Genomic DNA, 57,671 nt, shown 5'->3' with positions numbered 1-57,671 from the left:
GTCTACGACACCATCGGCCACGACCTGGTCGCGATGGTCATGGACGACATCGTCGTCTGCGGTGCCGAGCCGCTCTTCATGACCGACTACATCTGCGTGGGCAAGGTCCACCCGGAGCGGGTCGCGCAGATCGTCAAGGGCATCGCCGAGGGCTGCGTCCTCGCCGGCTGCGCCTTGGTCGGCGGCGAGACCGCCGAGCACCCGGGTCTGCTGGGTCCGGACGACTTCGACGTCGCGGGCGCCGGCACCGGCGTGGTCGAGTACGACCGCCTGCTGGGCGCGGATCGCATCCGTACGGGTGACGCGGTCATCGCCATGGCGTCCTCCGGCCTTCACTCGAACGGGTACTCGCTGGTGCGGCACGTCCTCTTCGACCGGGCCGGGATGTCCCTCGACCGCCACGTCGAGGAGTTCGGCCGGACCCTCGGCGAGGAACTGCTGGAGCCGACCAAGATCTACTCGCTGGACTGCCTGGCCCTCACCCGGACGGCCGAGGTGCACGCCTACTCGCACATCACCGGCGGCGGCCTCGCGGCGAACCTGGCCCGGGTGATCCCGGACCACCTGCACGCCACGGTCGACCGGTCGACCTGGGCCCCGGGCGCGGTCTTCGACCTGGTCGGCAAGGCGGGCCGGGTCGAGCAGCTGGAGCTGGAGAAGACCCTGAACATGGGCGTCGGCATGATGGCCGTCGTCCCGCAGGAGTCGGTGGACGTGGCCCTGACCGCACTGGCCGACCGGGGCGTGGACTCCTGGGTCGCCGGCGAGATCCTGGACCGCGGCGACCACACCGAGGGCGCGACCCTGACCGGGTCGTACGCGAGCTGAGACAGCACGGAAACCCGGTCCGGGGCGGGGCCCTGGACCGGGTTACGTGTTGTTCTGGCTGCTCAGCCGGGGGTCAGCGGGAGCGCTGCCGTCCGAGTGGTGCAGACGCGAAGCGTCAAGCGCCGCGACGGTGGGCCGACGGACCGGACTCCTCGTCCTCGTCGTCGTCCTCGTCGTTGTACAGATCCGCGTACTTGGCGTACGGGTCGTCGTCGTCCAGATCGTCATCGACTTCGACCGGCTCGCTGACAGGCAGCAGCGGTTCCGTCGGCGATGCGCCCAGCTCGTTGGCCAGACGCGAGAGGTCAGTCCCGCCGCTGTTGTACTTCAGCTGGCGGGCGACCTTTGTCTGCTTGGCCTTGGCCCGGCCGCGCCCCATGGCTCGACCCCCTCGGTGACGGGGCTCGACGGCCCCAGAGTCTGACACGCGTTCATGGTTCGGAGCGGGCTCTCCGTGGAGAGACCGTCCGTAGGGGTTTAACGGTACCTGCTTCCGCGGCCATACGGTACGCCGCCCGCATGACGTGCCCCGGTGCAGGACCATCGAGGCGCCCCGTCCTCGCTGGTCAGCTGCGATTTTAACCCTTTCCTGGCGGGCGACCCGCCGAAGTGCAGTGAGTTCCGTCTCGCCGCAACCCCGGCGGGCGCACGCAGGGGGCCTACGGAGCCTGGGTCGCGGCCTTCGCGGTGCGAGCGGCGCGGGCCTCGGCCATCCGCTGCTCGGCGATGCGGTCGGCGGCCGCGGCCGGCGGGATCCCGTCGGCCTTCGCGCGAGCAAAGATCTCCAGCGTGGTGTCGAAGATCTTCGTCGCCTTGGCCTTGCAGCGGTCGAAGTCGAAGCCGTGCAGCTCGTCGGCGACCTGGATGACCCCGCCCGCGTTGACCACGTAGTCGGGCGCGTAGAGGATGCCGCGGTCCGCGAGATCCTTCTCCACGCCCGGGTGGGCGAGCTGGTTGTTGGCGGCGCCGCACACGACCCTGGCGGTCAGGACGGGCACCGTCTCGTCGTTCAGCGCGCCGCCGAGGGCGCACGGAGCGTAGATGTCGAGGCCCTCGGTGCGGATCAGCGCATCCGTGTCGGCCACGGCGGTGACCTGCGGGTGCTTGTCGAGGACGCGGCGGACGGACTCCTCACGGACATCGGTGATCACGACCTCGGCACCGTCTTCGAGCAGGTGCTCGACGAGGTAGTGGCCGACCTTGCCGACGCCCGCGACGCCGACCTTGCGGCCGCGCAGGGTCGGGTCGCCCCACAGGTGCTGGGCGCTGGCCCGCATGCCCTGGAAGACGCCGAAGGCCGTGAGCACGGAGGAGTCGCCGGCGCCGCCGTTCTCCGGCGAGCGGCCGGTGGCCCAGCGGGTCTCCCGTGCCACGACGTCCATGTCCGCCACGTAGGTGCCGACGTCGCACGCCGTCACGTAGCGGCCCCCGAGGGATTCGACGAAGCGGCCGTAGGCGAGCAGCAGTTCCTCGGTCTTGATGACGTCCGGGTCGCCGATGATCACGGCCTTGCCGCCGCCGAGGTCGAGCCCGGCGAGGGCGTTCTTGTACGACATGCCGCGCGAGAGGTTCAGCGCGTCGAGGACGGCCTCCTCGTCCGAGGCGTACGCGTGGAAGCGCGTGCCACCGAGGGCGGGGCCCAGGGCGGTGGAGTGGATCGCGATGACGGCCTTCAGGCCGGAGGCTCGGTCCTGGCACAGCACGACTTGCTCGTGACCGCCCTGTTCCGAACGGAACAGGGTGTGCAGGACGCCGTCGGTCATTTCGGTCACGGTGGTGACTCCCATGGAAGAGATGCGGCGGAATGACGCCCGCCCTGCGGGTGGGGGAGGGCGTGCTGGGAGCAGCGTAAGACCTCTGGGGCGTGTGCAGTCGAGCTGTCCGGAGATCGGAACACTCCCGGAGTACGCGGGCCCGCCGGAGTAGCTCCGGGCGGCGCGGGGGAGTACGTGAGCGTGAGCGAATCCTCCGACCCCCGGCTGCCCTCCGCACGCTCGGCGCCGACCGTCCCGTACGCCTCCTACCTGCGCGTCTACGAGCCCCTGGCGGCCTTCGCGGAGCCGGAGCGCACGCACTGGGCCTCGTACGCCCTGCGCGGGGCCATTCCCACCGCCCAGGACGAACTGCGCCGGTCGCTCTCCGATTTGGTGCGGGTGCCCGTGGTGGGGGTGCCGGCGCACGAGAGCGCCGACGCCTTCACCGCCGAGGTGGACGGGGTGCTGCTGGTGTGCCCGTGGCGGACCAGGCTGCGGGGCTGGCTGGCGCTGCAGGAGCTGGTGGAGAACTTCCCGCTGCCGGTGCTGGACGCGGCCCTGCCGCCGGTCACCAGGCGCCGGGCGGCGCAGGAGTACGAGCGCTGGCGCGAGCGGAACCCGGACGCGCGCCCGTGGATCCGCACCGCGGTGTGGCAGGTGCCGTTGCGCTGGTTCGTGCTGTTCTCCGACGAGGAACGGGAGTACGCCCCGGGCGAACGGCTGCGCTACCGGACGCCGATGGTCCAGGCCCGCAGGCGGCTCGCCCGCGGGCTGCGCACCCTGCGGGAGGCGGACGGCTTCGGCGTGCTCGCGGAGGGGCTGGTGGAGGTGGGGAGCTGGCTGGAGGAGTTCCATCCGCGCTCGATGGTCGAACTGGACTACGGGGGCCTGGTGTACGCCCTCTCGCCCGACCGGCTGGCGGCCGACCGCTCGGCCCGTGACGTGGCGGTGGGCATCGCGGCGCTGCGGGCGGGAGACGCGGTGGGGGCGGCCGAGGCGTACGAGGAGCTGGTGGACCGCTGGCGGGAGGTCCGGGAGCGGTTGTTCGCGAACTGACGACGTGATCCGGCCCACACTCCGGCGTGGAGGGCGCGTCGCCCGCGTACCGTGCGTATCGGTCGATCGGCCATAAGTGGCTGATCGGAGGCGGGATCGGCATATTCGGGGCCTTGTTCCGGGACCTACGTCCCGATCCGGGCCATTGCCTCAAGCGTGACGGACCGCACTAACCACGCCCTTGCGCCCTTCCCCTACCCTCGTGCCAAAATAGGACAAGGAGTCCGGGGAGGGTTCCTTCCGCCCAACTAAGGGCGGAATGCTCGGCATTGCACTCTACGGGGGGTCTGAGGACTCCTGATCGCTCTGTGACTGATCGTTACAGTGAGGTGACTGTCCGTTATGGGACGGTCCATCGGGCTTCCGCCGCTGATGAACACCTCGGAGGGCAATTCCGTCGGTTTGGCCGTCGAGGCTGGACGGATGGTGTAGTTGTAGTGCCGAGGACAAGCCGTTCGTCCTATAACCGACTCGGCCCGCGTATGTCCATTTCGGGCAACGCGGGCCAAGGTGCAGAATTTAGAGGAAAGAACCGAGATGGTTCGGTTCTCCCGAGGAGGCCGCTCATGACCGCTCGCACCCCTGATGCCGAGCCGCTGCTGACCCCGGCTGAGGTTGCCACGATGTTCCGCGTGGACCCGAAGACGGTCACCCGTTGGGCCAAGGCTGGCAAGCTCACGTCCATCCGCACCCTGGGTGGACACCGCCGTTACCGCGAGGCCGAGGTTCGCGCACTGCTGGCGGGAATTCCCCAGCAGCGCAGCGAGGCCTGAGACCCCGCAACAGCACCCCTGTTTTAACGGGTTATCGGATCCCCCAATCCGATGAAACCCACATGGCTTCATACGGCCGGACCTGCCCCAACAGGTTCTCCGCCGTCGATCGCGCTGGACTCCGCCGGGTCCAGCGCGATCTTTTTTATGTCCTGCGGAGGCCTCTCAGGGAGAGGTGCCATTGCACATATTAAATCGAGCGCTCGTAGGGGTGCGATAAAGGTGCGGCTCTCGAAAACTCATGTGGTGAGTCCCGTCACAGTTGATCACTCTTGTACATCCGGCAATGCACCCGTAAGGGGACGTGCAGCGCAGAGCGCCTCACGCGGACGGGGGATTTTCCGGGGCACGGAGCGGGGGCGGCCGGGGAGGCGGCCAGGCCCGAGGGGTGGCGCGGCCGGGCAGGGCCCGCACGACGAAGCAGGGCCCGCGTCCCCGGGGGGATGCGGGCCCTGCTGTTGTTGCGATCCTGACGGGACTTGAACCCGCGACCTCCACCTTGACAGGGTGGCGAGCTAACCAACTGCTCCACAGGACCTTGGCTGCGAGTCAGACTGTACAGCAGGTCAGGCGGTGCGGTCGAACCGGATCGGGCCGTCCTACGGGGCGAGCGCGTCCACCGCCTTCACGATCCGCTTGTCGGAGACGGGGTACGCCGTCCCCAGCGCGTGCGCGAAGTAGCTCACCCGCAGCTCCTCGATCATCCAGCGGATGTCGGTGACCGCCGAGGGCACGGGCCGCCCCTTCGGGAGCTGTTCCAGCAGCCAGGCGTACTCGTCCTGCATCTCGTGGACCTTCTGCATGCGCGTGGTGTCGCGCTGGACGGCCGTGGGCATCTGCTGGAGCCGCCGGTCGGCCGCCACCAGATAGCGCATCAGGTCGGGCAGCCGGCGCAGTCCCGTGAGCGTCACGAAGCCGGGCGGCACGAGGGCCGCCAGCTGCGTCTTGACGTCCTGGACGTTGGCCACCAGGGCGAGGCTGTTCGTGGCCTTCAGACGGCGCTCACAGGCCTGCCAGGCGGCCAGCACCTGCTGCACCTGGCCCACCGCCCGTACGGTCGTGTCCACCAGGTCGGCGCGGACGGCCTCGTAGAGCCTGCGGAAGCCCGCCTCGTCCCAGGCCGGCCCGCCGTGGTCGGCGATCAGCTTGTCGGTCGCGGCCGTCGCACAGTCGTCGAACAGGGCCTGGACGGAGCCGTGCGGATTGCGCGACAGGGCCAGCTTCTGCTGGTTGCCCAGGTGGTCCGAGGCGAACTTCGCCGGGTTGACCGGGATGTTGAGCAGGATCAGCCGCCGGGTGCCCAGCCACATCGCCTGCTGCTGCTCGGCCTCGGTGTCGAAGAGGCGGACGGAGACGCTCGTCCCCTCGTCCACCAGCGCCGGATACGCCTTCACCGGCTGGCCCGCCCGCCGGGTCTCGAAGACCCGGGTCAGGGTGCCGATGGTCCAGTCGGTCAGCCCCGAGCGCTCCACCGACTCCCCGCCCGCCCGCTCGGCGGTCGCCGCGGCGGCCTTGGACAGGGCCTGGCGCGCCTTCGGCTTGAGCCGCAGGCGCAGGGCCTCCAGGTCCTTGTCCTCGGCGATCTTCTTGCGGCGCTCGTCGACGATCCGGAAGGTGACCTTGAGGTGGTCCGGGATGCGGGAGAGGTCGAAGTCCTCGGCCGAGACCGGCACCCCGACCATGCGCTGGAGTTCGCGCGCCAGGGTGACCGGCAGCGGCTCCTGCAGGGGCACCGCCGTGTCCAGGAAGCGGGCCGCGAAGTTCGGCGCGGGCACGTAGTTGCGCCGGATCGGCTTGGGCAGCGAGCGGATCAGCTCCGTCACCACCTCCTCGCGCAGGCCCGGGATCTGCCAGTCGAAGCCCTCGTCGGTGACCTGGTTGAGCACCTGGAGCGGAATGTGCACGGTCACGCCGTCCGCGTCCGCGCCCGGCTCGAACTGGTAGGTCACCCGGAACTTCAGCCGGCCCTGCTGCCAGGAGTCCGGATAGTCGGCCTTGGTGACCCCGGCCGCCTTCTCCGTCAGCAGCATCTCGCGCTCGAAGTCGAGGAGTTCGGGCTCCTCGCGCCGCTTGTGCTTCCACCAGGAGTCGAAGTGCGCCCCGGAGACCACGTGCTCGGGGATCCGCTGGTCGTAGAAGTCGAACAGGGTCTCGTCGTCGACCACGATGTCCCGGCGCCGCGCCCGGTTCTCCAGCTCCTCCACCTCGGTGAGGAGCTTGCGGTTGTCGGCGTAGAACTTGTGGTGCGTGCGCCAGTCGCCCTCGACCAGGGCGTTGCGGATGAACAGCTCGCGCGAGACCTCGGGGTCGATCCGCCCGTAGTTGATCTTCCGCTGGGCGACGATCGGCACGCCGTACAGCGTGACCTTCTCGTACGCCATCACGGCCGCCTGGTCCTTCTCCCAGTGCGGCTCGCTGTACGTGCGCTTGATCAGGTGCTGGGCGAGCGGCTCGACCCACTCGGGCTCCACCTTGGCGTTGACCCGCGCCCACAGGCGGGAGGTCTCCACCAGCTCCGCCGACATCAGGAACCTCGGCTGCTTCTTGAACAGCGCCGAGCCCGGGAAGACCGCGAACTTGGCGCCGCGGGCACCGAGGTACTCGTTCTTGTCGGTGTCCTTCAGGCCGATGTGCGACAGCAGGCCGGCCAGGAGGGAGACGTGGACGCTGGTCTCCGGGGCGTCGGCCTCGTTGACGTGGATGCCCATCGTCTTCGCGACCGTGCGCAGCTGCGAGTAGATGTCCTGCCACTCGCGGATCCGCAGGAAGTTCAGGTACTCCTGCTTGCACATCCGGCGGAAGGAGGAGGAACCGCGTTCCTTCTGCTGCTCGCGGATGTAGCGCCACATGTTCAGGAACGACAGGAAGTCGCTGGTCTCGTCCTTGAAGCGGGCGTGGTGCTGGTCCGCCTGGGTCTGCTTGTCCGAGGGGCGCTCGCGCGGGTCCTGGATGGACAGGGCCGCCGCGATGACCATGACCTCGCGGACGCAGTTGTTCTTGTCCGCCTCCACGACCATGCGGGCCAGGCGCGGGTCCACGGGCAGCTGGGAGAGCTGGCGGCCCATCTGCGTGAGCCGCTTCTTCGGATCCTTCTCGGCGGGGTCCAGGGCCCCGAGCTCCTGGAGGAGCTGGACGCCGTCGCGGATGTTGCGGTGGTCCGGCGGGTCGATGAACGGGAACTTCTCGATCTCGCCGAGGCCGGCCGCGGTCATCTGGAGGATGACGGAGGCCAGGTTCGTGCGCAGGATCTCGGCGTCCGTGAACTCCGGGCGGGCGTTGAAGTCGTCCTCGGAGTAGAGCCGGATGCAGATGCCGTCGCTGGTACGGCCGCAGCGGCCCTTGCGCTGGTTGGCGCTGGCCTGCGAGATCCGCTCGATCGGCAGCCGCTGGACCTTGGTGCGGTGGCTGTAACGGGAGATCCGGGCGTTGCCCGGGTCGATCACGTACTTGATGCCGGGGACGGTCAGGGAGGTCTCGGCGACGTTCGTGGCCAGGACGATCCGGCGGCCCGTGTGCTGCTGGAAGACGCGGTGCTGCTCGGCGTGCGAGAGGCGGGCGTAGAGCGGCAGTACCTCCGTGAAGCGGAGCTTCTTCTTGATCAGGGCGTCCGCCGTGTCGCGGATCTCGCGCTCGCCGGAGAGGAAGACCAGGATGTCGCCCGGCCCCTCGGCCTGGAGCTCGTCGACCGCGTCGCAGATCGCGGTGATCTGGTCCCGGTCGCTGTCCTCGCCCTCCTCTTCGAGGAGCGGGCGGTAGCGGACCTCCACCGGGTACGTACGGCCGCTGACCTCGACGATCGGGGCGTCGCCGAAGTGGCGGGAGAAGCGCTCCGGGTCGATCGTCGCCGAGGTGATCACGACCTTCAGGTCGGGGCGCTTCGGCAGCAGCTGGGACAGGTAGCCCAGCAGGAAGTCGATGTTCAGGGACCGCTCGTGGGCCTCGTCGATGATGATCGTGTCGTACGCGCGCAGCTCGCGGTCCGTCTGGATCTCGGCGAGCAGGATGCCGTCGGTCATCAGCTTCACGAAGGTCGCGTCCTGGTCCACCTGGTCGGTGAAGCGGACCTTCCAGCCGACGGTCTGCCCGATCTCGGACTTCAGCTCCTCGGCGATGCGCTCCGCGACCGTGCGGGCGGCGATGCGGCGGGGCTGGGTGTGCCCGATCATCCCGCGGACGCCGCGGCCCAGCTCCATGCAGATCTTGGGGATCTGCGTGGTCTTGCCGGAGCCGGTCTCGCCCGCGACGATCACGACCTGGTGGTCGCGTATCGCCTCGGCGATCTCGTCCTTCTTCTGGCTGACGGGCAGGTTCTCGGGATACGTGACCTCCGGCATCCGCGAGGCACGGCCGGCCAGTCGCGCGGCGGCCTTCTCGGCCTCCGCGGCGATCTCGTCGAGCACGGCCTGCCTGGCCTCGGGTTTGCGGATGCGGCGGGCGCCTTCGAGGCGGCGGCCGAGGCGGTGGGCGTCCCGGAGGGAGATCTCACCGAGAAGCGTCTGCAGGGCGGCGAAGGAAGTAGACATACCTGGTCGAGGATCTCACCTGGTCCCGCCGGGTGGCGAACGCATTTGTCGGGGGGACCCGTACCATTTCGGGACGAGTCCCCCGACCCCGTCCGTGAGAGGCCCCACGTATGCCGAGCAGGTCGCACCGCGGCGTGTGGGGCCTGCTTGTGGCCGCCGTACTGGCGGTGCTCTGCGCCTGGGGCGGGACGTCCCTTTCCCCGGCCCCGGTCCTCGCCGCTCCGCACGCCGCGCACCCGCCCGCCCCGGCCCTGCCGGATGCCCGTGCGTACGCCTTCCCGGCCGGCCCGGCTCCCGGGGGCGCGCCTGCTGCCACCGCCGGGACGGCCCGCGCGGAGGATGCGGGCCGCGCGGCAGGAGGCCGGGGCGGGCGGTGTGCTCCTGCGCAGCAGGGGCCCGACGGGACGCCCGGGGTTCCCGCACGGGCCGGGTCGCACGCGGAGCACTGCGTCGCGTCCGCGAGCCGGCCGGTGCCCTGGGGCGCCGCCGCGCCCGGGGCGGCGCCCCGCGCCCCGGCGCCCGTTCGCGCGCCCGGAGGGCCCGCCCCGGGGCCCGTGGAGCTGTCCGTGATGCGGGTGTAGGAGGACCGGTCGCATTCCGCCGGTCCGATCCGCCACCCGTAGCCCTGGAGCACCCGTATGCCCTCTTCCACCCGTACGTCCTCTTCCGCCCGGGCCTCCGCCCGGCGCAAGCCGCTGCTGATCTGCGCGGGGGTCGCCCTCACCGCGGCCGCCCTCGGCCTCGTGTCCTGGCAGGCCGCCGACTCCGGTGAGGCCCCCGCCCGGCCCGCGGCGGCGCCCGCGCCCCGGGCCGCCGATTCCCCGCTCACCAAGCTCGCCCGGCGCGAGGCCGGGGACAAGCTCGCCGTCGGGCGGCCCGACGCCCCCGTCGTACTGATCGAGTACTCCGACTTCAAGTGCGGCTACTGCGGCAAGTTCGCCCGCGACACCGAACCCGAACTGATGAGGAAGTACGTCGCGGACGGCACCCTGCGCATCGAGTGGCGCAACTTCCCGATCTTCGGCGCGGAGTCCGAGGCGGCGGCCCGGGCCGCCTGGGCGGCGGGGCAGCAGGACCGCTTCCTGCCGTTCCACACCGCCGCCTACGCCGAGGGCGCGAAGCAGAAGGGCTTCGGCGAGGCGCGGCTCCTGGAGCTCGCCCGGGAGGCGGGCGTCCCGGACCTGGAGCGCTTCGAGAAGGACCTGGCGGGCGAGGAGGCGGCTGCCGCCCTGGCGAAGGACCGGGAGGAGGGGTACCGCATCGGCGTGAGCTCCACCCCGTCCTTCCTGGTGGGCGGACGGCCGGTCGCGGGCGCCCAGCCGCTCGCCGCCTTCGAGGCCGCGATCGCCGCGGCGAAGGCGCAGGCGGGCAGGTGAACCACGTCGGCTACCTGGCCGCCCTGCTGGGCGGCCTCCTCGCCCTGCTCAGCCCGTGCAGCGCGCTGCTGCTGCCGGCCTTCTTCGCGTACTCGATCGACTCCGCCTCGCGGCTGCTCGCGCGGACCGGGATCTTCTACGCCGGGCTCGCGAGCACCCTCGTACCGCTGGGCGCGGCCGGTTCGTACGCCGGGCGGTTCTTCCACGGCCACCGCGACGCGCTGGTGACCGGCGGAGGCTGGCTGATCATCGGGCTCGGGCTCGCGCAGGTCCTGGGCCTCGGCTTCGCCCCCAAGCGGCTCGCACAGGCGTCGGGGCGGATCCGGCCGACCACCGCCCTGTCGGTGTACGCCCTCGGCGCGGTCTACGGGCTGGCCGGCTTCTGCGCCGGCCCCATCCTGGGCAGCGTCCTGACGGTGGCCGCGGTCAGCGGCAGCCCGGTGTACGGGGGCCTGCTGCTCGCGGTGTACGCGCTCGGCATGGCGGTGCCGCTGTTCGTGCTGGCGCTGCTGTGGGAGCGGTTCGACCTGGGGCGCCGGCGCTGGCTGCGCGGGCGGGCCGTCCGGGTGGGCCGCTTCGGGCTGCACACCACCTCGCTGCTGTCCGGGCTGTTCTTCATCACCCTCGGGGTGCTGTTCCTCGCGTACGACGGGGCCGGTGCGCTGCCCGGGCTGCTCGACGTGGACGAGTCCTTTGCGGTGGAGCAGCGGGTCCGGGCGGTCGCGGATGCGGTCCCGGACGGGGCCCTGCTCGGGCTGGTGGCCGGGGGAGCACTCCTCGTGGGCGTGGCCCGGTGGCGGCGCACGGCCCGGGAGACGGCGGGGAGGGAGTAATGCGGAAGGCCCCGTCCGGGGGACGGGGCCTTCCTGTGGTGGCTGGGGCCGGGGTCGAACCGGCGACCTATCGCTTTTCAGGCGATCGCTCGTACCAACTGAGCTACCCAGCCACGAGACCGTTTCCGGCCTCAGCGATCCTGACGGGACTTGAACCCGCGACCTCCACCTTGACAGGGTGGCGAGCTAACCAACTGCTCCACAGGACCTTGCAGTGTGCGAGACAAGTCTTGCACACGGTAATGCGTACCCCCAACGGGATTCGAACCCGTGCTACCGCCTTGAAAGGGCGGCGTCCTGGGCCACTAGACGATGAGGGCTAAAGGCCCGCCTGGGCGCTTTCCAGCGCGTCGGGGACGTGAGAAGCATATGGGATGCGGGGAGGTATCGCCAAAACGGTTAACCCCGGAGGGACAATGACCGCGTGCTGGAGATGACGCGCGAGGAGTTCGAGGAGCTCGTCGCAGAGGCCCTGGACCGCATCCCGCCGGAGCTGACGCGGCTGATGGACAACGTGGCGGTGTTCGTCGAGGACGAGCCCCCCGCGGAGGTCCCCGATCTCCTGGGGCTCTACGAGGGGACCCCGCTGACCGACCGCGGCGAGTGGTACGCGGGGGTGCTGCCGGACCGGATCACGATCTACCGGAACCCCACCTTGCGGATGTGCGAGGACCGGGAGAGCGTGATCATGGAGACGGAGGTCACCGTGGTGCACGAGATCGCCCACCACTTCGGGATCGACGACGACCGGCTGCACGCCCTGGGCTACGGGTGACCCGGCCGGCGCCGGGGGCGGAGGCGATCGACCCGGACGTCGACCTCCATGTCCCCGAGCAGCGGACGGAGCCGCTGGGCCGGGTCCTCACGGCGGTGGCGGCGGGCGGGATGCTGGGAGCGGCCGCCCGGTACGGGCTGGCGCTGCTGTGGCCGGCCGGGCCCGGGGCCTTCCCCTGGGCGACCTTCTGGACGAATACGTCGGGCTGTGCGCTGATCGGGGTGCTGATGGTGCTGATCAGCGAGGGCGGCCGGGTGGCCCCGCACCCGCTGGTCCGGCCCTTCGCCGGGGTCGGGGTGCTGGGGGGCTTCACCACCTTCTCGACCTACGCCGTGGAGTTCTCGCGGCTGCTCGACGCGGGGGAGGCGGAGCGTGCGCTGGCGTACGCCGGGCTCACGGTGGTGGCGGCCCTGGGTGCGGTGTGGGCGGCGGCCTCGGTGACCCGGCTCGCGGTGCGGGGGCGCGGGTGAACTGGCTGCTGGTGCTGGCGGGCGCGGCCGTGGGGGCGCCGCTGCGCTACCTGGTGGACCGGGCGGTGCAGGAGCGGCACGATTCGGTCTTCCCGTGGGGGACCTTCGTGGTGAACGCGGCGGCCTGCCTGGTCCTCGGCCTGCTGGCGGGCGCGGTGCTGGCCGGTGCGGCTTCCTCGCGGTGGAACCTGCTGCTGGGGACGGGGCTGTGCGGGGCGCTCAGCACGTACTCCACGTTCTCGTACGAGACGCTGCGGCTGGCGGAGCGCGGCTGGAGGTTCCTCGCGGCGGCCAACGTGGCGGCGTCGGTGCTGGCCGGGCTGGGGGCGGTGACCCTCGGGTCGCAGGTGGGCCGGCAGCTGTTCGGCTGAGCGCGGCCGGGGTACGCGGGGGGAGCGCGCACGGGCAGCGCTCGGGGGCGGCCGAGGTTTCGCCGGGGGCGTGTCTCTAACGGGTCAAAGGGAGTTGGGCACATTGACCCGCTCTCCGCGGACCCTGCCTGCCCTCCGGAGGTGCCCCGTGCGCCAGTTGTCCGCTTCCCTGCGACTGGCCGTCACCGCGCTCGCGGTCGCGGCCACGGCGGGCTGCGTGAGCGTCGGGGAGGACGCGGCGCGGCCCGGGCCCTCCTCCTCCGCCGGCCGCAAGAGCGCCGCCGAGGCGGCCGGGGGTTCCGCCTCCGGGCGCGGCTCCGGGATCCACGGCAACGGCCACGGCTCCAAGGCCGGTTCGGGAGCCGAGGAGGGCAAGCCCGGTGAGGCCGGCAAGGCGGCGGGCGCGAGCGGAGCCTCGCCGAGCCCGGGCGCTCCGGCCGGCCGCCCCGGTGCCTCGCCGTCACCGGGGCCGGGGGGCGGCTCCGGTGGGCAGGGGCCCCAGCAGCCCTCCACCGGAGGATCCGGAACGGGAGGCTCCGGTAGTTCCGGAGGAGGGGCCACCGGCCCGTCCCCGCAGCCGCCCACGCCCGAGCCGCCCGTGACTTCGCCCACTCCTTCCCCGACGCCGCCCGCGCAACCGGACCCGAGCTCCTCGCCCACCGGCTAGCGGGCGACGCGGGCCGCGCCGGGGCGGGCCCGTGCTCCACGGTGAGTATCAGTGCAGGTCAGGGTGGGTCGGGGATGAGCGACTTGCCAGACCCCCGGGAGGGTGCGTATGGTTATAGATCGTTTGATCCCATTGCCCGGCGCCGAATCCGAAGAGCGCCGTGTGGCGCGTACTCTCCCTAGCCGTGGCTGACCGCATTGAGGCGGTCGATTTGCGATTCACGGAGTTTGGGCGCGTGCCGAGACTCCGGAAGGTTTCGCATTTCGCATGTCCATTTCCAGTTCTGACCGTGCCGTCATGCCCGAGAACGACTCGAACGAGCTCGTCGACGCCGTTGAGGCCCTTGTGGTCACGGAGGCCATCGAGGCCGCCGAGGCGGACGAGATCATCGAGGCCCTTGAGGCCGACGTGACGACCGACCAGTCCATCGACGACGAGGCCGACGCCGACGCCGAGCCCACCGTCACCTTCGCGGACCTCGGTCTGCCCGAGGGTGTCGTACGCAAGCTCGCGCAGAACGGTGTCACCACCCCGTTCCCGATCCAGGCCGCGACCATCCCGGACGCCCTGGCCGGCAAGGACATCCTCGGCCGTGGCCGCACCGGCTCCGGCAAGACCCTCTCCTTCGGTCTGCCGACCCTGGCCCGCCTGGCCGGCGGCCACACCGACAAGAAGAAGCCCCGCGCGATCATCCTCACGCCGACCCGTGAGCTCGCGATGCAGGTCGCGGACGCCCTCCAGCCCTACGGCGACGTCCTCGGCCTGAAGATGAAGGTGGTCTGCGGCGGTACCTCCATGGGCAACCAGATCTACGCCCTGGAGCGCGGCGTCGACGTCCTCGTCGCCACCCCCGGCCGTCTGCGCGACATCATCAACCGCGGCGCCTGCTCCCTGGAGAACGTCGAGGTCGCCGTCCTCGACGAGGCCGACCAGATGGCCGACCTGGGCTTCCTGCCCGAGGTCACCGAGCTGCTCGACCAGGTCCCGGCCGGCGGCCAGCGCATGCTCTTCTCCGCGACGATGGAGAACGAGATCGGCACGCTGGTCAAGCGCTACCTGTCCAACCCCGTCACGCACGAGGTCGACAGCGCGCAGGGCAACGTCACGACCATGACGCACCACGTCCTCGTCGTGAAGCCGAAGGACAAGGCGCCGGTCACGGCCGCCATCGCCGCCCGCAAGGGCCGCACCATCATCTTCGTCCGCACCCAGCTGGGCGCCGACCGCATCGCCGAGCAGCTCGTCGAGGCGGGCGTGAAGGCCGACGCGCTGCACGGCGGTATGACGCAGGGCGCCCGCACCCGCGTCCTCGCGGACTTCAAGGACGGCTACGTCAACGCGCTCGTCGCCACCGACGTCGCCGCCCGCGGCATCCACGTCGACGGCATCGACCTGGTCCTCAACGTGGACCCGGCCGGCGACCACAAGGACTACCTGCACCGCTCGGGCCGTACCGCCCGCGCCGGCAAGTCGGGCGTCGTGGTCTCCCTGGCCCTGCCGCACCAGCGCCGCCAGATCTTCCGCCTGATGGAGGACGCGGGCGTCGACGCCTCGCGCCACATCGTCCAGGGCGCCGGCGCCTTCGACCCGGAGGTCGCCGAGATCACCGGTGCCCGGTCGCTGACCGAGGTCCAGGCCGACTCCGCGAGCAACGCCGCCAAGCAGGCGGAGCGCGAGGTCGCCGACCTGACCAAGCAGCTGGAGCGCCTGACCCGCCGTGCCGCCGAGCTGCGCGAGGAGGCCGACCGGCTGGTCGCCCGCTCCGCGCGCGAGCGCGGCGAGGACCCGGAGGCCGCGGTGGCCGAGGCGACCGAGGCCGCCGAGGCCGAGGTCGCGGCCCAGGTCGCGGCCGCGCCGGTCGCCGAGGAGCGCCCGTCCTTCCAGGCGCGCGAGGACCGCGGCGGCTACGAGCGCCGTGACAACCGCCGCGACGACCGTGGTGACCGCGGTGACCGTGGCGGGTTCCGCCGGGACGACCGTGACAACCGCGGTGGCGGCTTCCGCCGGGACGACCGCCCCTCCGGTGGCTTCAACCGTGACGACCGCGGTGGCGACCGTGGCGGTTTCCGCCGCGACGACCGTCCCTCGGGTGGCTTCCGCCGCGACGACAACCGTGACAACCGCGGTGGCGGTTTCCGCCGGGACGACCGCCCCTCGGGCGGCTTCAACCGTGACGAGCGCGGTGGCGACCGTGGCGGTTTCCGCCGCGACGACCGTCCCTCGGGTGGCTTCCGCCGCGACGACAACCGTGACAACCGCGGTGGCGGTTTCCGCCGGGACGACCGCCCCTCGGGCGGCTTCAACCGTGACGAGCGCGGTGGCGACCGTGGCGGTTTCCGCCGCGACGACCGCCGTGACGACAACCGCGGTGGCGGCTTCCGCCGCGACGACCGTCCCTCGGGCGGCTTCCGCTCCGGTGGCGCGGGCGAGCGCCCGTACGGCCGCCGCGACGACAACCGCCCCTCCGGTTCCTTCGGCGGCCGCCGCGACGACAAGCCCCGCTGGAAGCGCAACGGCTGATTCCCGGCCCTGAGCTGACGGCCCGCAAGGCCTGAAAGGGCCCGTCCGACACCTGGTGTCGGACGGGCCCTTTTGCGCTGTCCGGGCGTCTCCCGCCGGGCGCCGTCCCCCGACGACCGGGCCGGTAGGGCGATACTCGATCGGCTGACCGGTGGTCTCCGGCTATGCTCTGGGGTGAGCACGTGAGGGCCATTAGCTCAATTGGCAGAGCAGCGGACTTTTAATCCGTTGGTTGTCGGTTCGAGTCCGACATGGCCTACGGCTCGGGGCGCCCCGCCTGGTTCCGGCCAAGCGGGGCGCCCCGTTGTGTTTCAGGACCAGCCCGGGTCGAGGGGGCTCGCGATCGACCAGCCCGGCTCCTGCGGGGCTGCCGTGGCCGAGGGGGTGCCGGCGAGGACGGCGATCAGGGCGGCGGCGGTCAGTGCGGTCAGGGTGGCGAGCGTGCGGCGCATGGTGGGGATGCCTCTTGTCGAGCCGGTACGGGAGGGGGTGGTTGGCCGGATCCGTCGTTCCGGCGTGCCGCCATCGTGCCGAGCCGTTCCGCGCCCTGTCACCGGTTTCCGCTGGCACAAAGCGCCTTGACACAACCGTGCCAGCCGGCCGGTCGCGCCCGGTGCGTCCGCACGAGGTGACGGAATTCCTGCCGCGGATGGCTGGTACGGACGGTCCCGGGTGCATGATCGGACCTCGGAGGGGCCGCGCACACTCCGGGCAGCCGGTGCCCTCCTGCCGCCGCCGTCGTCGGTCCAGTCACGGCAACGCCGGCGCTCCGAACCGCGAGCTGGGGGGCTCACCTTGTTGGTTTCTCTTGGTCTGACCGAGCGCTCCGACGCGCTCTACCGCCTCGTACTCAAGCGTCCGGACCTCTCCGTCGGGGAGGTCGCCGCCGAACTCGCGCGGCCCGAGGACGACGTACGCACGGACCTGGAGGAGCTCACCCGCCTCTCGCTCCTCGCGCCGTCCTGGCGGACCGGCGGGCCGCTGCGCGCGGTGAACCCGAAGGCGGCCCTCGATTCGCTGCTCGCCCACCAGCAGGCGGAGATCGCCCAGCGGCACCGCGCGCTCGCCCAGAGCCAGGCCGCAGCCAGCGCACTGCTGTCGCAGTACGCCGAACTGCACCCGGCCCAGCCCACGCACGAGGCCGAACGTTTCCTCGGGGTGGAGGCGGTCCGGGCCAAGCTGAGCGAGCTGTCCACCCGGACCCGGCAGGAGTCCATCAGCTTCCATCCCGGCGGTCCCGTGCCCGCCGCGCAGTTCAAGGCCAGCGAGCCGCTGACCGAGGACCTCATCGCGCGCGGCGTGAAGATCCGTACGGTCTATCAGGACGCCATCCGCAACGACCCGGCGAGCCTGGAGCACGCGCGCTGGCTGACCGAGCGCGGCGGCGAGGTGCGCACCGTGCCCTCGCTGCCGATGCGGATGGTCATCGCCGACCGGGAGTTCGCGCTGCTGCCGATCGATCCCGCGGACAGCGCCCTCGGGGCGGTGCTGCTGCGGGAGCCGGGAGCCGTCACCGCGTTCTGCGCGCTGTTCGAGTCGGTGTGGGAGACGGCCGCGCCCTTCGGCGAGCCGCCGCGGCGCAGCCTCGACGACCCCGGCTCGCAACCGCGCGAGCTGCTGCGGCTGCTGGCCCAGGGCTACACCGACGAGGCCGCCGCCCGCCGGCTGGGGATCTCCCTGCGCAGCGAGCGGCGGCTCATCTCGGAGCTGATGGAGAAGCTGGACGCCCAGAGCCGCTTCCAGCTCGGGCAGCGGGCCGTGGAGCAGGGACTGCTCTAGCCCGGCCCCGGCCCGCGGTCTCAGCAGCCGCAGGTGGCCCCCGCCCGGATGGGGGCGGTCAGCGGGTCCGGGGCGGACTGGCGGGTTCCGGCCGTGTCCTCGACCGGGAAGCCCTCCCGCGCCCAGTACTCGAAGCCGCCCAGCATCTCCTTGACCTGGTAGCCGGCGGCGGCGAACTCGTAGGCGGCGCGGGTCGCGCCGTTGCAGCCGGGGCCCCAGCAGTAGGTGACCACCACACTGCCCGGCGCCACCAGCGCGGCGGCGCGGTCCGCGATCTCGTCGGTGGGCAGGTGCAGGGCGCCCGGGATGTGGCCCTGCTCCCAGGCTTCGGCGCTGCGGCTGTCGACGAGGACGAAGCCGCCCGCGCCGGATTCGATGTCCGCGTGCACGTCGGAGACGTCGGCCTCGAAGGTGAAGCGGCGGTGGAAGTGCCCGGCGGCCGTGGCCGGATCAGCGGCCGGGACGCGCAGCACCTTCGAGGACACGGCCGGAGCGGTCTGCGTGGTCGGTGCGGTCATGGGTGGGCTCCTGGGGGAGAGGGCGGCGCAGGGCCGCGAGGGCGATGAGGCAGTAGAGGGCCGCGGTGGCGACACCGGGGCCGAGGAGCAGGGCGGCCAGGCCCAGGTGGGCGGCCTGGCCGAGGGCGAGGGCGGCGAGGGCGATCAGGGCGGCGGCGAGGACGCCGCCGCGCCGGGTGCGGCCGGTCAGTGCGGTCCAGCGGACCGCCGTGGCCTGGAGGTTGGTCCGGCAGTAGGTCCAGCAGAGCGCGGCCGATCCGAGGCCGAGGGCCGCTGCGGCGGGCCCCGGCGCCGTCGCGGGCCCGGCCGGCTGCCGCAGGAGTACGGCGTACAGGGCGGCCGCCAGCGCGAGGCCCAGCAGGGTCCCGCCCAGGGCGCCTCCCGACGGGCGGCCCGCGTCCGGGGCGGACGGCAGGACGCCTTCCGCACCCCGCCGCCCGCGCAGCGCCGGGATCACCCCTTCGAGGCCGACCCAGCCGAACAGCAGCGGGATCACCGCCCAGCCGCCGGCCCCCGAGCCGGGCACCGGCCCGCCGAGCGCCTGCCAGGCGACGGCCAGGGCCAGGACGGCGGCCAGCCGCAGCCGCCCGGCGGCCGTGGACAGTCCGCGCGGGGACAGCCAGGCCGCGGCGGCGGCGGTGACGACGATCCCGGCGGCCAGGGCGCAGGAGCGCCAGCCGGAGTCCCCGGATCCGAGGGCGTACCCGGCGGCTCCGAACGCCACCGCCGCCTGGCCGGTGGCGAAACCGCCGAAGTAGAGCGCGGTGACGACCCGGGCCGGTCCCGGGCCGAGCCGGTCCCGGACGAAGGCCACCGGGCCGCCGGCCCGCGTACCGCCCGCGGCGGCGACGAGCAGGCACCAGCCGGCCAGGACGCCCGCCAGTGCGGCCACCGCCACCGGCCTCGGGGCCAGTGCGGCCGGGAGCAGCAGGGCTCCCGCCCCGAGCACCGCACCGAGGGTCCGGGCCGCGGCGCCGGACCAGGTGTCCTCAGCGGTCACGACAACTCGTGGAAGTACAGCGGGGTCGAGCCGGGCAGGGTGGTGCCCTCCGCCAGCAGCGGCGCTTCCACGGCGGCCCAGGCCGGCATCCGCGTCGCCAGGTCCACCGGCAGGCCGAGGTGCCCGGCGAGGAAGGCGGACCAGCCCGGCATCAGCGGGGCCGCCGTCACCGCGACCGCGGCCAGCAGCTCCGCGTGCGCGGCCAGCCGCCCGGCGTACTCCGCGCGCGGACCGGCGGCCCGCAGCAGCGACAGCTCGCGCAGGTCGGCGTCGGCCCGCTCGATCACCGACGCCAGGACGTCGGCGGCGCGCTGCGGGGAGAAGGCCTCGGCGCCGAGGGCGGCGGCGATCTGCCCGGGCAGCGCGGCCCGTTCGGCGGCCAGCGGCCCGTCGGCGGGTCCGGCGGCCGGGAGGACGGAGTCGAAGTCCTGCGCGAGCAGGTCCAGTACGGTGTCGGTCCACCGCTCCAGGCCGCCCGCGAGGACGGTGGAGAGGGTGTCGGCGAACTCCTTCATGGAGAAGTTGTTCTGCGCCCGCTCCGGGCCGGTCAGGCACAGGTGGAAGCGTAGGGCGTCCGCGTTGACCCGGCGCAGGAACTCCCCGCCCCAGATGGCGTGTCCGCGGCTGGTGGAGAACTTGTCGCCCTCCAGCCGGTAGAACTCGTTGATGACCACCTGCGCGGGCAGGGTCAGCTCGCCCTGGGCGAGCAGCAGGGCCGGCCACAGCACGGCGTGCGAGAACGAGCAGTCGAAGCCGATGAAGTTGACGATCCGGGTCTCGGGGTCGGTCCACAGCCTCTGCCACGCCGAGCGGTCGCCGCCCGCCTCGGCGAGGCGCGCGGTGGCCGCGGCGTAGCCCCAGATGCCGCTGAACCAGGTGTCGAGGATGTGCCCCTCCCAGCCGGGCAGCGGGACCGGGATGCCGTAGTCCGCCTCGCGGCTGACGGCCGTGTCGGGCAGCTCCCGCTCGAACAGGCCGTCCAGGTAGGAGATGAGCCGCGGGCGCCACTCGGCCGCGGCCTGGGCGTCGGCGTAGTAGGCTTGGAGGCGCTCGCGCCAGCGCTCCAGCGGGAAGACGATCCGGCGCATGGTCCGCGTCCCGGGGGTGTTCCAGCAGGCGGTGCACTTCGGGGCGGCGAGCCCGGCCGGGTCCTGCGGCAGACCGCAGGCCTCGCAGTACACCCCGTCGGAGGGCTCGGCGCAGAACTGGCACTCGCCGCGCACCTCGGCCTCGTACAGGTACCGGTCGCAGGGCGCGCAGTGGAAGACGGGCAGCTCCTGGACCTCCAGGGCGCCGGACTCCCACAGTTCGAGGAAGAAGCGCTGCACGAACTCGGTGTGCGTGGTGTCGGTCAGCGGGCGGGTGAACCAGTCGTGGTGCATGGCGCCCAGCGAGAGGGTCTCTTCCATGCGGTCGCCGAACAGCTTCGCGGTCGGGTACGCGGTGGAGCCGATCTCGGCGGCCCGGCGCGGTACGTAGCAGGAGTGCTCGTCCGAGTAGCCGACGTAGTGCACGTCGTGGCCCCGCTGGCGCAGGTGGCGGCTCAGCACGTCGGCGCCGAGGAAGGGGCCGGAGAGGTGGCCCAGGTGCAGGTCGCCGTTGGGGTTCGGCGGGGCGCTGGTGACGACGTAGGAGGTCATGAGGCGTGGGTTCCTTCGGGGACGATCAGGGAGGAGGAGTCGAGGGCCGCCGTGTCGAGCGGCGGCAGGGCGGCGGAGGCGGCGGCGACCACCCGGCTGCGCGGCGGCAGGTCGTCGAGGACGACGGAGTGCGCGCCGATGCGGGAGTCGGCGCCGATGGTGACCGGGCCGAGCACGCTCGCTCCGGTGCCGATGACCACGCGGTCGCCGACGACGGGGTGGCGGCGGGAGCCGGAGGGGCGGCGCAGGTCCTTCCACCAGCCGACCGAGCCGAGCGTGACCTGGTGGTACAGCATCACGTCGTCGCCGATCCGGACGGTCTCGCCGATGACGACGGCCGTGCCGTGGTCGATGAAGAAGCGGCGGCCGATCCGCGCGCCGGGGTGGATCTCGATCCCGGAGACGGCGCGGGCCAGCAGGGACAGGGCGCGGGCGGTGACCCGGTGGCCGCGGCCCCACAGCCAGTGCGCCACACGGTAGGTCCACAGGGCGTGGATGTGCGGGTAAAGCAGCACCTCCGCGCGGGAGCGGGCGGCCGGGTCCTTGTCGAGGACGGTTCGCACGTCCTCGCTCAGGACCTCCCGCAGGGGGCGCCTGGCCTCGGCCGGCGCGGCCTGCTCCGGGTCCGTCTCACATGTGGTCATAGGGGGCCTCCGGGCGGATCGGGCGGCCGGCGAGGAACCGCTGCGGCCGGTACGGCTCCAGGAGCTCCTGCACGGCCTTGCCGGGGACGGCTCCGCCTTCGACGATCTCCTTCGCGGCGAGTTCGGCGACGGCGGGGGCCAGCTTGAAGCCGCCGCCGCTGAAGCCCAGCGCGAGGTAGAGCCCGTCGGGGCCGGCCGCGCCGACGACGGGGCGCTTGTCGGGGGTGTAGCCGTCGAGGCCGGAACGGGTGCCGGCGAGCGGGGCGGTGGCCGCGGCCGGGACCCGGTGGGCGATCGCGGCGATCGCGGACTCCAGCTCGGCTTCGGTCAGCGGCTCCACGTCGCGGCCGAGTTCGGTGTCGGGCTTGCTCGGGACGCCGAAGTAGAAGCGGTCCAGGCCGTCGGGCCGGAAGTAGCTGCCGGTGGTGTCGTCGATGCAGGTCGGTACGGAGGCCGCCGACCCGCGCCGTCCGGCGCCCGGCAGCTCGGCCTGGGCGAGGCCGATCCGGCGGGCGGTGACGGGGATGTGGATGCCGAGGTACTCGGCGGGCGCCGAGCCCCAGGCTCCGCCGGCGAGGACCACCAGCGGGGCGTCGATCCGGCCGATGGAGGTCAGGACACCGGTGACGGTGCCCCCCTTCTCCAGCACCTTCACCGCGCGGATGCCCTCGGACGGGGAGACCCCGAGCCGGTAGGCGGCGGTGAGCAGCGAGGCGGAGGCGGCCATCGGGTCGGCGTAGCCGCCCTCGGGCTCGTACGCGGCGAGGCCCACTCCGTCGACCCGCAGGCCGGGGTAGATCTCCTTCAGCTCGGCGGGGTCGATGACCTCGACGCGGCGGTACCCGGCGGCCTCCCCCGCGGCGGCCGCGTTGTAGCGCAGGTCGTCGGCGTGCTCCTCGCCGACGATCATGACGAATCCGGTGCGGCGGTAGCCGCAGCAGCCGCCGATGATGTCGGACCACTGCTCGAAGACCGGCAGGCTGCGGGCCGCGAGCCGGGTGTCGGCGACGGCGGTGTGGTGCAGCCGCAGCAGTCCGCCGGAGCGGGAGGTGGCGCCCTGGGCGTTGACCCGGCCCTGGTCGCACAGGACGATCCGGCCGACGCCGGCGAGGGCGAGCTGGTGGGCGATGGCCGCGCCGATCACCCCGCCGCCGACGACGATCGCGTCGGCGTGCGCGTGGACGATGCGGCTCATGCGTCCACCTGCCGGTCCCCCGCGGGCGCGCCCGGGTCCTCGATGCCGAACTCGGCGGCCCACTTGGCCCGGTCGCGGGCGACGGCGTCCGCGCCGCCCCACCAGATGGTGACGAACCGCAGCCGGACATCGCCGTCGTTGGTCAGGTCGTGGTCCTGGAAGGGGGTGATGAAGACGGTCTCCCCGGCGCGCACCCGGCGGGTCTCCTCGCCGATGCGCATCACCCCGCTGCCCTCGACGATGAAGAACATCTCGTTCTCGTCGTGGTCGTGGGGGGTGGAGGTGGCGCCGGGCGCGACATCGACCCAGGCGCCGCCCCAGTTGGGCTCCTCGACGGCCTCGGGCCAGGGGAAGATGCGCCGGCCGCTGACGTTGTACGGCTCCTCGAAGACCATGTCGTCCTCGTGGGCGGTGAAGATGTGCATTGCGTACGGGTCCAATCAGGCGGCGACGGGCCGGCGCAGCCGGGCGCGCAGGTCGCGGTGGATGGTGTCGGCCTTGGCGGCCATCTGGCTGAAGGAGGTGGCGCTGCCGATGCCGTGCCGCCACTCGGTGAGTCCGTCGAGGTAGATCGCGACCTCGCAGTCCTCGGTGGTCTCGGCGCGGTAGGCGCGGGTGACCTCGGGGCGGCCCTGGCCGTCCAGGCGCAGGTACGGGACGAAGGCGGCGAGCTGGCGGGGCAGGGAGGCCTCGCGGTAGCCGGTGCAGACGATCACGGCGTCGGCCTCGATCAGCCCGCGTTCACCGGTGAACGCCTCCTCGGTGCGCAGCAGCACCCGCCCGTCCGGGGCGTGGTCGACGGCGGCGACCTCGGTGCGCTTGTGCATGTGCAGGCGCTGCCGGCCGGTGAACCGGTCCTGGTAGACCGCCTGGTAGAGGGCGGTGGAGACGTCGGGGTCCACGGCCGCGTAGTTGGTGGCGCGGGCCTGGTCCAAGGCGCGTTCGCGCTGCTCGCCCTCCAGGGCGTAGAAGTAGTCCGTCTCGTCGGGGAAGTACACCTCGTTGCTGAAGTGGCCGAGCTCGTACATCCGGAAGCCGGCGTGCCGTACCACCGAGTGGATCTCGGCGTCCGGGTGCTGTGCGGCCAGGTGGAGGACGATCTCGCCCGCGGTCTGCCCGGCGCCGATCACCGCGATGCTGCGCAGCGGCCGGTCGCCGAGGGCGGCCAGGCTCGGCAGCAGCTGCGAGGCGTGGAAGACCCGCTCGCCCAGGTGCGGGCGGAACAGCTCGGGTACGTACGCCTCGTGTCCCGTGGCGAGCGCGACGGAGCGGCCCTCCACGGTGTGCAGCGAGCCGTCGCGGGTGTCGCGGCTGAGCACCCGGGCGGTGCGGACGCGGCCGTCGGCGTCGGTGACGGGCTCGACGCTCAGCACCTCGCGGTGGTAGTCGACGGTCCCGCGGACCTGGGCGGCGGCCCACTGCACGTAGTCCGACCACTCCAGGCGGCTGACGTAGCCGCCCATCAGCGTGAACGGGTAGAACCGGCCGCTCTGCTGGAGGTAGTGGGGGAAGGTGAAGCGGGAGCGGGCGTCGCGCGGGGTGGCGAAGTCGCGCAGGAAGTGGTGCTGGATGTCGGTGCCGGGCAAGACCAGGTTGGGCTGCCAGGCGGAGTCGGCGGCCTTCTCCAGGTAGCGGGCGGCCAGCGGGGCGGAGCCGGTGGCGTCGTCGTGGTCCTCGACGGCGGCGGCCAGGGCGATCCCGGACGGTCCGAAGCCGGCGACCACCAGGTCCTGGACGACCGGGTCGTGGGCGGTGGTCATCACGCCTCCACCCCCGTCGCCAGGCCGAGCGCGCCGAGGGCGGCGATCAGGGATTCCCGGATGATCCGGCCGGCGTGGTCGATCTCGGTGGCCGTGCAGTTCAGCGGGGGCAGCATGCGCACGACGCAGTCGTCACGGCCGCCCAGCTCGATGATCAGGCCGCGGCTGACGGCCTCCCACTGCACCCGCTTGGCGAGCGCGTCGGCGGGCAGCCCGGTCTCCGGGTCGGTCAGCTCGACGCCGGTCATCAGGCCGAGCCCGCGCACGTCCGCCACGTACGGGCTGATCTCCCGCAGTCCCTGGAGGTGGACCATCAGCTGGTCGGCGCGGGCCCGGACGTTCTCCAGGACGCGGTCGCGCTTGACCACCTTCATGGTGGCCACACCGGCGGCGAAGGCCGGCTGGTTGCCGCGGAAGGTGCCGGAGTGCGCGCCCGGCTTCCACACGTCCAGCTTCTCGTCGTACAGGATCACCGACGCGGGCAGGCCCATGCCGGACAGCGCCTTGGAGGCGCACACCACGTCCGGCTCGATGCCGTACTGCTCGAAGGCGAACCAGGTGCCGGTGCGGCCGCAGCCGCTCTGCACCTCGTCCACGATGAGCGGGATCCCGAGCCGCCGGGTGACCTCGCGGACCCGCTGGACGAACTCGACCTCGGCGGGGATGACCCCGCCCTCGCCCTGCACCAGCTCCATGATCACGGCCGCGGGCAGGGTGATGCCGCCGTTGACGTCGGTCAGCGCCTTCTCCAGGAACGCGGCGCAGTTGACCTGGCAGGTCTCGCGCGTCAGGGAGAGCGGGCAGTTGTGGCAGTTGGAGTACGGGAAGAAGTGCACCCCCGGCATCCGGCCGCGGACCGGCTCCTTCTGCTCGACGAGGCCGGTGACGCTCAGCGCCGCCAGGGTCGCCCCGTGGAAGCCGCCCTGGAAGGAGATGACCTCCTCGCGGCCGGTGGCGGTCTTGCACAGCTTGAGGGCGGCGTCCACGGCGTTGGCGCCGGTCGGCCCGCAGAAGTGGATCCGGGTCCGCTCGCGCATGGGCTCCGGCAGCATCCCGATGGTCAGGTCGGTGAACTCGTCCTTGACCGGGGTGGGGAAGTCCAGCCCGTGCACGAACTCGTCGAGCTGGGCGTGCGCGGCGGCCAGCGGCTCGGGGTGGTTGTGGCCCAGCGAGAGGACGCCGGCGCCGCTGAGGAAGTCGAGGAAGACGTTCCCGTCGAGGTCCTCCACGTACGAGCCCCTGCCGCGGCGGATCGCCATCGGCAGTTTGCGCGGGTACGAGCGCGAGTTGGACTCGCGGCCCGCCTGGCGCTCCAGCAGCTCGGCGCTGAGCGGTCCGGGCAGCGGGCCCTTGATCACGGGGGCGTCGTACACGGGCCGGGCGGAGACCGGGGTGTCGATCGTGGCAGTCATGTGGGGCGGGACCTTTCTCCGGTCAGGCGGCGGCGAGGACGGCGCTGCGCTCGCTGCGTTCGGTGGCGGCGCTCAGGCGGGCGGTGAGGGCGTCGGTGAGGGTCGCGGCCCGCAGCGACAGCAGGCTGAAGGAGCCCGCGTCGCCGATGCCGTGGCTGGACTCGCACAGCCCGTTCAGGAACAGCGGCGGGGTGCCGTCGGAGACCGGCTCCAGCGCGTAGTCGACGGAGACCTTCAGCCGGCCGTCCGCCTCGGTCGCGAACAGCGGGGCGAGCGGGGCCATCAGCGGCGGGCACAGCTCCTCGTGCGGGCCGGGACCCATGTTGCGGAAGCCGGTGGCCAGCACCGCGAAGTCCACGGTCTCGCTGATCCGCTCGCCGGTGGTGCGCTCCAGGAAGTCCAGCGCGATGCGGTCGCCGGTCTCCGGGGCCACGCCCACGGCCTCGTGGTTGCCGCGGACGAACACCCGCTGCTCGCCGTCGAGCTCCTGCTCGTAGATGGTCATGTACAGATCGCGCAGCACGTCGCCGTCGGCGGAGGAGTAGTTCGTGCCGTGCATGTAGGCGTCCAGGGCGCGCTTGCCCTCGCGGGAGGCCTGGAAGTAGTAGTCGGTGAACTCGGGGAAGTAGCCCTCCTCGCTGAAGGGGCTGGTGTCCTTCAGCTTCAGCGAGTGCGAGCGGGTGTAGGTGGTGACCTTGGTGTTCGGGAAGCGGCGGTGCAGGTCGAGGGCGAGCTCGACGGCGCTCTGGCTGCCGCCGATGACGGCCACCGACTCGGGCTCGCGACCCGGCCCGGTCAGCTCGGCCAGCTTCGGCAGGTACTGGGTCAGGTGGAAGATCCGCGGGGTGCGCAGCGAGTCGTAGGGGGCGGGGACGTACGGGGTACGGCCCGGGCCCATCACCAGGGTGCGGCCCAGGTAGCGGTCGCCGGTCCTGGTGGTCACCGCGTAGACGCGCTCGCCGGCCTCCTCGACCACCTCCACGGAGACGGCCCGCTGGTTGCAGTCCACCAGGTGCGAGAAGAAGCCCGCGGCCCAGCGGATGTAGCCCGCGTACTCCTTGCGGAGCGGGAACTCCGAGGGGAGGTTCAGGTGGCGCAGCAGCCGGCCCTGCTCGTGCAGGTAGTTCAGGAAGGAGTAGCGGCTGCGAGGGTTGCGCAGGGTCACCAGGTCGCGGCTGGGGTGGTTCTGGATGTCGGAGCCGTCCAGCAGCATCCCCGGCTGCCATTCGGGGCTCGGGCGGGCCTCCAGGAAACGGGCCGTGAGCGGCGACTCGCGCTCCTCCAGGGCGATGGCCAGGGCGAGGTTGGCCGGGCCGAAGCCGATGCCGAGGATGTCGTGGACGGGAGTCGCAGGGGCGGTCGCGGTCGTCGCGCTCATCGGGTGGTCTTCCTTGCCTTGACAGTGGTGAGAGTGGGGTTTCCGTCGAAGTCGATGCGCAGGCCGGTGATCCGGGCGGACGCGTACACCCGCTGGTCGGTCCGGTACCACAGCGGGATCAGCGCCAGGTCGGCCATCGCGCGGCGGTCGGCGCGGCGCCAGGCGTCGGCCCGCTCGGCCGGGTCGGTGGAGGCCCGGGCGCGGGCCACCAGGGCGTCGAACTCCGCGTTCACGTAGCGGCCTTCGTTGTCGCCGTGGGCGGTGCCCTCGGCGTCGGGGGCCGTGCACGAGGAGTGCAGCAGCGGGAAGAGCATGTTGTCCGGGGTCGGGTAGTCGCAGGCCCAGCCGGCCCGGCAGAAGCCGGCCGCCGCGATCGAGGTGCGGTGGTCGACCAGCCCGCGGGCGTCGGTGCGCAGCAGGGCGACCTGCCAGCCGAGGACCTCCTCCAGGCCGCGGGCCAGGGCCTGCACCCAGTCGTCGTGCCCGGCGCCGGTGTTGTACGCGAACTCGACGCGGCTGCCCGGACCCAGCCCGGCGCGCAGGGCCGCGGCCCGCGCCCGCTCGGGGTCGAAGACCGTCCACCCGGTGTCCGGGTCGGCCTCGAACTCGCCGCGCGGGGTGTGCGCCTTGCCGAACCAGGGCGAGAGCAGCGAGTGCGCCGCCGAGCGCCGGCCCTGGAAGTAGGTGTCGATCAGGCCCTGCCGGTCGATCGCCGCGGACAGGGCCCGGCGGGCGTCCAGCGAGTCCATCGGCGCCTGGTGGCAGAAGGGGATCAGGTAGAAGAGGCCCGCGCCCTCCTGCTCCAGGAAGCCGGGGTGGGCGGCGGCCCCGGCCGTGCGTGCCGGGGGGATCCGCGCGTAGTCGTAGGTGCCGGCCAGGAAGCGCTCGTACTCGTCGTCCAGGCCGGTCACCGGGTCGAGGATGTCGATGTGCACCGCGCTGACCTCGGGCGCGGGCCCCGACCACAGGTCGTTGCGCTCCAGCCGGATGCCGACGCCGTGCTCCCAGGGGCCGGCCATCTTGAACGGGCCGTTGCCGATCGGCCGGTCGTTGTAGACGGGGTTCAGCGCCGGGCCCGCGCACTCGGGGACGGGGCTGAAGATCGGCTGGAGGGTCTTCAGGTCGAACTGGACGTCAGGTTCCGACAGTTCGACCACCAGCGTGGTGTCGTCGACCGCGGTGAAGGAGCGCACGCCCGCCAGGTGGTACGCCGTCTCCGTGTTGGCCTGCGGGTCCAGGGCCCTCGCCCAGCCGCGTACGAAGCTGTGCGCGGTGACCGGCTCGCCGTTGCTGAACACCGTGTCGGCACGCAGCGTGAACGTCCAGGTGGTGGCGGTCGGGTCGCTCTCCCAGGACCGGGCGGTGGCCGGGATCAGCCCGCCGTCCTCGTCGAGGGCGAGCAGACCGGTGAACAGGGCCTTGCAGACGAGGATGCCCTCGCCTTCCTGGGCCTTGTACGGGTCGATGGCGGTGGGCTCCGTGATTCCCATCCGGAACACGGGGTCGTTGGCGTGCACGTGAAGCTCTTTCCGCGTCGGTGAAGGAGGGCAGAGGGGCAGGGGGGCGCAGAGGCAGGGGCGCAGCGGGTGCAGGGGTCAGGCCGGTACGACGACCACGTCGAGCCGCTCGTCGAGCTCGGCGGCGATCCGCTCCACCCGGTCGACGTCGGCGACGGACCGGTAGGGCGCGGCCACCGCCAGCGAGCCGGCGATCTCGTACCAGCCCTCCGGCGCGCGCCGCAGCCGGTCACCGGGCTTCGAGGCCGGGATGTACGAGCGGAAGTGCGGGGAGTGGGTCGCGTCACCGGGGTTGTTGCGGACCAGCGTCCCCGTCCGGTACGCGAACTTGATGCAGGTCGCGGCGCGCGGCACCGCGGCGCGGGCCACCTCGCCGTCCAGCAGGCCGGCCAGCGCCTGCGGGTCCTCGCCGGCGAGCACGGCCTTGGCGTACAGCCGGACCGCGTCGATGCCGTGGACCTCGCGCAGGTTGCGGTAGTTCTGCCCGCCGCTCATCCGGGTGGCGAACTCCACGACCCGGTAGCGCCCCTCGGCGTCCTGCCGGAACTCGGCGTTGAAGAGGCAGTGCCGCACGCCCAGACCGGCGGTGATGCCCTCGGCGACCGCGACCAGCTCCGGCTCCTCCTGCGGGGTCCGGAAAGGGAGGGTGTAGAAGTCCTCCTCGAAGTACGGGCCCGGCATCTGCATCTTGTTGGTGACGCCGACGAGGTGGAACGTCCCGTCCAGGACCACCCCGTCGAGGGTGACCTCCTTGCCCGGCAGGAACTCCTCCAGCAGGGCGATCTCGGGGCCCTCGCTGGGGAAGTAGCCGCCCCACTCGGCGGCGAGGCGGGCCACGTCGGTCAGCGCCCGCTCCAGCTCGTCGCGGTCGCGGACCAGGCTGACGCCGATGCTGGCGGCCAGCGCGCTCGGCTTGACGATGAACGGGTACGTGAAGGCCTCGGCGGCCGCGAGCCCCTCCTCCACGGTGGCCACGCCCGCGAACTTCGGGCCCGGCAGCCCGTGTTCCTGGAGGAAGTTGCGCTGGAGCTGCTTGTCCCGGGAGATGACGTCGGCCTCGGGGCGCGGCCAGGTGTGCCCGAGCAGCAGGTTGACCTTGGAGGTGACCGCGATGTCGCTGTCGTAGAAGGTGATCGCGGAGGTGATGCCCAGCCGGCGGGCCGCGGCCGCGCAGAACTCGGCCATCTCGGTGCCCTCCAGGTCCGCGGGGATCGGGATGACGTTCGCGAAGCGGCCGTCGTCGGAGGCCTCGGCGATCCGGGTCGCCAGGTGGATCTCCAGACCCATCCGCTCCAGGGTCTCGATGTGCTCGCGGTGCCACGCGTACGTGTTCCGCATGATCAGGAGGATCTTCATGACGCGGTCTTTCCGTTCGGTGCGTGCGAGGTGGTGGTGACGACGGTGACCTTCTCGGTGAGCCGTTCGGCCGCGGCGACGGCGGCCTCGGTGTCGACTCCGGTGACCAGCACCTGGCCCACCCGGTCCCAGTTGCCGCGCAGCTCGCCGACGGTGTCGCCGGGCCGCACGGTGGTCTCCACGTCGATGACCCCGTCCAGGGCCTTCGCGTCCTCGGCGCCTTGGATCTCCACGACCGTGCCGGGCTGCGCGGACAGGAAGCGGGTGGCCGCCGAGTGGCGCGGCACGGGGCGCTCGGTCAGCGCCGGGATCAGCCCGAACTGCCAGGCCACGATCCACTCTTCGAGGTCGATGCCGTAGGCGGAGTTCAGCAGGTCGAAGATCCGGTCGCCGCCCATCCGGTTGTGGCTCTCGATGATCTGCGGACCGGAGGGGGACAGGCGCAGCTCGGTGTGCGCGGCCCCGTCGGTGAGGCCCATCGCGTCGAGGAAGCGGGCGACGGCCTCCTCGATGCGGCGCTCGTCCGCCGGGTCGAGCCGCGCCGGAAGGGCGTGCCCGAGCTCGATGAACCCGCCGCCGGTGAGCTTCTCGGTCACCGCGAGGACGATGTGCCGGCCCGCGAAGGAGAAGGTCTCGACGCTGTACTCCGGGCCGGCGATGTACTGCTCGGCGATGAACCGGCCGATGGTGAAGAAAGAGCCCCACTGCAGGTCGGTGCGGGCCCGCAGCGCCTCGACCCCGGCCCAGGCCTCGGCGGCCTGCTCAGGCCCGTCGATCCGTACGACGCCCAGGCTGGCGGTGGCGTCGACCGGCTTGAGGACGAACGGGTAGCCGTGCTCGGCGCCGAAGGCGGCCAGCGCCTGCGCGCTGTCGACCTCCGCGGCGGCCACCGACAGGGCCCGTACCTCGGGGGAGTCGGAGGCGGCCAGGTGGCGGCGCATCGCGTGCTTGTCGCGCAGCAGTTCGGCGACCTGCTCGGAGGTGTTGCCCAGCCCCAGGTGGTCGCTGATCCGCCCGGCCGGCACCAGCCCCGGCTCGGTGATCGAGGCGACCCGGGTGAAGCCGTACGCCTGGTGGGCGGCCTCGACCAGCGGGCGGGTGACGTCCCAGTCGGTGTAGTCCGCGATCAGGACGGCCTCGGCGAGCCGGGCGGCCTCGGGCACGAACTGGTCCTTGTGCTGGATCAGCACGAACCGGATGCCGAGGGCCGCCGCCTTGCGCAGCGTCTGAATCCGTCCACCGACGACGAGAAGCTTGTGTTCGGTCATGGCCAGAACTCTGCAGCAGGAATCCGGGCCGGGAAATGGTTTCGGGCTGGCACAAGAATGCCCGGCACGAATGACGCAGCAGGTGGCGGCCGGTGGCCGGCGGCAGACCGGCCGCGCAGGGAGGCCGCGGCTCGTGGAACGGGCGCGCGGGCGGGAGCGGGCAGGAATGTGCCAGCCAGCTTTGTGCCAGCCCTCGCCCCTGGGCAGGGCCTTGACCGGCGGGTTTGATGGAGGTCACCACCTCATCCCCCCATCGAGAAGGAGCCCCCCATGGCCGGCGAGGACCCCTTGCGCCGACGATTGCGTGACCTGCCCAGAAGCGCCTGGGTGATCTTCTCCGGAATGTTCCTCATCAAATTCGGCAATTTCCTCAACGTATTCCTCGTGCTGTTCCTGGTCGCCCAGGGATTCTCCGCATTCCAGGCCGGTGTCGCCCTCGGCTTCGTCGGAGTCGGAGCGTTCATCGGAAATGCCGTCGGCGGTACGGTCGCCGACCGGTTCGGGCGGCGCACCGCCATCGCGGTGTCCATGTTCGGCAGCAGCGCCGCCACGGCCCTCGTACCGCTGACCCACGGACTGGTCGCGACCACCGCCCTCGTCGGCCTCGTCGGCGTCTTCGCCCAGCTGTACCGGCCCGCGGCCGGTGCCCTGCTGGTCGACGTGGTCCCGGAGAAGCAGCGGGTGACGGCCTTCGCCGTGCTGCGGCTCGCCATCAACGTCGGCATGGCGGTCGGCCCGCTCGTCGGCGGCCTGCTCAGCGGCGCCTCGTACACCTACGTCTTCCTCGGCGACGCGCTGTTCTCCTTCGCCTTCGGCGCGCTGGCCCTGGCCACGCTGCCGGGCGGCCGGCCGCCCGTCGAAGCCCCCGCCGCGGAGGGCGCGGACACCGGCGCCAAGGCGGGCAAGGGCGGTTACCGCGAGGTGCTCACCGACCGGCCGTACCTGCTCTTCCTCGGCTCGATGGTGGCCGCGACCTTCGTCTACGGACAGTCCACGGCCACGCTGCCGCTGCACGTGACCGACGCCGGCTTCGACAACAAGGTCTACGGCCTGCTGCTCGGCCTGAACGCCCTGCTCTGCGTGGTCATCGAGCTCCCGCTGACCAAGCACACCGAGCGCCGCAACCCGCGCCGGGTGATCGCCGCCGGCCTGGCCCTGCTCGGCCTCGGCATGGCCCTCACCGGAGCCATGCAGGCCATCTGGCTGCTCGCGCTGACGGTGGTGGTGTGGACGGTCGCCGAGACGGTCTACACCCCGATCGCCAACGCCTACCCCGCCGAGTTCTCACCGGCCCACCTGCGCGGGCGCTACCAGGGCGCGGAGGGCATCGCCCACACCCTCGGCGGCGCCCTCGGCCCGGCCGTCGGCGGACTGCTCTACGGCATCTCGGCGCCGCTCCACTGGGTGGTCTGCGCCGGCGTCGCCGGCCTCGGCGCCCTGCTGGTGCTGGGCGCCGACCCCGGCAAGCGGGGCGGGCAGAGCACCGCCGCCGCGGCCGAGGCACCCGAGCCGGTCGCCGCCACCTGACCCCGCCCGCCGCCCGGACGCGCACGCCCCCCCAGACCCGCCCCCCAGACCCGCCCCCCAGACCCACCCCCCATACCCACCGCACACACCAGACCCGACAGGCCCACCACAGCCGTCACCGACCGAAAGGCACGACCCCGTGACCACCCCCACCGCACCGGCGGCAGCCGACGTGCACCGCATCGACATCCCCTCCGCCACCGAGGACCCCGCGGCCTACGTCAGCGCCCTCCTCGAAGTGGCGGGCGACCGCGACCCGTTCGACGTCCTCGCCAAGACCCCCGTCTGGGCGGCGCAGCTCTTCGCCGACCTGCCCACCGAGCTCGCCGAGACCGTCCCGGAGCCGGGCGAGTGGCCCGCCGCCTTCATCGTCGGCCACCTCTTCGACGTCGACATCGTCTACGGCTTCCGCTGGCGCCTGGTGGCCACCGAGGACAACCCGGTCTACCCCGGCTACGACGAGCAGCTGTGGGCCCCGCTGCCCCGGCTCCCGTTCCGCCAGATGCTCGACGCCTGGACCGGTCTGCGCGCCTCCAACGTCGCGCTGCTCGCCGCGCTCCCGGCCGAGGACTGGCAGCGCACCGGCCGCCACGGCGAGCAGGGCGGAGAAACGATGGAGGTCATGATCCGCAAGGTCATCGGCCACGACATCGCGCACATCAACCAGATCTACCGGGCCATCCGACTGGTGCGCCAGGCGGCCGGCCTCGACGTCACCGAGCTCGACGCCACCTACGAGTCCCTCGGCCTGCGGTAGGCCCCGCCGCTGCGATGCCACACCCGTGTGCCGTCGTCCTGACCGCCTCCGGGAACCCACTTTGACCCGGTCGTACCCCTCTGACCAGGGGATATGTCATCCGCCGGGGCGGCGGCGCCGTTAATTGGCGGTGACCGTCCCACGGATGGCGTAGGGTTGTGTTCACCGACGCGGGGTGGAGCAGCTCGGTAGCTCGCTGGGCTCATAACCCAGAGGTCGCAGGTTCAAATCCTGTCCCCGCTACTCCGTACGAAGGCCCGGTTCCCTTGGGAACCGGGCCTTCGTCGTTCCACCGGTCTCCGGCCCGAGCTCACCCGCTCGGCTCAGGCCCGGTCGCCGTACGGCCCCCGCTGCGGCCAGCCTGGAGGGCGAGGCGGCAGCGGCCCGCCCCCGTGCGAGCACCGGTCAGGAGAGCAGCGTGGTGGGGCTGGGCGGCCGACAGGACGAGAGCGGGCAGGACGAGAGCGGGCAGGACGAGAGCGGGCAGGCGGGAGCCACCGGGAGCCGGGCGGCCCGGCAGGTGGTCCGCGCCCTTCCGGCCGTGCTGATCGCGGCCGGGCTCGCCTTCGACCTGATGACGCCGCCCAGCTACACCGGATCCCCCTTCTTCTCCGCGGCCCCGCTGGTCGCCGCGCCCCTGTTCTCCCTGCGGGCCACGGCCCTGGTGGGCGCCCTGGCCTCGCTGACGGTGGTCCTGCTGCACCTGTACCACCGGACCGGCTGGCGCGGTGAGCCGCTGACCGAGCTGGTGACCGTGCTGACCGTCTCCGGTCTCGCCCTGCTGATCAACCGGGTGGTGCGGCGCAGCGGAGAGCTCCTCGCCTCCGCCCGGGGCATCGCCGAGGCCGCCCAGCGCGCCGTACTGCCGAGGCCGCCCGAGCGCATCGGAGGCCTGCAGGTGGCGGCCCGGTACGAGGCCGCCCAGGCCGACGCCTTCATCGGCGGGGACCTGTACGCCGTGCAGGACGGCCCGTACGGGGTGCGGCTGGCGGTGGGCGACGTACGGGGCAAGGGCCTGGGCGCGGTGGAGGCGGTGGCGGTGGTCCTCGGGGCCTTCCGGGAGGCGGCGGAGACGGAACCGACGCTGGAGGGGCTGGCGCGGCGGCTGGAACGGGCGCTGGCCCGGGAGGGCGTCCGGCGGGACAGTCTGGACGCGGTGGAGGGCTTCACCACGTGCGTGCTCGGGGAGGTCCCCCCGGACGCCGGGGTGCTCCGGCTGCTCAACCGGGGCCACCCCGAGCCGCTGCTGCTGCACGCGGACGGGACCCTGGCGGTCCTCGCCCCGGCGGAGCCGGCCCTGCCGCTCGGCCTGGGCGAACTGGCAGCCGGCCCGGACCGCGCCGAGGAGTGGCCCTTCCCGGCCGGATCCACGCTCCTGCTCTACACGGACGGGCTCACCGAGGCCCGGGACCGGGCCGGGGCCTTCTACGATCCTCCGGCCCGGCTGCGCGGCCGGGTCTTCACGGGCCCCGCCGAACTCCTGGGCGCCCTCAGCGGCGACGTGCACCGGCACACGGGCGGCAGGTCCACGGACGACATGGCCCTGCTCGCGGTGACCGTGTGACGGTGCGTAGTCGAACGAGCGCTGTGCGCAACGATGGTGACGAGGCGTCAATTCCGGCAGGTGGCCGAAGAGATGCGGAACGCCCTGGGATTTTGCCCACTATTGAACCGTTTCATGGCATAAGGCCAGGCCAAAGCCGCGTCCGTCGTGGCTGATTACTGTGAACGTTCCCCCGCAGCGGCTTGGAATCACTCCCCCACGTCTATTACCGTTCGATAACGCAGCGCGGTCGTCCCAGCCGTCGCAAGAGACGGCGCCGTGCGCGTGCGCGTCCCTGAGGAGTGTGCCCCGGTGGCCTCCAACGTGCCTGCCCCCGAGGGCATAGAGATCGAGGAACCGCCCACGGCGGGTGCCTGGGGTGAATGGAACCCCACCGAGGACTCCGCCCGCCCGCTGCGCGGAAGGCACCGGGTAGCCAAGCAGCGCGGGGGACTGGCGCGCAGCTCCACGGTGCTCGGTGTCGGCGTCATCGCCGCGGTCGGCGCGGGCGGTATCGCCACCGCCCAGGACCGCCCCCAAGTCGCCATATCCATCCCCTCCTTGCCCGACCTCGGGCTCACGGGAGGCGACCGGGGCGCCCACCCGGCGGACGCGGCCGAGGGCTCCGCCCAGGCGGCCGGGGTGCACCAGGCCGTCGCCGACCGGCAGCCCGATGCGGGCGAGGCCCTGCGCCACCGCATCCTCCAGCAGGCCGAGTCGCAGCAGGACGCCGCCCAGACGCAGGCCCGCGCGGAGGCGGAGCGGCTCGCGCAGGAAAGCGCCGCCGCAGAGGCCAAGGCCAAGAAGGAGGCGGCCGAAAAGGCCGCCGAGGACGCCCGCGCCGCCGCCGAGCAGGCGGCGAAGGAAGCGGCCGAGGCCAAGGCCGAGCAGGAGCGCCTCGCCAAGCTCGCCGGCAGCTACTCCCTCCCCACCTCCGCCTACACCCTCACCTCCCACTACGGCGTGGCCGGCTCCATGTGGTCCTCCGGCTACCACACCGGCCTCGACTTCGCCGCCCCGACCGGCACCCCGGTCAAGGCCGTGGCCGGCGGCACGATCACCTCGGCCGGCTGGTCGGGCGCGTACGGCTACCGGATCGTCCTGGAGCTGGAGGACGGTACGGAGATCTGGTACTGCCACCTGTCCTCGATGTCGGTGACCTCCGGGCAGGTCGGCGCCGGGGAGACCATCGGCCGCGTCGGCGCCACCGGAAACGTCACCGGACCCCATCTCCACCTGGAAGTGCGCAAGGGCGGCTCGACGGTGGACCCGCTGGCGTGGCTCCAGTCCAAGGGCCTGAGCGTGTAGGGACCCTCGCGGCCGGCACGGGCACCGGCCCGGGCGGGTCGAACCGCTCCGGGAGCAGCTCCTCCAGCACCGCCGCCCGGCACAGCGCGGGCCCCGCCGTCGCCCTGCGCAGCCACAGCCGGTGCAGCAACTCCCGCTCCCGGCCCGCGAAGTCGGGCTCCCGGCCCGCACCGCCGCGCCGGGCCCGGTAGCGCAGCAGCGCCAGCGCGGCCGCGTCCGCCGCGTACAGGGCGACCGCGCGGCCCGCCGCCCGGCCCCCGCTGCGCCGGGCCAGCGCGCAGGCGAGCGACCGGGCCGGCACCGAAGCCAGCGCGGGCACCTCGGCCGGACCGAACCAGCCCGCGGCGGCGTACACCGCCAGTTCGGCGGAGACGGCCCGCAGCCGGCCCCGCCGTATCCGCACCGCCAGCCACAGCAGCAGCCCGAACACCGGGACCATCACGCAGCCGTAGACCCAGTAGAACCCGTACTCCCCCAGCCGCGAGGAGGCGTTCCACAGGGCGTGCAGGCCCATCGCCGCCGCCAGGCCGAGCAGCGGCAGCCCGAGCCGGCGCGCCCGGCCGCCGGTGCCGAGCGCGGCGGCGCCGACCCCGAGGCCGGTGACCACCGTGAACAGCGGATGCGCGAACGGCGAGAGCACGATCCGCACGAAGAAGGTCGCCGCGGTCAGCGAGTCCAGCGCGGGCGTGCCCTTCACCAGGTCCTCGCCGAAGGCGTTGCCCAGGTAGAGGATGTTCTCGGTGAAGGCGAAGCCGGTCGCGGTGAATCCGGCCACCACGAAACCGTCCGCGGGCCCGGTGAACTGCCCCCGGCGGAAGACGAACACCAGCAGCAGCGCCGCCGCCTTGGCGCTCTCCTCCACCACCGGGGCGATCGCCACCGAGCCGAGTTCGTCGGCGTGGGAGGGGTCGGCGGTGGCCGCGGTGATCCACTCCGTGGCGAAGTCGTTGGCCAGTATGGCGATCAGCGCCGCCGTGCAGGCCCCCCACCCGAAGCAGAACAGCAGCTGCGCCCAGGGGTGCGGGGCGGCCCGGCCGAGCCACCGGAACGCCGCCATCAGCAGCGGCACCGGAAGCACGGCCAGACCGAGACCGACGAAGAAGCCGGGGGTACCGGTCTGCTGCCGTACGAGTTCGAGGATCACCGGCCCCGTCAGGCAGAGCACGGCGAGCACGCACGAACGGACACCGGGAAGCGCTCGGACCACACGATGACTGTAGCGAGCGGCTCCGACACGTGGAGTGACGTTACGGCTTCTCCACCCGACGGAAGAGCAAGTCGTGTACGACGTGCCCCTTGTCGAGGCCCTGGCCCTCGAAGCGGGTGAGCGGCCGGAAGTCGGGCCGCGGCGCGTAGCCGCCGTCCGGCTGGGTGTTCTCGAACCCGGGGTGCGCGCTGAGCACTTCGAGCATCTGCTCGGCGTACGGCTCCCAGTCGGTCGCGCAGTGCAGGACGGCCCCCGGGGCGAGCCGGGTGGCGGCCAGGTCGAGGAACTCGGGCTGGATCAGCCGCCGCTTGTGGTGGCGGGCCTTGGGCCACGGATCGGGGAAGTACACGCGCATCCCGGCGAGGGCGTCGGGCTTCAGCATCTCGCGGAGCAGGATGATGGCGTCGCCGTTCGCGACGCGGACGTTGGTCAGCCCGTTGCGCTCGGCGAGCGCCAGCAGGTTGCCCTGCCCGGGGGTGTGCACGTCCGCGGCGAGGATCCCGGTCGACGGGTCGGCCGCGGCCATCTGCGCCGTGGCCTCGCCCATCCCGAAGCCGATCTCCAGCACGACGGGCAGCCCGCCGAACAGCTGGTCGAGATCGATCACGGAGTGCCCGTCGATGTCGAGCCCCCAGGTGCCCCAGAGCCGCTTCAGGGCCTCGCCCTGCCCGGTGGTCACCCGGCTGCGGCGCGGCTGGAAGCTCCGGATCCGCCGCTCGTGGTGCGAGCCGGCCGGGTCGGGGGCGGGGCCGTCGGGGAACCGCGGCTCGGTCCGCCACTTGGGGGGCACGTGGGCGTTCGCCTCCGGCAGGGCTTCCGGGGCGCTGGGCTGGGGGGTGAGGGACTCAGACACAATCCCCAGATTCTACGACCCCGCCCCCGGCGGGGCCTGCCGCCGACCGGCCGGCCCCGGTCAGGCGCCCTGGAGGGTGCCCAGGGCGCGGCGGGCGATCTCGCGCCCGATCGGGAGCGAGGCCGTGGCCGCCGGCGAGGGGGCGTTCAGCACGTGCACGGTCCGCTCCGCGTCCCGGATCAGGAAGTCGTCCACCAGCGTCCCGTCCCGCAGCACGGCCTGGGCCCGTACCCCGGCCGCCGCCGGGACCAGGTCCTGCGCCGTCACCGCCGGCAGCAGCCGCTGCACCGCCTGCGTGAAGGCCGCCTTCGACAGCGAGCGCCGGACCTCGCCCGCCCCGTACCGCCAGTGCCGTGCGGCCATCCGCCAGGATCCCGGCCACGCCAGTTCGTCCGCGACGTCCCGCGGCCGCACCACGCCCCAGCCGTACCCCTCGCGGGCCAGCGCCGGCACCGCATTGGGCCCGACGTGGACCCCGCCGCCGATCCCCCGGGTCAGGTGCACTCCGAGGAACGGGAACGCCGGGTCCGGCACCGGATAGACCAGCCCCCGCACCAGCCCGGGCCGCACCAGGTCGTAGTACTCCCCGCGGAACGGGATGATCCGCATCCCCGGATCGTCCCCGGCCAGGCGGGCCACCCGGTCGCACTGCAGACCCGCGCAGTTCACCAGCACCCGCGCCCGGACCACCAGCCCGGTGGACGTGCGCACCGCCACCGCGGACGGGCGCCGCGAGATCAGCTCCACCGCCCCGCCGTAGACGATCTCCGCCCCCGAGGACTCCGCCAGCTGCCGCGCGACCTGCCCGTAGTCCACGATCCCGGTGGTGCCGACGTGGATCGCGGCCAGGCCGCGCACCTCCGGCTCGTACTCCGCGATCTGGGCCGGGCCCAGCTCCCGGACCGGAATGCCGTTCTCCCGGCCCCGCTGCACCAGCGCGTGCAGCCGCGGCAGCTCCTCGCGCCCGGTGGCGACGATCAGCTTCCCGGTCACCTCGTGGGCGATCCCGTGCTCCGCGCAGAACTTGACCATCTCGGCGGCTCCGCGCACGGCGAAGCGCGCCTTCAGCGATCCCGGCCGGTAGTAGATCCCGCTGTGGATCACCCCGCTGTTGCGGCCCGTCTGGTGCCGGGCCGGACCCGGCTCCTTCTCCAGGACCACCACCCGCGTCCCCGGAGCCAGCCGCGACAGGGCATACGCCGTCGACAGACCGACGATTCCACCGCCGACCACCAGCACGTCGCCGTCCACGCTGCCGCTGCCCATGCCGCCCGCGCCGCCCAAACCGCCACCTCCCACCCCTGCATACTGCACCCCGCCACTGACAGCGCGATTACGCGGGGGCCACCAGCAGTGGCCGGGCCCGCTCCCGCAGCTCCGCGACCCGCGGCTCGTCCCCGTACGGCTCCAGCCGGTGCAGCAGGTCCCGTACGTACTCGGTCGTCCGCGCCGAGGAGATCCGGCCCGCCACCTCCACCGCCCGGGTGCCGGCCGCGCACGCCGCGTCGAGGTTGCCCGACTCCAGCTCCGCGACCGCGCTGACCACCAGCCGCAGCCCGTGCGAGCGGACGTACTCCTCGGTGGGGCGCGACAGGGCCTGCTCGGTGAAACGGCGCACCTGCCGCGGCAGTTTGAGGTCCCGGTAGCATTCCGCCGCATCCGCCGCGAACCGGTCGTAGGAGTAGAAACCCAGCCAGGTCGGATCCGGGTCCCCCTCCCGCGCCCGCTCCAGCCAGCCCTCCGCCGCCCGCAGGGCCGCCCCCGCGGCCGCCGAATCGCCCGCCTTCGCGTGCGCGCGCGCCTCGACCAGCCGGAAGAAGCTCATGGTGCGCGCCGTGGCCAGGCCCCGGTTCCGCTCGACGGCCGCCTGGGCCAGGTCCACCCCCTCGTCCGGGAAGTCCCGGTACGTCGCCTGGAGCGACATCGAGGCCAGCACGTACCCGCCGAGCGGTACGTCGGCCGCCGCGCGGGCCAGCCGCAGCGCCTGGATGTAGTAGCGCTGGGCCGCCTCCTGCTGCCCGGTGTCGAAGGCCATCCACCCGGCCAGCCGGGTCAGTTCGGCGGTGGCCCCGAACAGCGCGCGGCCCACCTCGTCGGAGTACGAGCCGAGCAGCAGCGGCGCCGCGTCCACGCGCAGGCACTCCGGCACCATCGAGGAACGCCAGTCCCCGCCGCCGTACTTGGAGTCCCAGCGCCGCGCGTCCTCGGCGGCCTCCCGCAGCTTGGCCACGTCGCTGTGGCCGACCCGCTGCGGCGAGGCGTCCGGGAGCGCGAGGAGGGCGGGCGGCGGGGCGTGCGGAGTTTCGCCCGAAGGCTGCGCGGGCACAACCGGAGACGGCGACACCGCCGACCCCTGGGAAGGGGCGGCGGGAGTCGCCACCATCCTCGCCCCCGGATCGCGGGACGCCGGGGTCTCGCGGGACGCCACGGTCTCGCGGGACGGCAGCGCCTCGCGGCCGGCCGCGCGGGCCGGCCCGGTGGCGCGCCCGCCCTCGCGCACCGCCGCCTCGGACCCGGCCGTCGAGTCGCGGGCCGGGGCGGGCTCGCGCGCCACCGAACCGTCCGCCGGAGATATCAGCCACCGTGAGGCCGGCGTCGCGTACGCGGACACGGAGAAGGAACCGGCCAGCGACTGCCAGATCCCCCCGCCGCCGCGCCGCCCGGCCAGGTCGAGCCGGTAGAGGTCGGTGGCCGACCGCACGGCCGCCCCGACGTCCCGCGGGAACGCCAGCCCCACCTCGGGCGCCGGGTCCGCGTCCGCCAGGCCGATCTCGTGCAGGGGCACCGGCCGCCCCAGCTTCGCGCCGATCGCGGCCGCGATCAGATGCGGGGCGGCGCCCTGCGGCACCATCCCCTTCGACACCCACCGCGCCACCGACGTCTTGTCGTAGCGCAGCGTCAGGCCGCGCTGCGCGCCGAGGTCGTTGACGCGCCGGGCCAGCCCGGCGTTGCTGATGCCCGCGAGGGCGAGGACGGCGCCGAGCTTCTCATTGGGCTCGCGGAGCTCCCTGGACATGCGCCACCCCTCGTCACACGCGGAACGCATACAACGCATAAGCCGCCGGGGCATAGGCGCCCGGCATTTCGTAAACCCAGCGTAGTTCCCCGCCTCCCAAGCGTTAAGGCCCAGACTTCCGTATGGCGAGATTGTTGTCCGCGTGCACAGTCCGGCCGGGGCCCGCGCCGGCGGCGCACGCCCCCCTGCCGTGCTCCCGCCGTGTGGCCGTGCGCCCGCCCGTGCGCTCTGGCCGGGCGCGGGGCCCGGCGATTCGATGTGCGGTGCGTGGGTCGGCCCGCTGCGTGGATCCGGCGGGCCGGGGGATGCCGCTGCCTCAATCCCCGCGGGTGGCGGAACGGTCCGGGGGGCGGTCCCGCCCCCCGGACCGCGCCCGCGCGCGGCGAGGACGGGCACCGCAGGGCGCCCGGCAGCACCCAGTACGGCCGAAGAATGGCCGAAACCGACCTATGGGATGGTGGGAACGGAACGCCAAATACCGTGTGACCGTGGCGTGTCCGTCCACATGCGCGCTCTCCTCCGCCCCTCTCGCGCGCCCGTCTCGTGGCAGCATGGACCCCGAGCCACCCGGGGTCCGTACGGCCGCGCCCTCAGCGCCGACCAGCCGCTCATGCCCCGGTCATGTGCCCACGGGCTGGGGAGGCGGCGGTGCGCTGGTTGGTCGGGTGGAGCAGTATCGCCGCGAGCTTCACCGCGGCCGGACGGATCTCCGTCCAGGACGGCGGATACGGCTCCGACGGCCCGGTGACCGGCGGGATCGCGGACGCCGACCACCCCCACGACCCCGCCGATCCGGCCGCCCGCGACGCCGACCGCACCGTCGTGCCCGTCGGCGCCCAGCTCCTGTGGGGCGACCCGGACCCGCTGTGGGCCGTCGGCGACTGGCGCCCCGACGAGATCCGCACCGCCGCGGCCGACCCCGCCGACCCCTTCACCCGGCTCGCCGTCCTCGGCTGCTGCGGCGCCACCGACGCCGAACTGCGCCGGGCGCTCCTCGCCGCCCGCGGCGGAGCCCTGCGCCACCTCACCCAGTGGTCCGGCAGCTACACCGCCGTCGTGCAGACCGGCCGCCGGATCACCGTCGTCGGCGACCTCGCGGGCGCGCGCCCCGTCTTCTACACGCCCTGGGCCGGCGGTACGGCGTACTCCACCGCCGCGCTCCCCCTCGCCGACCTCATCGAGGCACAGCTCGACATCGGCCACCTCGCCGCCCTGCTCGCCTGCCCCGACAGCCCCGAGGCACTGGGCGACGGCACACCGTACGCGGGCGTGCGCAGGATCCCGCCCGGCCACGCGCTGATCCTGCGGGAGGGCTCCCGCGAGATCACCGGCTACGAACCGGTCGCCTCGCTCGCGGTGGCCTCGCCCGAGTCCGATCCCGAGCGGGCGGTGGAGGGCGTACGGGAAGCATTGGTCGACGCGGTGCGCGCCCGGCTCACGGCTCCCCGCCATGCTCCCGACACCCTGCCCCACGACCCCGGGCCCGTGCCCGGAATGGGCCCCGCCGACCGGCGCGCCGCCCGCGGAGCGCCCGCGCCCGCGCCCGGCGTCGGCGCCGACCTCTCCGGCGGCAGCGCCTCCGGCACCCTCGCCCTGCTGGCCGCCGGCCTGCCCGGAGCACCCGGCACCGTCCTGCGCCGCTCCGGCGAACGGCTGCTCGCGGTCACCTTCAACGACCTCGCCACCCCTCAGGGCCGCGAGGCCGAACTCGAACGCGCCCGGGCCCTCGCAGCCGACCCGCGGCTGCACCACGTGGTCGTCGCCGCCGCCGAGGAAGCCCTCCCGTACGCGGACCTCGACGGGCCGCTGACCGACGAACCCGGCCCCTCCCTGGTCTTCGCCGCCCGCGAGCGGCGCCGCCTCGCCGCCGGTTCGGCCGACCACTTCACCGGGCACGGCGCCCGCCAGGTCCTCGACGCCCACCCCGCCCGGCTCGCCGACCTCCTGATGGACCGCCGCCGACGCCACCTGCTCCGCCCCGTCGCCGCGCTGGCCCGCTCGGCGCCCGGCGAGTCCCTGCTGGTCCCCTTCTCCGTCTACGCGGCGGCCCGCCGGCTGGCCCGTACGCCCTACCGCACGGGCATGGAGGCGGCGGCGGCCCGCCTGCGCGAAGGCGCGGTCCGCGCCGAACCGGCCGGCCCGGTGGACGCCTCCCTGGCCGCCCTGACCTGGTCCCGGCCGGGCCCGGCGGCGGGCTGGCTCACCGGCGAGGCCCTGGCCGAAGTATCGATCCGGCTCGCGGCCGCCGCGGGCAGGCCCCCGCTCTCACTGCGTCCGGGGGAGGCCCGGGCCCGCTCCGCCCTCACCCGCCACGCGGCGGACCACCGGGTCTTCGAACAGGCGGTGGAGGTCCGCAGCCAGCGCCTGCACGCCCCCTTCCTGGACAACCAGGTCGTACGGGCCGCCCGCGCCCTGCCCGAGTCCCTGCGGGTCCAGCCCGGGGCGCGGGCCGCGATCCTGCGCAGCGTGCTGTCCTCGGCGGGCGTACGCGAACTGCCGCCCGGCTGGGGCGCCCCGGCCCACACCCCGAACGAGACGGCGACCCGCCTGGGCCTGCGCGCCGCCCTCTCCTCCCTCCTGGCCCTCTTCACCGCCCCCCTGCTGGCCGACGCCGGCCTGATCGAGGCCCGGGTCGTCCAACAGGCGCTGCTGGACGCGGCGGAGGGCCGCCCGGTCCCGCTGGACGGCCTCGCGGAGCTCGTCTCGATGGAGCTGTGGCTCGGCCGCCTCCTGGCCCGCCGCGGCACCTGCTGGACGGGCACCTCCACCCCCCGCCGCCGCGCCGTCCCCACCGGCATCCCCCACCGCCGCCCAGCCCTCTCCTGACGGGACCCCGACCCCGCGTGCGCCCGGCCCGCCCGGCCCCGCGGGCCAACGGCGCCGACCACGCCCCCCCGGCAGCCCCGCCCCCGGCCGAGGGTTCCGGCCGGGCACCGGGCACCCAGGCTCGGCGTACCCGGCCCCGCGGGCCGGCCTGTGGCGGCGCCGGGCGCGACCCGAGGCTTGCCCGAGCCCCGGGGCGGACGCCCGGCCCGAACCGGGGCACGGCGCGCGCCGCGTGCCTCCGGCTCCGGCACTGGCCGCGGCGCCCAGACAGGGCCCCACCCTGGGGCTGCTGCCCCCTGGTCCCGCCCCCGGCGCCCCCCGACACGACGGAATCAGATGCGGGAAACCGGGCCCTGCGGGCGGCTTTCCCCACCCCGCCCCTTCCCGGAACCGGGGCTCCGCCCCGGACCCCGCCCCGCCGCCCGACTGCGCCGCCACCACCGGGTGAAGGGCTCCGCCCCCAGCGGTGCCGCCACTCCTCCGGCGACGGCTCGACCAGGCCAGCGTCGGCCGGGCGCTGCCGGCCGGCAGCACCGACCGGCCCCCGGTCACCGGCTCCACCTGCCCAGCCACCCGCTGCCCGGCCCGGCATGACCAAGGCCCGACACGGCCAGCCGCCCCAGCGCCGGGCCCCGAACTCGTGCCCGGCTTCGGCCGCCTGCGCCTCCGGCCCCGGCCCCTCGCCCCGGCGGGCGGCGGCGGCAGGAGCGGCGCCCGGGTCGGGCACCGGGCTCCCGACCGGGCCGGGCCGTAATGGGCGTACGCCCCCGGCACGGGCACGGCAGAATTGAGCGGTGCGGTATCTCATCCTTGGCGTCACCGAGGCGCGCGACGAGACCGGCGCCCCCCTTCCCATCGGCGGTGCCCGGCTGCGCGCGCTCCTCGCCGCCCTCGCGCTCCGCGCCGGCGGCCCCGCCGCCGCGTCCGTCGCCGACCTCGTCGACGAGGTGTGGGGCGACGACCCGCCCCAGGACGCCCCCGCCGCCCTCCAGGCCCTCGTCGCCCGACTGCGCCGGGCGCTCGGCGGGCGCGAGACCGTCCACGCCGACCCCGCCGGCGGCTACCGCCTCGCCGTCGCCGACCGGGACGACATCGACCTGCACCGGTTCAACCGCCTCGCCCGCGCAGGCGCCCGGCACCTGGCCGCCGCCCCCGATGACCCCGCCGGCGCCGCCGAGGCACTGCGCGCCGCCCTCGCCCTCTGGCGCGGCCCCGCCCTCGCCGACCTCCCCGAGCCCGCCCGCACCGCCCACGCCGCCGCCGCGGAGGCCCGCCGCACCGCAGCCCTCCGCGACCGGATCGAAGCCGAGCTCAGGGCCGGCGCCGCCGACCCCGCCTGGCTCCTGGCCGAGATCGAGGCGCTGATCCGCGAGAACCCGTACGACGAACCCCTGCGCGCCCAGCAGCTCCGCGCCCTGCGCGCCGCCGGCCGCCCCGCCGACGCCCTCGCCGCGTACGAGCGCACCCGCCGCACCCTCGCCGAAGGCCTCGGCACCGACCCCGGCCCCGAACTCACCGCCCTGCACGCGCAGCTCCTCGCACCGCACCCGCCCGCACAGCCGGAGCCCGCACCGCAGGAGCCGGCGCCCGCACCCCCCACCGCCCCCGGCGGCAACCTCCGCCCCCGCCTCACCTCCTTCGTCGGCCGCGAGCCCGAACTCGCCTCCCTGCACACCGACCTGACCCGCCTGCGCCTCATCACCCTCACCGGCCCCGGCGGTTCCGGAAAGACCCGCCTCGCCGAGCACGCCGCCGCCGCCCACCGGCCCGAAGCCGCCTGGCTCGTCGAGCTGGCCCGCCTCGACCACCCCGCCGCCGTCCCCGGCGCCGTCCTCAGCGCCCTCGGACTGCGCGAGACCGCCCTCGTCGCCCGAGAGAAGACCGCCTCCGAAGACCCCACCGCCCAGCTCGTCGAGCACTGCGCCCACCGCAGCCTGCTCCTCGTCCTCGACAACTGCGAACACGTCATCGGCGCCGCCGCCGAACTCGCCGAGACCCTCCTCACCCACTGCCCCGGCGTCCGGATCCTGGCCACCAGCCGCGAACCCCTCGGCGTACCCGGCGAAACGGTCCGCCCCGTCGACCCCCTCCCGCCCGACCCCGCGCACCGCCTGTTCGCCGACCGGGCCGTCGCCGTCCGCCCCGGGTTCACCGCAGCCGACGACCCGGACGCCGTCGCCGAGATCTGCTCCCGCCTCGACGGCCTGCCCCTCGCCATCGAGCTGGCCGCCGCCCGCCTGCGCCTGCTCACCCCGCGCCAGATCGCCGACCGCCTCGACGACCGCTTCCGCCTGCTGACCAGCGGTTCCCGTACCGTCCTGCCCCGCCAGCAGACCCTGCGCGCCGTCGTCGACTGGTCCTGGGAGCTCCTCGACGCGCCCGAACGCACCGTCCTGCGCCGCCTCTCCGTCTTCGCCGGCGGCTGCGACCTGCCCGCCGCCGAGGCCGTGTGCGCCGACCCCGCCACCACACCCGCTCTCGGCGCCGCCGACATCGCCGACGTCCTCGGCTCCCTCGTCGACAAATCCCTCGTCCTCGCCGAACCCGAAGCCGAACCCGGCCCCGACGGCACCGCCATGCGCTACCGGATGCTGGAAACCATCCACGAGTACGCCGCCGAACGCGCCGCCCACGAGGAAGCCGACCGCGCCGCCGCCGCCGACCGCCACGCCGACCACTACCGCGCCCTCGCGGAGACCGCCGAGCCCCTCCTGCGCTCCGGCGCCCAACTCCCCTGGATCCGCCGCACCGAGACCGAGCTCGACAACCTCCGCGCCGCCCTCCTCCACGCCACCTCGACCGGCTCCGCCGAAACCGCCGAACGCCTCGGCCTCGCCCTCGGCTGGTTCTGGGCACTGCGCAACTACCGGATCGAGGGCGCCGAATGGGCCGGCCGGATCCTCGCCCTCACCCCAGCCGAACCGGCCGAGGACACGCCCGCGTACTGGCGCTTCATGCGGCTGCGGATGCTCCAGCTGTTCCTGCTCGCCGACGGCCACTCGCCCGAACAGTTCGATACCGCCGCGAACCGGGCCCTGGCCGCCGACCTGCAAGAGGTCTTCCGGCACGGCGGCCCCGAGACCGTCCCCTTCCCCGGGATGCTCTGGCCGATGACCGCCTTCCTCACCGGCAGCGCCGTCGACTTCCGCGCCGGACTCGACGCGTCGGTCGAGAACTGCCGCCGCCACGGCGACGCATGGGCCCTGGGCGTCACCCTGATGTTCCGCACCCACGTCGCCATCGACATCACCGGCGGCCTGCCCACCGTCGACGCCGACCTCGCCGAACTGCACGGCATCGCCGACCGCCTGGGCGACCGGTGGATCCGCGCCCAGGTGGCAAGCGCCGCCGGCGAGGTCGCCATATCCCGCAGCCGCTACGAATGGGCCCGCGCCGAGTACGAGGAGTGCCTGCGCCTGGCCCGCGAGGTCGGCGCGTACACCGAGTCGCCGTTCGCCATCGCCCGGATCGCGGAGACCGCCTTCTGCTGCGGGGACTTCGACGAGGCCGAACGGCTCCTCGCGCAGGCCCACCACGAGGCTGCGCAGCACGGCGGCGGCAACGACGTCCGCGCCTACGGCGGGATGCTCGCGGCGCTGATCGCCCTCGTCCGCGGCGACCTCGGCGAGGCCCGGACCCAGTACGAGCTCGCCCGCGCCGCCGCCGGCACGCTCACGGTGCCCCCGCAGCTCACCGCCGGGCTCGATCACGTCGACGCGATCCTCGCCGCCCGTGCCCACGGCCCCGCCACCGGCCTGGCCCGGCTGGGGCCGGCCCTGGCCACCGCCGTCGCCGCGCACTGCGCGGAACGGGTCCTCGCCTCGCTCGCCGACACCGCGGCCGTCCTGCTGGCCGCCGCCGACCGGCCCGCCGAGGCCGTACGGGTCCTCGCGGCCTCCACAGCCTGGCGCGCGGGCCACTCCCGCTCGGTCCCCGAACTGGCCGCCGTGGCGGAACTCCCCGGCCGCGCCCGGGCCGCGCTGGGCGCCGAGCGCTACGCGAAGGAGGAGGCGGCCGGGGCGGAGCTCGCGCCGTCCGAGGTCGCCGCCCTGCTCACCGGCAGCTGATCACTCCGTCCGCCCAGCTCGCGAGCGTCGGCAGACTGCCCTGCCCGGCCCGCTCCACCACCAGCCTCAGCGTCGTGCGGCCGGCCAGGGAGACGTGTACGGCGGCGGCCCGGTCCGCGGAGCCGAGCGCGGCGGACTGCCAGAGCCGCTGCCCGTCCCCGTACACGGAGAACCGCACCGTTCCGTCGGTGGGCAGCGACAGGCCGTCCACGCCGGCGCGCGCCGAGAAGGCGGTGCACTGCCGGTTGAGGTCGATCTCCACGCTGGAACGGGAGCTCACGGTGATGCCCTGCCCGAAGCGCTGCTCGCCGATCCACACCCCCCGGCGCTGCCAGACCCAGCTGCTGTGCCAGGTCCGGAGCTCCGGGCCGGCGTGGTCACCGAAGGCCGAATGCCCGAGCCCGGCGAGGGCGAACCCCTGCGACGGCTTCGGCGGGGACGGCACCGGCGAGGGCCGGGCCGGCTCCGGCCGCGGGCCCGGCGTCGCCGGGGGAGTCGGGGACGGGGACGGCGTCGGCGAGGCCTTCGGCGCCCGCGACGGCACGGCGGCGGGCCGCGGCTTCGAGGCGGAGGGCGCGGGCGAAGCCGGGGGCGAGGCCGCAGCGGTCGCTACGGGGCCCTGCACCTCCACCGGCTCCGGCGCGGGCGGGGTGACCGGCGCCGGCCGCGCGGGCGCCGCCACCCCGGGCGGGGGCTGCGCCGGGACTCCGGGCTCGGCATCGTCACCGACCAGCGCGAACACCACCCCGGCGGCCGCTGCCACCGCGATCCCGGCGGCGAGGGCGGCCTTCGCCGGGAGCCCGAGCCCCTCGGACACCACGGCCCCACCGACCCCGGCCCCACCGGACCCACCGGCCCCGGCAGCCCCACCGGCCCCCACCGCGCCCGCACTCGCCGAACCGGCCCCCGACGCCCCGGCCGCACCCGCCCCGGCCGCACCCGCGCCCGCGGCCGATCCGCCCGAGGCGGCGGCAGCAGCCCCGGCACCTCCTGCCGCCACGGCCCCGCCGGCCACCACCCCCGCCGCCTTGGCCGCATAGCCGGCGGCGAACCACCCGATGACCGCGACCGGCAGCAGCGCGGGAATGCCCGCGTTGACGTCCTTGAGCTCCCCGGCGGCCAGCCGGCACTTCGCGCACTCCTCCAGGTGCCCCCGCAGCCCGCGCTCCGCCCGCATCCGCAGCCCGCCGCGGGCATACGCGCCCAGCCGGTCCGCAAACCGCGCGCAGTCCCCGCCCGCACTCAGCGCCGCACTCACATGCGCCTGCAGGTACGCCTGCTTGAGCCCCTCCCTCGCCCGGCTCGCCAGCACGGCCGTCGCATTCGCGCTCAGCCCGAACAGCGGGGCGATCGCACTCGGCGAAGACTCCTCGACGGTGGTGTGCCACAAGACCGCCTGCCACCGCTCGGGCAGACTCCGGAAGGCCTGCAGCGCCAGCGACTGCTCGGCCTCCCGCATCGCCCGCACGTCGGCGCCCAGTCCGAGAGTGTCGTCCCCCGACAAGCCCGCCAGGCCGGACAGCCCGCCGCCCTCCGAGCCCACCGCCGCCTGCTCCGCGAACACCGCGAAGTCCTCGACGAGCTGCTCCCGCCGGGCCGTCTTCGCCCAGGCCGCGGCGACCCGCCGCACGGTCGTCAGCAGATACGCCCGCACCGACTGGTCCGGTCCGGCCCCGCCCCGTACCGCCTGAAGGGTCCGCGCGAACACCTCGGCAGTCAGGTCGTCGGCCGTGTGGCCGTCCCGGCAGCAGGTCCGCGCGTAGCGGCGTACGGCAGCGGCGTGCCGCCGGAACAGCTCCTCGTACGCCCCGTCGTCCCCCGCACGCAGCCGGGCGATCAGGTCGCCGTCGGACGGCGGCAGCTCACCCCCACCCGACGGGCGCCGGGCGGCGTGCCGCCCGCCCGGTTCGCGCTGGGCCGGCACCTGCCGGGCCTGCGGGGTGTCCGCACCGATCTCCCCGCCGACGCCACCGGACGGCTCTTCCCGACCGTCAACGCTCATCGCGGACGCCCCCGCACGACTCACTCAACCGGTGCACCGTTCAAGCCTGTCACACGGGGGGCGCGCGCTCGGGGCCCTCGGCTCAGCATCCACCCGTCCGGGCACAGTTCGGCGAAACGCCGTACTGCCTGTCACCCGGGCGGGTGACGGCCGGGCAACCGCCCCGACCGGGCCGCGCAGACCGACCGGCCCCTGCGGGCATCCGTACCACCCAGGGCCGGCCGGGACGCCTCAAGCCGGGACGCCTCAGGCCGTCCGGGACCGGAGCCCTTCGAGCAGGATGTCGAGCAGCCGCGACGAAGCCGCCGCCTGCTGCACCGCGTCCGGCAGCGCCGGAGCGGCCGTCGCTATCACCAGCAGCACATCGGCCACCGTGACGTCGGTCCGCAGCTCACCGGCCTCCCGCGCGCGGTCCACCAGCCGGCCGACGACCTCCAGCAGCGCGCCCGCACCGGCGTCCGGCGAGGGCTCGTCCTCCACGGCCCCGCGCGCACCGACGACCCGCAGCTCGGGCGCCGCGCCCGTCGGACCGGCCTGCCGCTGCTGCGGAACCCGCGCGGCCTCCGCCTCCTCGGCACCGTCCTCGCCCGCCGACCCGACCCGCAGCACCTGCGGCGGCAGCAGCCGCCCGGCGCCCGAGGCCACGGAGGTGCGCAGGAAGCGCGACAGCGCCTGCCACGGCTCCTCCTCCTGCCCCAGCGCGGCCTCGGCCTGCTCGGTGAGCCGGGCGGTCTCCTCCTCGGCTATGCGCCGCACGAGGACGTCCTTGCTCGGGAACCGCCGGTACACCGTGCCCACACCGACCCGGGCCCGCCGCGCCACGTCCTCCATCGGAGCCCCGTAGCCCAGCTCGCCGAAGACCTCGCGGGCAGCGCGCAGCACGTGTTCGAGATTGCGCTGGGCGTCGACGCGCAGCGGCGTGGAGCGACCCACTCCGTGCGTGGTCGGGCCCGTCATCACGCGACCGTTGGTCTCGCCCGAGAGCGCGGTCGCAGAGCCATGGAAATCGGAAATGTTCATATGTATCCCCCGGTAATCAGTCGTCTCCCCCCGGAGACACTCCCCGCCTTCGCGCCGAGGGGGCGCCACGGTCAGGTGGGCCCGGTCCTACTCCTCGACGAGATACGAACATAGTTGAGCCAGAGTCAATTCAGAAGAGGCAGCCCCGGACGGACCACCGCCCGATCGGAGCATTCACCCCCACTTTTCCGGTCCAAGCCCTCGGAACCACCCCGTCCACACCCCCTGACCTGCGAAGTTCCACCCCCGCTCAAGCCATTCGGCAGCCCCGTCCCGGCACTCCCTCCGGTCACACAATGTGTCAGGCCTGTGGACAAACTCCCGGCCACGTTGCGTCATGGGATGGTGAAGGCTGCCAACTCCCGGGGCGCGGCCCCCGGTACCCCGCCCCGTACACGCATCCTCGTCGTCGGCGGGGGCTACGTCGGCATGTATACGGCGCTCCGGCTCCAGCGAAAACTGAGAGCCGGCGAAGCCGAGGTCACGGTGGTCACCCCCGAGCCCTACATGACGTACCAGCCCTTCCTCCCCGAGGCGGCCGCCGGCTCGATCTCCCCGCGCCACGTGGTGGTCCCCCTGCGCCGGGTCCTGGGCCGGTGCCGCATCGTCATCGGCGAGGCCCGGCACATCGACCACGCCAAACGGACCGCGACCGTCACCACCCTCGCCACCGACGAGGAGGGCACCGGCGGCGTCGAGATCGAGTACGACGAACTCGTCCTCGCCCCCGGATCCATCTCCCGCACCCTCCCCATCCCCGGACTCGCCGACTACGGCATCGGCTTCAAGACCGTGGAAGAGGCCATCGGACTGCGCAACCACGTCATCGAACAGATGGACATCGCCTCCTCCACCCGCGACCCCGCCATCCGCGACGCCGCCCTCACCTTCGTCTTCGTCGGCGGCGGCTACGCGGGCGTCGAGGCCCTCGGCGAACTGGAGGACATGGCCCGCTACGCGGCCCGGTACTACCACAACGTCAAGCCCGAGGACATGAAGTGGGTGCTGGTCGAGGCCAGCGACCGGATCCTGCCCGAAGTCGGCCCCGAAATGGGTGTCTACACGATCCGCGAACTGCGCCGCCGCAACATCGACCTGCGCCTGGAGACCCGCCTCGAATCCTGCGAGGACCGCGTCGCCGTCCTCAGCGACGGCACCCGCTTCCCCACCCGCACCGTCGTCTGGACCGCCGGCGTCAAGCCCCACCCGATCCTCGCCGCCACCGACCTGCCCAAGAACGGCCGCGGCCGGCTCGCCTGCACCGCCTTCCTCACCGTCGAAGGCGTCGAGCACGCCTGGGCGGCCGGTGACGCCGCCGCCGTACCCGACATCACCGCCGAGGCCGGCCGCGAATGCGCCCCCAACGCCCAGCACGCCGTCCGCCAGGCCAAGGTCCTCGCCGACAACCTGGTGGCCTCCCTGCGCGGCGAACTCCTGACCGAGTACGCACACAAGTACGCGGGCTCCGTGGCCTCCCTCGGCCTCCACAAGGGCGTCGCCCACATCTACGGCCGCAAGCTCAAGGGCTACCCGGCCTGGTTCATGCACCGCGCCTACCACCTCAGCCGCGTCCCCACCTTCAACCGCAAGATGCGCGTCCTGGCCGAATGGTCGCTCTCCGGCCTCTTCAAGCGCGAGATCGTCTCCCTCGGATCCCTCGAACATCCCAGGGCAGAATTCGAACTCGCCGCAGGCGGCCGCCCCAAGGACCCACCGCCCAGACCCGCCCCCAACCCCCCGCAGGACAGCCAGGGCTGACGTTGTCAGTGCGGTCGGCCACACTGGACGTGTGACCATAGGTGGGCTCACCCCTGCACAGAGTGACAACCGCAGAGTGACACCACAGCGTGACACCGACCCGCGAACGACCCCTTGGGGTACCCCCAGCCGTAGCCGGGGAACAGCGACCACTTGCGACACCACGAGGCTTGAACGCAGTGAACTTCACGCGCTGGAGCGCCCGGTTTCCCGGAACGCAGCGCCGCGCCGCCGCCCGGTCCGAACACGCCGCAGCCCAGGCCAAGCGGGGCGAAGGCGCCGTCCCGGCAGCCCGCGGCGCCGCCGGCCGCACCGCCACGACGCCGGACGGCGCCCCCGCCGACGCCACCGTCCGCGGCACGGGCCGGGCGGCCGCCCCCGGCGAGGGCCCCGTCCCCGGCAGCGGCGTCCTCACCGCCGTTCCCTCCCTCGACGAGCTCTCCGTACGGGAGGTCCTCGGCCGGCTCCCGGCCCTCGTCGCCCTCGTCCACGGCCCCGAACACCGCGTCGCCTACGTCAACGACGCCTACACCGCCGGCTTCGGCCCCCGCCCCGCCGGCGCACCCGCGCGCCTCGCCCTCCCCGAAATCGGCGAGCTCGGCCTCCTCCCGCTCCTCGACCAGGTCCAGCGCAGCGGCAAACCCCGTACCGCCAAGAACCGCACCGCACCCGGCGGCGGCAGCTCGTACACCGTCACCTGCACCCCCGTGGAATTCCCCAAGGCCGATCCCGACGGCGACGGCGACCCCCACCACACCGGCGTCCTGATCCACCTCGCCGACGTCACCGACCACGCCGAAGCCGTCGACCGGCTGCGCGCCAGCGAACGCCGCCAGCGCGAAGCCGCCGTCACCCTCCAGCGCTCCCTGCTCCCCCAGGAACTGGAACAGCCCGACGACCTCCGCATCGCCGCCACCTACCAGCCCGGCGGCACCGAAGCCGCCGTCGGCGGCGACTGGTACGACGTCATCACCCTCGGCGCCGGCCGCACCGCCCTCGTCATCGGCGACGTCATGGGCCGCGGCGTCCGCGCCGCCGCCGTCATGGGCCAGCTGCGCACCGCCGTCCGTGCGTACGCCCGCCTCGACCTCCCCCCGCACGAGGTGCTCCAGCTCCTCGACGGACTCGCCGCCGAGATCGACGCCAGCCAGATCGCCACCTGCGTGTACGCCGTCCACGACCCCAACGAGGGCCTGCTCGCATACGCCTCCGCCGGCCACCTCCCCATCCTGGTCCGCGACGAGGACGGCACCGTACGCCGCGCCGCCGACCCCACCGGCCCGCCGCTCGGCACCGGAGGCTGGCTGCACACCTCCGGCACCATCGCGCTCGGCCCCGGCTCCACCGCCGTCCTCTACACCGACGGCCTGGTCGAACGCCGTGGCGAGGACATCGACGAGGGCGTCGCCGCCCTCGAACGCGCCCTCTCCGGCGCCCAGGGCACCCCGGCCGTCATCTGCGACCGTCTGATGCGCGCCCTCGGCGTGGACGCCGACCACGACGACGACGTCGCCGTCATGGTCCTCCAGCAGCCCAGCCGCACCGGGTCGGACGCCGAGCTCTTCCACAACGCCGCCCTCGAACTCCTCGGCGGCATCGAGGCCGCCCCCCGCGCCCGCGCCTTCGCCCAGGGGGTCCTCACCTCCTGGCGCTTCCCGGTCGAGCTGTGCGACCTCGGCGTCCTGGCCGCGAGCGAGCTCGTCGCGAACTCCCTGCAGCACGGCACCCCGCCCATGCGGCTGCGACTGCGCCGCACCGACCGCCGCCTGATCATCGAGGTCACCGACGGGGACGACCACCTCCCGCGCCGCCGCCGCGCCGAACCGGCCGACGAGACCGGCCGCGGCATCTCGATCGTCGCCACCATCGCCTCTGCCTGGGGCTCCCGCCGTACGCCGGGCGGCGGCAAGGCGGTCTGGTGCGAGTTCGCCCTCCCCGACAAGTAGCGCGGAACGCGGGAAGGGCCCGGTCCACCCGGACCGGGCCCCTCTTCCACTTCCGTCGCGGTCAGACGACCGCGGGCGCGACGACCTTGGCGGCCGGCACGGCCCCGGCGGCCTCCGCGACGACCGCGGGCGCAGGCGCAGGCGCAGCCGCCTGCACCTTCAGCAGCGCCGGCCTGTCCTGCACCGCGGTCAGCTGCCTGCCGAGCCGCAGAGCCAGCCCGGCGATCCCGAGGGAGACCGCGACGAAGACCCCGATGTAGAGGACCGGTACGCCCGCACCCAGCGGCACACCCAGCGGTCCCAGCGCCAGCGCCATCTGCTTGACGAGGGCGAAAGCCGAGTTGTACTGGCCCACGGACCCCTCCGGCGCCAGGTCGGCCACCAGGGGCGCCAGGGTCGGCGACAGCATGGCCTCGCCGATGCCGAAGAGCCCGTACGTCGCGATGAACGCGGCCGCGGCCATCACGGCACTGCCGTGTCCGAGCCCCGAGAACCCGGCGATGAGCCAGGCGCCGGTCCAGATCAGCCCGACCAGCGCGATCACCCGCGAGCGACGCCGCTTCTCCACCAGCTTCAGGACCACGAACTGCGCGAGCACGATCGCGCCCGTGTTGGCGGCCAGCGCGAAGCCCAGCGTGGACGGCGAGATCCCGGCGGCCTCGGTACCGAAGGCGGCGAGACCCGACTCGAACTGCCCGTAACAGGCGAAGAAGATCACGAAGCCCAGCACGAGCAGCTTGACCATGGCCCGGTGCTGCAGCAGCCGCTTCCACGCCCCGCCGGTCTGCGCCGGATCCCGCGGTACCGCGTCCTTGATGCCGGGCGCGTGGGGCATCCGTACGGTCAGGACCACGCCGGCCAGCACCAGGAACATCACGGCCTCGATGCCGAACAGCAGCGTGAAGCTGCCGGGCCGGGTCTCGTCGACGATCTGTCCGCCGATGAGCCCGCCGATGCCCAGACCCAGGTTCTGCATGAAGAACTGCAGGGCGAACGCGCGGGTCCGCGTGGTCGGCGTCGAGCACCACACGATCATCGTGGCCAGCGCGGGCTGCATGACCGCCTGCCCGGCGCCGAGCGCCAGAGCGGACAGCAGGATCGGGACCAGCCCGGTCGACAGCCCGAGGGACAGCGCCCCGGCGGACGCGGCGACGGCCGCACCGATGACCACGGGGACGGGGCCGCGGCGGTCGATGACGCGGCCGGTGAAGGGCAGCGCGACCAGGGCGGAGACGGCGAAGGCCACGAACGCGCTCGTGGCGGCCATGGAGCCGAGGCCCCGCACCTGCGCCACGTAGATGTAGAGGAACGGAACCGTGAAGCCGATGCCGAACGCGGTCAGCGCGTTGCCGGCCTGGATCCGCCGCATCGCAGCGCCCATCACCTTGGTCACTTCTCACCTGTCCTGGAGATCTGAAGCCCAAAGACTTCATAGCTAAAGTTCGATGGTTAACAGTACACACCGAAGGAGTTAGACGCCAACGAGCTCATGCGATACTTCGTCCATGGGTGACATCCCCGACGGCACCGCGCCCGTCCACGAGCCGAGCCTCGACGAGCAGATCGCCGTCTATCAGCGCGAGTTCCAGGACCTGGACCCCCAGGTCGAGAAGGTGGTCTCGGCGCTCAGCCGCCTGAACCGCCGCATGAACGTCGCGTACGGACGCCAGACCGCCGCCCTGGGCATCAGCAACGCGGAGTGGGAGGTCCTCAAGGCCCTCGTCATCTCCGGGGCCCCCTACCGGATGGGTCCGAGCGAGCTGGCGAAGCAGCTGGGCCTCACGCCGGCGGCGATGACCCACCGGATCGACCGCATGACGGCGGAAGGACTGGTGACCCGTGAACGGGACGAGTCCAACCGCGTCCGCGTGATCGTGGAGCTGACGGACGAGGGCCGCAGCAAGTGGCTCGACGCCATGCGGGCGGCCACGGTCTTCGAGGAGGACCTCCTCCAGGACCTCTCCACGTCGGAACGCGGGGTCCTGGGCGACATGCTCACGCGGCTCCTGGACCGGGTGGAGGACCTCCAGTCCCGGACCTGACGGGTGCACCCCGAGCGGGGTTGACACGGCCTCCTCGGGTCCGTAAGGTTCTTCGAGTTGTCCCTGAGCCGAAAGGTTTTGGCGACCACGCATCCCGCCGCCTCGTTGCGGCACCAACTCAGCGCGATCTCCCCTCGGGAACGCATTCGGCATGCCCGAATTCATTTCCGAAAAGGCCGATTATGAATCGGCCGGGAAATCCACTAGAGTTCAGGGAGTCGGAAGGGCCCAACAGCCCGGAAGACAAACCCCGCTGACTGGGGGTCAGGCCCGAAAGAGTCTGATAGAGTCGGAAACGCAAGAACGAAGGGAAGCCCGGAGGAAAGCCCGAGAGGGTGAGTACAAAGGAAGCGTCCGTTCCTTGAGAACTCAACAGCGTGCCAAAA

The 57,671-nt window shown here is 73.5% G+C and carries 43 protein-coding genes and 6 tRNA genes (1 of these 49 running past the window's edge); 22 read left to right on the top strand and 27 right to left on the bottom strand.

Annotated elements, in window-relative coordinates; translation table 11 throughout:
* A protein-coding gene (gene purM / locus ABZ128_RS01905) for a phosphoribosylformylglycinamidine cyclo-ligase (RefSeq protein WP_356845505.1) crosses the window boundary here: on the top strand, positions 1-828 show its 3' portion. Its footprint begins 243 nt before the window's first position; the window shows 828 of its 1,071 coding nt (coding positions 244-1,071); its start codon lies off the left edge, out of view; it ends in the stop codon at positions 826-828.
* A gap of 115 nt (positions 829-943) precedes the next feature.
* Here the strand turns inward: purM and ABZ128_RS01900 are convergent, their stop codons facing one another.
* Positions 944-1,207 carry a DUF3073 domain-containing protein gene (locus ABZ128_RS01900; RefSeq protein WP_356845708.1) on the bottom strand — a complete coding sequence of 88 codons (264 nt, stop codon included), beginning with the start codon at positions 1,205-1,207 and terminating at the stop codon, positions 944-946.
* Between the two features lie 280 nt (positions 1,208-1,487).
* Positions 1,488-2,600 carry a Glu/Leu/Phe/Val dehydrogenase dimerization domain-containing protein gene (locus ABZ128_RS01895; RefSeq protein WP_356845504.1) on the bottom strand — a complete coding sequence of 371 codons (1,113 nt, stop codon included), beginning with the start codon at positions 2,598-2,600 and terminating at the stop codon, positions 1,488-1,490.
* A 183-nt stretch (positions 2,601-2,783) separates the two neighbouring features.
* Here ABZ128_RS01895 and ABZ128_RS01890 point away from each other — a divergent pair, with 183 nt between their 5' ends.
* On the top strand, positions 2,784-3,638 hold the full coding sequence (locus tag ABZ128_RS01890) for a hypothetical protein (protein WP_356845503.1): 855 nt from the start codon (positions 2,784-2,786) through the stop codon (positions 3,636-3,638).
* A gap of 566 nt (positions 3,639-4,204) precedes the next feature.
* Positions 4,205-4,411, top strand: coding sequence for a developmental transcriptional regulator BldC (gene bldC, locus ABZ128_RS01885; RefSeq protein ID WP_003949541.1), 207 nt, complete (start codon positions 4,205-4,207; stop codon positions 4,409-4,411).
* 464 nt (positions 4,412-4,875) lie between these two features.
* Here the strand turns inward: bldC and ABZ128_RS01880 are convergent.
* A tRNA-Asp gene (locus ABZ128_RS01880) sits at positions 4,876-4,949 on the bottom strand.
* A 61-nt stretch (positions 4,950-5,010) separates the two neighbouring features.
* Positions 5,011-8,934: an ATP-dependent RNA helicase HrpA gene (gene hrpA / locus ABZ128_RS01875; protein ID WP_356845502.1), complete on the bottom strand. Its 3,924-nt coding sequence runs from the start codon at positions 8,932-8,934 to the stop codon at positions 5,011-5,013.
* A 638-nt stretch (positions 8,935-9,572) separates the two neighbouring features.
* On the opposite strand from hrpA, the gene ABZ128_RS01870 reads away from it, so the two are divergent.
* Both ABZ128_RS01870 and ABZ128_RS01865 read left to right on the top strand, forming a co-directional pair.
* On the top strand, positions 9,573-10,310 hold the full coding sequence (locus ABZ128_RS01870) for a thioredoxin domain-containing protein (RefSeq protein WP_356845501.1): 738 nt from the start codon (positions 9,573-9,575) through the stop codon (positions 10,308-10,310).
* Positions 10,307-11,143, top strand: a complete 837-nt coding sequence (locus tag ABZ128_RS01865; protein ID WP_356845500.1) for a cytochrome c biogenesis CcdA family protein — start codon at positions 10,307-10,309, stop codon at positions 11,141-11,143. Before ABZ128_RS01870 ends, ABZ128_RS01865 begins: the two co-directional genes overlap by 4 nt.
* 36 nt (positions 11,144-11,179) lie before the next feature.
* Here the strand turns inward: ABZ128_RS01865 and ABZ128_RS01860 are convergent.
* The 3 genes from ABZ128_RS01860 to ABZ128_RS01850 form a co-directional block, all read right to left on the bottom strand.
* A tRNA-Phe gene (locus ABZ128_RS01860) sits at positions 11,180-11,256 on the bottom strand.
* 22 nt (positions 11,257-11,278) lie between these two features.
* A tRNA-Asp gene (locus ABZ128_RS01855) sits at positions 11,279-11,352 on the bottom strand.
* Between the two features lie 38 nt (positions 11,353-11,390).
* A tRNA-Glu gene (locus tag ABZ128_RS01850) sits at positions 11,391-11,463 on the bottom strand.
* Between the two features lie 104 nt (positions 11,464-11,567).
* Here ABZ128_RS01850 and ABZ128_RS01845 point away from each other — a divergent pair.
* The 6 genes from ABZ128_RS01845 (at position 11,568) to ABZ128_RS01820 (ending at position 16,205) form a co-directional block, all read left to right on the top strand.
* Complete coding sequence (locus ABZ128_RS01845) at positions 11,568-11,918, top strand: metallopeptidase family protein (RefSeq protein ID WP_356845499.1); 351 nt, start codon at positions 11,568-11,570, stop codon at positions 11,916-11,918.
* Positions 11,915-12,388 (top strand): CrcB family protein, encoded by a 474-nt coding sequence (locus ABZ128_RS01840; RefSeq protein WP_356845498.1) that lies wholly within the window; start codon positions 11,915-11,917, stop codon positions 12,386-12,388. The genes ABZ128_RS01845 and ABZ128_RS01840 overlap by 4 nt, the downstream gene beginning before the upstream one ends.
* On the top strand, positions 12,385-12,759 hold the full coding sequence (gene crcB / locus ABZ128_RS01835) for a fluoride efflux transporter CrcB (RefSeq protein WP_356845497.1): 375 nt from the start codon (positions 12,385-12,387) through the stop codon (positions 12,757-12,759). The genes ABZ128_RS01840 and crcB overlap by 4 nt, the downstream gene beginning before the upstream one ends.
* 148 nt (positions 12,760-12,907) lie before the next feature.
* Positions 12,908-13,426, top strand: coding sequence for a hypothetical protein (locus ABZ128_RS01830; RefSeq protein WP_356845496.1), 519 nt, complete (start codon positions 12,908-12,910; stop codon positions 13,424-13,426).
* Between the two features lie 267 nt (positions 13,427-13,693).
* On the top strand, positions 13,694-15,946 hold the full coding sequence (locus ABZ128_RS01825; protein ID WP_356845495.1) for a DEAD/DEAH box helicase: 2,253 nt from the start codon (positions 13,694-13,696) through the stop codon (positions 15,944-15,946).
* Positions 15,947-16,132: 186 nt separating this feature from the next.
* A tRNA-Lys gene (locus ABZ128_RS01820) sits at positions 16,133-16,205 on the top strand.
* Positions 16,206-16,257: 52 nt separating this feature from the next.
* Here the strand turns inward: ABZ128_RS01820 and ABZ128_RS01815 are convergent.
* On the bottom strand, positions 16,258-16,398 hold the full coding sequence (locus ABZ128_RS01815; protein ID WP_356845494.1) for a hypothetical protein: 141 nt from the start codon (positions 16,396-16,398) through the stop codon (positions 16,258-16,260).
* 343 nt (positions 16,399-16,741) lie between these two features.
* On the opposite strand from ABZ128_RS01815, the gene ABZ128_RS01810 reads away from it, so the two are divergent.
* On the top strand, positions 16,742-17,725 hold the full coding sequence (locus ABZ128_RS01810; protein WP_356845493.1) for a helix-turn-helix transcriptional regulator: 984 nt from the start codon (positions 16,742-16,744) through the stop codon (positions 17,723-17,725).
* A 20-nt stretch (positions 17,726-17,745) separates the two neighbouring features.
* Here ABZ128_RS01810 and ABZ128_RS01805 read toward each other — a convergent pair whose 3' ends face one another.
* The 12 genes from ABZ128_RS01805 to ABZ128_RS01750 form a co-directional block, all read right to left on the bottom strand.
* The gene (locus ABZ128_RS01805; protein ID WP_356845492.1) at positions 17,746-18,243 is read right to left on the bottom strand and encodes a rhodanese-like domain-containing protein; all 498 of its coding nucleotides are present in this window, start codon (positions 18,241-18,243) and stop codon (positions 17,746-17,748) included.
* Positions 18,176-19,243 (bottom strand): hypothetical protein, encoded by a 1,068-nt coding sequence (locus ABZ128_RS01800; RefSeq protein ID WP_356845491.1) that lies wholly within the window; start codon positions 19,241-19,243, stop codon positions 18,176-18,178. The genes ABZ128_RS01805 and ABZ128_RS01800 overlap by 68 nt, the downstream gene beginning before the upstream one ends.
* Positions 19,240-20,883, bottom strand: coding sequence for a class I tRNA ligase family protein (locus ABZ128_RS01795; protein WP_356845490.1), 1,644 nt, complete (start codon positions 20,881-20,883; stop codon positions 19,240-19,242). Before ABZ128_RS01795 ends, ABZ128_RS01800 begins: the two co-directional genes overlap by 4 nt.
* Positions 20,880-21,527, bottom strand: coding sequence for a serine O-acetyltransferase EpsC (epsC, locus tag ABZ128_RS01790; protein WP_356845489.1), 648 nt, complete (start codon positions 21,525-21,527; stop codon positions 20,880-20,882). Before epsC ends, ABZ128_RS01795 begins: the two co-directional genes overlap by 4 nt.
* Positions 21,514-22,722 (bottom strand): FAD-binding oxidoreductase, encoded by a 1,209-nt coding sequence (locus ABZ128_RS01785; protein ID WP_356845488.1) that lies wholly within the window; start codon positions 22,720-22,722, stop codon positions 21,514-21,516. The genes epsC and ABZ128_RS01785 overlap by 14 nt, the downstream gene beginning before the upstream one ends.
* On the bottom strand, positions 22,719-23,147 hold the full coding sequence (locus ABZ128_RS01780; protein WP_356845487.1) for a cupin domain-containing protein: 429 nt from the start codon (positions 23,145-23,147) through the stop codon (positions 22,719-22,721). The genes ABZ128_RS01785 and ABZ128_RS01780 overlap by 4 nt, the downstream gene beginning before the upstream one ends.
* A gap of 15 nt (positions 23,148-23,162) precedes the next feature.
* Positions 23,163-24,482 carry a SidA/IucD/PvdA family monooxygenase gene (locus ABZ128_RS01775; RefSeq protein ID WP_356845486.1) on the bottom strand — a complete coding sequence of 440 codons (1,320 nt, stop codon included), beginning with the start codon at positions 24,480-24,482 and terminating at the stop codon, positions 23,163-23,165.
* The gene (locus ABZ128_RS01770; RefSeq protein ID WP_356845485.1) at positions 24,482-25,894 is read right to left on the bottom strand and encodes a diaminobutyrate--2-oxoglutarate transaminase family protein; all 1,413 of its coding nucleotides are present in this window, start codon (positions 25,892-25,894) and stop codon (positions 24,482-24,484) included. Before ABZ128_RS01770 ends, ABZ128_RS01775 begins: the two co-directional genes overlap by 1 nt.
* A 22-nt stretch (positions 25,895-25,916) precedes the next feature.
* Positions 25,917-27,272 carry a SidA/IucD/PvdA family monooxygenase gene (locus ABZ128_RS01765; RefSeq protein WP_356845484.1) on the bottom strand — a complete coding sequence of 452 codons (1,356 nt, stop codon included), beginning with the start codon at positions 27,270-27,272 and terminating at the stop codon, positions 25,917-25,919.
* Complete coding sequence (locus ABZ128_RS01760) at positions 27,269-28,789, bottom strand: ABC transporter substrate-binding protein (RefSeq protein WP_356845483.1); 1,521 nt, start codon at positions 28,787-28,789, stop codon at positions 27,269-27,271. Before ABZ128_RS01760 ends, ABZ128_RS01765 begins: the two co-directional genes overlap by 4 nt.
* Before the next feature lie 78 nt (positions 28,790-28,867).
* Complete coding sequence (locus tag ABZ128_RS01755) at positions 28,868-30,145, bottom strand: ATP-grasp domain-containing protein (protein ID WP_356845482.1); 1,278 nt, start codon at positions 30,143-30,145, stop codon at positions 28,868-28,870.
* Positions 30,142-31,413, bottom strand: a complete 1,272-nt coding sequence (locus tag ABZ128_RS01750) for an ATP-grasp domain-containing protein (RefSeq protein ID WP_356845481.1) — start codon at positions 31,411-31,413, stop codon at positions 30,142-30,144. Before ABZ128_RS01750 ends, ABZ128_RS01755 begins: the two co-directional genes overlap by 4 nt.
* Before the next feature lie 270 nt (positions 31,414-31,683).
* Between ABZ128_RS01750 and ABZ128_RS01745 the strand changes: the two genes are divergently transcribed.
* The 5 genes from ABZ128_RS01745 to ABZ128_RS01725 all read left to right on the top strand — a co-directional run bounded on the left by ABZ128_RS01745 (position 31,684) and on the right by ABZ128_RS01725 (position 36,548).
* Positions 31,684-32,940 carry an MFS transporter gene (locus ABZ128_RS01745; RefSeq protein ID WP_356845480.1) on the top strand — a complete coding sequence of 419 codons (1,257 nt, stop codon included), beginning with the start codon at positions 31,684-31,686 and terminating at the stop codon, positions 32,938-32,940.
* A gap of 139 nt (positions 32,941-33,079) precedes the next feature.
* The gene (locus ABZ128_RS01740; RefSeq protein ID WP_356845479.1) at positions 33,080-33,697 is read left to right on the top strand and encodes a DinB family protein; all 618 of its coding nucleotides are present in this window, start codon (positions 33,080-33,082) and stop codon (positions 33,695-33,697) included.
* Positions 33,698-33,866: 169 nt separating this feature from the next.
* Positions 33,867-33,940, top strand: a tRNA-Met gene (locus tag ABZ128_RS01735).
* Between the two features lie 277 nt (positions 33,941-34,217).
* Positions 34,218-35,261 (top strand): PP2C family protein-serine/threonine phosphatase, encoded by a 1,044-nt coding sequence (locus ABZ128_RS01730; protein ID WP_356845707.1) that lies wholly within the window; start codon positions 34,218-34,220, stop codon positions 35,259-35,261.
* Positions 35,262-35,552: 291 nt separating this feature from the next.
* On the top strand, positions 35,553-36,548 hold the full coding sequence (locus ABZ128_RS01725; protein ID WP_356845478.1) for a M23 family metallopeptidase: 996 nt from the start codon (positions 35,553-35,555) through the stop codon (positions 36,546-36,548).
* Here the strand turns inward: ABZ128_RS01725 and ABZ128_RS01720 are convergent.
* The 4 genes from ABZ128_RS01720 to ABZ128_RS01705 form a co-directional block, all read right to left on the bottom strand.
* Entirely contained in the window at positions 36,457-37,755 is a 1,299-nt protein-coding gene (locus tag ABZ128_RS01720) for a PrsW family intramembrane metalloprotease (RefSeq protein WP_356845477.1), read from the bottom strand. The genes ABZ128_RS01725 and ABZ128_RS01720 overlap by 92 nt on opposite strands.
* A 40-nt stretch (positions 37,756-37,795) precedes the next feature.
* Positions 37,796-38,566, bottom strand: coding sequence for a tRNA (guanosine(46)-N7)-methyltransferase TrmB (gene trmB, locus ABZ128_RS01715; RefSeq protein WP_356845706.1), 771 nt, complete (start codon positions 38,564-38,566; stop codon positions 37,796-37,798).
* A 102-nt stretch (positions 38,567-38,668) separates the two neighbouring features.
* Positions 38,669-39,874: an L-2-hydroxyglutarate oxidase gene (gene lhgO, locus ABZ128_RS01710; RefSeq protein ID WP_356845705.1), complete on the bottom strand. Its 1,206-nt coding sequence runs from the start codon at positions 39,872-39,874 to the stop codon at positions 38,669-38,671.
* A gap of 67 nt (positions 39,875-39,941) precedes the next feature.
* On the bottom strand, positions 39,942-41,624 hold the full coding sequence (locus tag ABZ128_RS01705; protein WP_356845476.1) for a sporulation protein: 1,683 nt from the start codon (positions 41,622-41,624) through the stop codon (positions 39,942-39,944).
* Positions 41,625-42,272: 648 nt separating this feature from the next.
* Between ABZ128_RS01705 and ABZ128_RS01700 the strand changes: the two genes are divergently transcribed.
* Positions 42,273-44,450 carry an asparagine synthase-related protein gene (locus ABZ128_RS01700; RefSeq protein ID WP_356845475.1) on the top strand — a complete coding sequence of 726 codons (2,178 nt, stop codon included), beginning with the start codon at positions 42,273-42,275 and terminating at the stop codon, positions 44,448-44,450.
* Positions 44,451-45,244: 794 nt separating this feature from the next.
* A complete protein-coding gene (locus ABZ128_RS01695) occupies positions 45,245-48,517 on the top strand; it encodes a BTAD domain-containing putative transcriptional regulator (protein WP_356845474.1) in 3,273 nt (1,090 codons plus the stop codon).
* On the opposite strand, the gene ABZ128_RS01690 is transcribed toward ABZ128_RS01695, so the two are convergent.
* Together ABZ128_RS01690 and ABZ128_RS01685 are read right to left on the bottom strand one after the other, a co-directional pair.
* Entirely contained in the window at positions 48,504-50,519 is a 2,016-nt protein-coding gene (locus ABZ128_RS01690; RefSeq protein WP_356845473.1) for a sigma-70 family RNA polymerase sigma factor, read from the bottom strand. The genes ABZ128_RS01695 and ABZ128_RS01690 overlap by 14 nt on opposite strands.
* 246 nt (positions 50,520-50,765) lie before the next feature.
* Entirely contained in the window at positions 50,766-51,539 is a 774-nt protein-coding gene (locus ABZ128_RS01685; protein ID WP_356845472.1) for a helix-turn-helix domain-containing protein, read from the bottom strand.
* A 342-nt stretch (positions 51,540-51,881) separates the two neighbouring features.
* Between ABZ128_RS01685 and ABZ128_RS01680 the strand changes: the two genes are divergently transcribed.
* Both ABZ128_RS01680 and ABZ128_RS01675 read left to right on the top strand, forming a co-directional pair.
* A complete protein-coding gene (locus ABZ128_RS01680) occupies positions 51,882-53,297 on the top strand; it encodes an NAD(P)/FAD-dependent oxidoreductase (RefSeq protein ID WP_356845471.1) in 1,416 nt (471 codons plus the stop codon).
* Between the two features lie 179 nt (positions 53,298-53,476).
* Entirely contained in the window at positions 53,477-55,243 is a 1,767-nt protein-coding gene (locus ABZ128_RS01675) for an ATP-binding SpoIIE family protein phosphatase (RefSeq protein WP_356845704.1), read from the top strand.
* 61 nt (positions 55,244-55,304) lie between these two features.
* On the opposite strand, the gene ABZ128_RS01670 is transcribed toward ABZ128_RS01675, so the two are convergent.
* Positions 55,305-56,624, bottom strand: coding sequence for an MFS transporter (locus ABZ128_RS01670; RefSeq protein ID WP_356845703.1), 1,320 nt, complete (start codon positions 56,622-56,624; stop codon positions 55,305-55,307).
* Positions 56,625-56,748: 124 nt separating this feature from the next.
* Here ABZ128_RS01670 and ABZ128_RS01665 point away from each other — a divergent pair, with 124 nt between their 5' ends.
* Complete coding sequence (locus ABZ128_RS01665) at positions 56,749-57,285, top strand: MarR family transcriptional regulator (RefSeq protein WP_356845470.1); 537 nt, start codon at positions 56,749-56,751, stop codon at positions 57,283-57,285.
* Positions 57,286-57,671: the final 386 nt, after the last annotated feature.

The sequence above is a fragment of the Streptomyces sp. NPDC006326 genome (assembly GCF_040612915.1).
GTDB lineage: Bacteria > Actinomycetota > Actinomycetes > Streptomycetales > Streptomycetaceae > Streptomyces.
Note: the sequence above shows the minus strand (reverse complement) of the source record. Positions and strands in the feature narration are given on the sequence as shown.

Bases quoted from the DNA above. Each gene is read 5' to 3' on its own strand.
- ABZ128_RS01900 (WP_356845708.1), bottom strand. From the start codon at position 1,207: ATGGGGCGCGGCCGGGCCAAGGCCAAGCAGACAAAGGTCGCCCGCCAG.
- bldC (WP_003949541.1), top strand. From the start codon at position 4,205: ATGACCGCTCGCACCCCTGATGCCGAGCCGCTGCTGACCCCGGCTGAG.
- hrpA (WP_356845502.1), bottom strand. From the start codon at position 8,934: ATGTCTACTTCCTTCGCCGCCCTGCAGACGCTTCTCGGTGAGATCTCC.
- ABZ128_RS01870 (WP_356845501.1), top strand. From the start codon at position 9,573: ATGCCCTCTTCCACCCGTACGTCCTCTTCCGCCCGGGCCTCCGCCCGG.
- ABZ128_RS01825 (WP_356845495.1), top strand. From the start codon at position 13,694: ATGTCCATTTCCAGTTCTGACCGTGCCGTCATGCCCGAGAACGACTCG.
- ABZ128_RS01815 (WP_356845494.1), bottom strand. From the start codon at position 16,398: ATGCGCCGCACGCTCGCCACCCTGACCGCACTGACCGCCGCCGCCCTG.
- ABZ128_RS01805 (WP_356845492.1), bottom strand. From the start codon at position 18,243: ATGACCGCACCGACCACGCAGACCGCTCCGGCCGTGTCCTCGAAGGTG.
- ABZ128_RS01795 (WP_356845490.1), bottom strand. From the start codon at position 20,883: ATGACCTCCTACGTCGTCACCAGCGCCCCGCCGAACCCCAACGGCGAC.
- epsC (WP_356845489.1), bottom strand. From the start codon at position 21,527: ATGACCACATGTGAGACGGACCCGGAGCAGGCCGCGCCGGCCGAGGCC.
- ABZ128_RS01785 (WP_356845488.1), bottom strand. From the start codon at position 22,722: ATGAGCCGCATCGTCCACGCGCACGCCGACGCGATCGTCGTCGGCGGC.
- ABZ128_RS01780 (WP_356845487.1), bottom strand. From the start codon at position 23,147: ATGCACATCTTCACCGCCCACGAGGACGACATGGTCTTCGAGGAGCCG.
- ABZ128_RS01775 (WP_356845486.1), bottom strand. From the start codon at position 24,482: ATGACCACCGCCCACGACCCGGTCGTCCAGGACCTGGTGGTCGCCGGC.
- ABZ128_RS01770 (WP_356845485.1), bottom strand. From the start codon at position 25,894: ATGACTGCCACGATCGACACCCCGGTCTCCGCCCGGCCCGTGTACGAC.
- ABZ128_RS01765 (WP_356845484.1), bottom strand. From the start codon at position 27,272: ATGAGCGCGACGACCGCGACCGCCCCTGCGACTCCCGTCCACGACATC.
- ABZ128_RS01755 (WP_356845482.1), bottom strand. From the start codon at position 30,145: ATGAAGATCCTCCTGATCATGCGGAACACGTACGCGTGGCACCGCGAG.
- ABZ128_RS01750 (WP_356845481.1), bottom strand. From the start codon at position 31,413: ATGACCGAACACAAGCTTCTCGTCGTCGGTGGACGGATTCAGACGCTG.
- ABZ128_RS01745 (WP_356845480.1), top strand. From the start codon at position 31,684: ATGGCCGGCGAGGACCCCTTGCGCCGACGATTGCGTGACCTGCCCAGA.
- lhgO (WP_356845705.1), bottom strand. From the start codon at position 39,874: ATGGGCAGCGGCAGCGTGGACGGCGACGTGCTGGTGGTCGGCGGTGGA.
- ABZ128_RS01705 (WP_356845476.1), bottom strand. From the start codon at position 41,624: ATGTCCAGGGAGCTCCGCGAGCCCAATGAGAAGCTCGGCGCCGTCCTC.
- ABZ128_RS01690 (WP_356845473.1), bottom strand. From the start codon at position 50,519: ATGAGCGTTGACGGTCGGGAAGAGCCGTCCGGTGGCGTCGGCGGGGAG.
- ABZ128_RS01685 (WP_356845472.1), bottom strand. From the start codon at position 51,539: ATGAACATTTCCGATTTCCATGGCTCTGCGACCGCGCTCTCGGGCGAG.
- ABZ128_RS01680 (WP_356845471.1), top strand. From the start codon at position 51,882: ATGGTGAAGGCTGCCAACTCCCGGGGCGCGGCCCCCGGTACCCCGCCC.
- ABZ128_RS01670 (WP_356845703.1), bottom strand. From the start codon at position 56,624: ATGGGCGCTGCGATGCGGCGGATCCAGGCCGGCAACGCGCTGACCGCG.
- ABZ128_RS01665 (WP_356845470.1), top strand. From the start codon at position 56,749: ATGGGTGACATCCCCGACGGCACCGCGCCCGTCCACGAGCCGAGCCTC.